Below are 57,671 nucleotides of genomic sequence, written 5' to 3'. Positions count from 1 at the left end.
AAAGAACTATGGGGCCAACATTGGAAAGGTGCTGTTAAAGGCATATGGGGACACGGATGTGCGTGTCCGTGCGAAGGCGAAGGCGGCGGCCGGTTCCGATGCGAGGATGAGCGGCTGTGAACTTCCCGTTATCATCAATTCGGGCAGCGGCAACCAGGGAATTACGGCATCCGTCCCGGTTATCGAATTTGCCCGTGAACTGCAGGTGGGGGAAGAGAAGATGTACCGCGCCCTGGTGCTCTCCAATCTGATCGCCATCCACCAGAAAACAGGGATTGGCCCTCTTTCCGCATATTGCGGGGCCGTCAGCGCAGGCTGTGCCAGCGGAGCGGCTATCGCATACCTGAAGGGCGGTGATTTGAGGACAATTTCCCATACAATTGTGAACTGCCTTGCAATCACGTCCGGAATTGTCTGTGACGGGGCCAAGGCCTCCTGCGCGGCCAAGATTGGGACGGCCGTGGAAGCCGGAATTCTCGGATATCTGATGATTGCCGAGGATCAGCAGTTCCGCGCGGGCGACGGAATTGTGAAAAAGGGAGTCGAGGAGACAATCGCATCGGTAGGCCGTCTGGGCAAAGACGGAATGAAGGACACCGACCGTGAGATTCTGGAGATTATGATAGGCAAATAGAAAACAGAAAGGAGATCCGCAGCCTGAAAGAAAGACGGTAATATAGCAGGCGGCACAGTGGATGAGATGGAGACAGAAACAACGAAACGGCTTCAGACAGAAATCGAGACATTAAAGAAGATTTCCGAACCATGCCAGTGCGGAACCACGCGCTACAGCTATTCAAAAGCATATAAAGAGGGTGTTTCCTATGTCAGAGGCGTGATGGAAGACTGCGGGCTAAAGACGCGTGAGGACGGCGTGGGAAACCTCATCGGCACGCTGCCGGGGACGGAACCGGGACTTTCGAAAATCCTGTCCGGCTCCCATCTGGACACGGTCCGGTGCGCGGGCGCCTTTGACGGAATTGCAGGAGTGCTGTGCGCCATAGAAGCGGCCAGGATGGTAAAAGAGAGCGGAGTCCCGCTGCGCCATACATATGAGGCCCTGGGAATGATCGGCGAGGAAGGCACCCGGTTTGGGAAAGCCCTTTTGGGAAGCCAGTTTATCGCGGGAATCTACGGGGCGGACGAGCTCGATGAATTTGTCGGCACGGAAGACGGAAAAACCATGCGTCAGGCCATGAATGAGTATGGGCTGAGCGGAGAACTGGACGGCGTATCGAGAAAAGGTGAGAACGTTAAGGCATTCCTGGAAATCCACGGAGAACAGGGACCTGTGCTGGAACAGGGGCAGAAGGAAATCGGGATTGTGGATACCATAGTGGGACTTTCCTGGCTTATTGTCAAAGTGACGGGGCAGGCGGGACACAGCGGCACCGTTCCGATGAATCTCAGAAAAGATGCGGGAACGGGGGCATTCCACCTGATTTGCCGGATTCATGATTACGTGTATGAGAATTACTGCGGCCAGGCGACGCTGACTGCCGGCCAGGTGACTCTTTCCCCGGGCAGCATGAACAGCATACCGGGACAGTGTGAGTTTTCACTGGACATCCGATCGGGCGAGGAGGAAATCATCAGGGATATCCTGAAGCATCTGGAGCAATACGCAAAAGAGGTAAGGGAAAAATACTCTATGCAGGTGGAGATTCAGGAACTGACGAGAAAAGAACCGATAAAGATGAATAGAGAGCTGGCCGGCGGCATTGAGAAAACCTGTGAAGAACTGGGTTATACAAACATGAGGCTTAACAGCGGAGCAGGCCATGATTCCATGATATTTGCAAAGCTGTGGAATACTGCCATGATTTTCCTGCCGAACCGGGATGGAATCAGCCATCATCCGGACGAGTGGATCGACTATGAGGCCATGGAGGCGGGAAGCAGAGTATTATATGAAATGATAAGAAAACTTGACAAGGAGGAAGAATAAGATGCAAGACAAAGATTTGGAACTGGAACCGGTGGATATGTATGTGCTTTTTGCAAAAATGTTTTCCCATATTACGAGAGAGGTGGAGAAAGCCTGTGGTGAGGAAGGCGTAAAGGCCGTCAGAGAAGGTGTGCGCCAGTTTGGACTGGAGCGCGGAAGAAATATCGCGGAGCGTGCCAAAGCGATGGGACATGAAAATGATGCGAAGAGCTATCTCTCCTGCTACGATATGGGCAGAAGCGAGCTGTTCAAGAGCGAGAACGACATCCGTGAGAAAACGGTGGAGCAGAACTTTACAGAATGTATCTTTGCAAAACAGTTTATGGAGGATCACGACGAGAAATACGGCATTCATTACTGCGAGATGATCGATCCGGCTATTGCGGAAGGATACAACGAGAAATTCAAATGCACACATGATAAACATTTCTTCAAGGACGGATGCTGTCATTTCCTGTTCGAGATGGAAGATTAAGGCAGCTGTTCACAGATAATATTCCGTGAGGCGTTCGCGCATGGATGTTCACGTATTGATATGGAGGCAGTGGGAAGATGGACAAAATTCAGAAAGTATATGATTTTGAAACAATTCTCGACCGGTCGGGAACCGGTTCGGTCAAGTGGGAACAGATGAAGATTGACAACCCCGGGGTGGAAAAAGGGATCGTGCCGTTCTCTATCGCAGACATGGAATTTAAAAATCCGCCGGAGATAACAGAAGGGTTAAAGGCCTGTCTCGATGAGATCGTGCTGGGCTATCAGGCTCCGACGGAAAGCTATGAAACAGCGGTCACTTCCTGGGTAAAGCGGCGCTACGGATGGGAACCCGATCGAAAATGGCTTATAAATTCAATCGGTGTTATCAATGCGTTTTGCTGCGGCATCCGCGCATTTGTGCGCGAGGGGGAAGGCGTCATACTGATGACTCCCGTTTATCCTCCGTTTGCGGAGGGAATCACCCGGAACGGCAGGAAACTGCTCCGCTGCCCTCTGATCTATCAGGGAGGCGAATACCGGATCAATTTTGAACTTCTGGAACAGCTCGCCAAAGAGCCAGACTGCCGCCTTCTGATTCTCTGTAATCCCCACAATCCGGTGGGCAGAGTGTGGACCAGGGAAGAAATCGAACGGATTGGAGAAATCTGTCTCGAAAATAATGTGTTCGTCATCTCGGATGAGGTTCACTGTGATCTCATCATGGAGGGATATACATTTACCTCATTTGCCTCTGTTTCGGAGAAATTCGCCGACAACTGCATGATCTGCATTTCTCCGGGCAAGACCTTTAATCTGGCGGGAATCAAATCGGGGTGCATCTTTGTTAAGAATGAGGAGAAGCGCACCGCCCTGCTGGAGGAGATGTCGAAAGTCCTTCATCCGAACTGGCTGCCGGCGCTCAGCTACCGGGCCGTGGAGATTGCTTACACCCAGTGTGACGCCTGGATGGAAGAGATGCTCTCGGTAATTAACGAGAACAAGAGACAGCTTGTCAAATTCCTGAAAGAACGGCTTCCGCGCGTACATGCGGTGGAGATGGAAGGTTCTTACCTGCAGTGGCTGGATTTCCGCGACTACGGCTGGGATGCCCAGGAGCAGGAACGGATTATGCAGAAGGAGGCGCAGCTATTCTTCGATGAAGGTTATAAGTTCGGCGAGGAGGGCGAAGGATTTGAGCGTATGAATATGGCTTGTCCTACGGCTGTTATCTTGAAGGCGTTGGAGAGGCTTGAGGAGGCTCTTAAGAAATGAGGATTTAGTTGAGATGCGAGGACGCCTCTGTAAGATGGCGGACGGGGGAGTGGGAGGTTGGATATGAGTCTTCAGTCCCGGTTTGTAGGGTGTGGTGAGGGGGAATCCGGAGAAAGACTTTCCTGCGGGGACACGCTCCCGCTTGTGAAGCGCACAGCGGATGCTAAGCTCGTGAGGGACCTCGCTAAGCACCGGCGGGCTTCAAGGCCTCCCTTCGGAAAGTTTTTCTCCTCCTTCCCCGGGCAGTTTGTCGACGGGACTGAAGACTCAGCGAAGGTTGTTGCCCCGTCCGCCGGCTTCAGGGCTGATTGTCTCTTTCGTCAAGTAAGGGGGAGGTATTGTCTCGGCCACTATGTAGTCGTGAATCTTTTACCTTATGAAGGTATTCTGGGCTGGATTCAGAGAAAAATCCAAAGCTATATTTAATGATGAATCAAATAATTCAATGGTTATTCAAGGATAAGTCAGGCGCTAAAGCTTTGATTCATCAATTGAATACCATACAGAGGGATTCTCCCGAAATTCGAGGAAATGTAGTGGCAGCGACAATACCTCCCCCTTTGAAGGAATAAGAACAATTCAGCGGCCGCAGGCCGGGGTTCGGGATGGCGAAAACCTTCGCGTCTTCAGTCCCGGCCATAACCTTCCCGTGGGGAATCCGGGAGAAAAAGATTCCGCAGGGAACCTGGAAGTCCATCAGTACTTAGGTGGCGTATTTTGGCACCTTAGTACTGTTATGCACTTCAAAGAGCGCAAGCGTTTCCCGGAGGAACTTTTTCTGCCCGGATTCTCCACCCGCGACAACCTGCAACCCGGGACTGAAGACTCACACCCTCCCCTCACCATCCCGCCCCCCGACCGTCCCGGCGGCGTTCTCATTCCTCAATTAAATTCCTATTTTCCCTCCCGGCCAATATTAATCCCCGCTAATTTCGCCTGCTTACACAAATCCTTTGTCTGAAGCGTATACTGTCTCCCGTCTTTTATAAAATGTGTGCCGCACTGCCTGAACTCAAAGGCCGCATGCTTCCTGATGCACTGCTCCCTGATATCCAGCACCCAGTCGTAATTCAGGGGTCTGGCATTGTAGTCTGATTCGCCGCCGGCCACAACCAGCTCGATATCGTCCAGATATTTTTCCATATCAATTCTTTCCAGCAGCGGCTGTGCCGTGATGCACTTATGCCGGATCGGCAGATCGCGGAATATCGGTAATTTATAATCGGCATTTTCCTGGTTTTCAATGGTGCAGCATACGGTTACATTGTCATAGCCGTCATCCCAATCACTGGGGACACAGTCCATAAACCGATCAATCCTTTTTGTTAAAAACAGGAAATCGCAGTCGGAGCGTTCCTTTATCATCGCCCAGCATTCCTCTCTCCAGGAGTCCGCCTCCTCTATCAGAAAGTCGGTTGAAAAACAGAGATAAACCAGTCCCGGCTTCATCTTGTAATTTCCGTTTTTTAATTTCAGGATCGGTTTCTCGAAATCCTTTGTCTTAACGATTTCATTCGTGTCTATATTTCTTTTAAAATCTCCTTTATGAATATAGCAATATTTACAGCCGTCGCTGCATTTTTTACAGCCCCGCCACGGATTCCACATCGACATATCTTTTCCCTCTTAAAATCTGGACTTTTCATAATTATAAGGAATGCTTGTCCCAACCGTCACATCTTCAATCTTTTCGATCATGAGCCAGTCGTCCATGTTTCCCTGATGGTCGAATTCGAGAGGGGAGATCTTTTCCACCTTGTCAAATTCCACGAGGCAGAGGCATTTTTTATGCCAGCGGGCCTTTTGTTTGTCGGTCAGATTCAGCTTCCCCTGGTTTTTGTCCAGAATGTCTGTAATCTCCTCATCGGACAGCTTCACAAAATTCTGAACGCTTTTTACGGCTGCTTTTGCGCAAATGGAAGTGGTGCCTTTTTCCATAAAGTAGAGAGTCTCATTTTCAAAGACTCTGCTGTGAGGGATTTTTCTTCCGGCGGCTCCCCTGACGATCATTGTTTTTGTTCCTTCTAAAATTTTATCTAAAACATGTTCTCCCTTTTTGCCGGTATTATCGCAGTAGACCAAATGTACCATTATAAGTGACTCCTTTCGAACTGTTGTCGGTCAGACATATGGTTTAGTTTATCACTATTTTATGATTTCGTCATCGTTTTTCGGTACAGGAGGAAAATGTTTACAATATGCGAAGGCGACAGCCCGGAGCTGCATAAAACTTTGAATGAATGAAAAATAATGAAAATTGTTGCAAAATTCATGAGCGGAATTAGGAACGAATGTGTGGAATTATCAATTAATGTGTGCGAAAAGCAGCTATCTGAGTTATACTTAATAAGAGAAAATAAAAGAACATAAAAATGCAATAGATTGCAGCAATGTGTAACTTAAACAAGAAAAATGAAAGATAATGCAATTTTATGTGAAGTATTTTGAAATAATATGAAATAAATATTGCAAAACATTGCAATATGTGATATTCTATATCACAGGAAGGAGAAAAATATGTCACAGTTTACAAATTCTATACCGGCCCAGAGGCAGCAGCAGATTTCAGATTACCTCAAGTCGAAATTCAGTATCTCCATCAAGGAAGCATCGGAACTCTGCAATGTATCGGAGGCGACCGCGAGGAGGGACCTGGATGATATGGCGGCTGCGGGCCTGCTGGAGAGGACGCACGGAGGTGCGGTTCTCCATAAGGGGACGGGATTTGAAGAGTACCATGACGAGAAGATGAAAGCGATGATACCTGAGAAGACGAGGATTGCAAGGGAGGCCGTGACGCTGATTAAGGACGGCGACAGCATTTTCCTCGATTCGGGCACAACTACGCTGATGCTGGGACAGCAGCTTGAAAGCATCAAGAAGCTGACCGTTGTGACGAACAACCTGGATATCGCTTCGACCGTCAAACTGGACAATTCTTCGACAATGATTATAACGGGCGGCGTCAGAAGGGACGGCTACAGTGTTTTGATAGGAGATATCGCGGAGGAGCTGGTCAGAAAGCTGTATGTGGATATCGCCTTTGTGGGAGCCGATGCCGTGAATTCCAAGAGCGGCGTCTATAACAGCAATTTTATGGAAATCGGAATCAAGAAAAGCATCATTGCCAGCGGCAAGAGGGCGGTACTGCTGGCGGACCACTCCAAATTTAAGCAGAAGGCCCTGGCTAAAATATGTGATATAGAAGAGTTTGACACGATCATTACAGATTCGGGCGTCGATAAGGAGACCAGGGAATATCTGGATAAGAAGATACCCCATCTGATAGTAGTATAAGGAGGATACAGATTTATGAGTTGGCTGAAAGAGGTTATCGGTACGGAGAAGGCGATCATATCCATGCTCCATCTGCAGGCAATGCCTGGAGACCCCTACTATGATAAGGAGAAGGGGATTAAGTGGGTGGTGGAAAAGGCAAAAGAGGATCTGGACGCCCTTCAGGAGGGCGGAGTTGACGCGATTATGTTCAGCAATGAATACAGCCTCCCCTATCTTACGGAAGTAAAGAGGGAGACGGTCGCCGCGATGGGAAGAGTCATTGGAGAACTCCAGCCCTACATATCAATTCCATACGGAGTCAATGTTTTATGGGATCCGAAAGCCTCGCTCGATCTGGCCGCAGCCGTCGATGCCAAATTCATAAGGGAAATATTCACCGGCGTTTATGCCAGCGACTTCGGGCTGTGGAACACCTGCTGCGGTGAGGTGGTCCGGCATCAGAGGGAGATCGGGGCGGAACATGTGAAGCTCCTCTTTAACATCGTGCCGGAGGCGGCCAGATACCTGGCGGACAGGGAGATCAGACAGATTGCAAAATCAACGGTCTTTAACTGCCGTCCCGATGCTTTATGTGTGTCGGGCCTGACGGCGGGTTCGCCGACGGACATGTCGACGCTCCGGGAAGTAAAGGCCGAAGTGCCGGAAACCGTTGTGCTGGCCAACACGGGATGCCGGAAAGAGACAATTGAGCGTCTTCTGGGCATTGCCGACGGAGCGGTTGTTGCAACCACCTTTAAATATGACGGTAAATTCGAAAACCAGGTTGACAAAAACCGGGTAAAAGAATTTATGGATATAGTCAAACGATTCAGAGGAGGAATGTAACATGATATCTGCAGAAGAAATCTACGGCAGCGCACTCCGCACATTTGCAAACGAGGCGAATGCGGTTGCGCGGCTATCCGACACCGTCGACAGGGACAGCTATGTCAAAGCAGTGCAGATGATAGCGGAATGTGAGGGAAGGATCATCACAACGGGCTGCGGAACTTCCGGGGCCTGTGCAAAAAAGGTTTCCCAGGTGTTTAACTGTGTGGACAGAGCGTCCCAGTTTCTGAACCCGGCGGATGCCCCGCATGGGGATTACGGAATGATACGGCCGGGAGATATCGTCATTATTATCTCAAAGAGCGGAAAAACGACGGAGATGATAAATTTGATACCCGTCGCCAAAGCCAGGGGAGCCAAAATCATCACGGTGACCGAGAATCCCGGTTCGCCGATCGCCCTGGAGAGTGATCTGAACCTGATCCTCAGTACGGGAGAGGAGGCATGTCCTTACCAGTGTCTGTCCACAACTTCCGTTACCGCGGTATTTGCCCTTTTTGATGCAATTTCAATTGGCTGCATGCTGTATAACGGCATTGATAAAAATTATTTTAAGCTTGTCCATCCGGCCGGTGGAGTCGGCGCCATGCTTGCTTCGGAGGAATAGAGGATGAAACGGATTGTGACGGAGAGCTATGAGGAAAGCAGCCGTATTCTGGCTAATCTCTTCGGAGATGTAATACGGAATACGCCGCATCCGCTTCTAGGCTGTGCGACGGGAAGTTCGCCCATCGGGCTGTACCGTTTTTTGGCGGAGGATTACAGGGCGGGAAAACTCGACTTTTCCGGAGTGAGGACAATTAACCTGGACGAGTATGCAGGACTGCCAAGGAGCCACAACCAGAGCTTCGGATATTTTATGGATCGCCACCTGTTTTCAAAGGTCAATATAAAGGAAGAAAACATTATGCTGGCCGACGGAACGGGGGATGCGCAGGAACAGTGCAGGCGCTACGACAGCTTTCTTGCGGAGAATGACATTGACATCCTGGTTCTGGGAATAGGCGGCAATGGGCACATAGGATTTAATGAACCGGCAGAGTTTTTTACAGCCAACACCCATGTGGTGGAACTGGAAGAGGAAACAATGGAAGCAAATTCCCGTTTCTTTGAACGCCGGGAGGATGTTCCGAAAAAGGCCATAACAATGGGGATGGCCGGAATCGTCAGGGCTAAAAAGGTGGTTCTGATTGCATCAGGGCCAGCCAAGGCGGACGCGATAGGACGCCTGTTTAAAGACGACAGGATCGATCCCATGCTCCCATGCAGCATTTTGAAGGTATGCCGCGATGCGACGGTAATCATTGACCGGGAGCTGGAAGCGGAGATGAAATGACGAGGGCTGTGAACCGCAATGTTATGGAGTATGGAGAGTAACAGATGGGGAAATTTGTTTTAGGATTTGATTTTGGAACCCTGTCGTGCAGGGGAGTGGCCTTGAGGCTCGAGGATGGACGGCTGATGACTTCGGCCGAGAGCCGCTATAAAAACGGGGTGATTTCCGGCATGATGCACCATAAACCGATCCCGCTTCCGGATGAATGGTTTCTGCAGGATCCGGATGACTGGATCGAGAGCATGTGCGCCGTAACAGCCCGAATGCTTGGAGATTCCGGAATAAATCCGGAGGATGTGGCTGCCATCGGGACTGATTTTACAAGCTGCACCATGGTGCCCCTGTACCGGGACGGCCTTCCCATATGTAAGGATCCCGCCCTGCGGGACTGTCCCAATGCATGGCCCAAGCTGTGGAAACACCACGGCGCACAGAAATATGCGGAGGAGATAGAAAGCTATGCCAGGGAGCATACGACATGGTTGAAAGAATATTTTGGCAGCTCCGTCTCATCGGAATGGATGTTCCCCAAAATTATGCAGGTGGCCAGGGAAGACCCTGAGATTTACCGGAAAACCGATTTGTTTATGGAGGCTGTGGACTGGATTGTTTACTGGCTGACCGGGAACCTCAAGAGGACAGGGGGCGTTCTGGGGGTGAACGCATTCTGGATTAAGGGCAGGGGGTACCCGGACAGGGACTTTTTAAGGGCCCTCGACCCGGAACTGGAAGACTTAACGGAAACAAAATTTGCAGGTGATATTATCGATGTCGGCGACTGCGCCGGTTTCCTCAGGGAGGAGGCGGCAAAGATGCTGGGGCTTACGGTGAAAACGGCCGTTGCGGCCGGACACAGCGACGGGGCTGTGGCGGGATGCGGGGCAGGAGTTACGGAGAGTGGAAGTATGATGCTTGTAATGGGAACCTCCACCTGCCATCAGATGATGTACCGGGAGTTCCGCTCATTTGACGGTCTCTGTTCGGTGGCGGCGGACGGAATGGTTCCGGGGCTTTACGGGTATGAGTCCGGACAGCCGGCCACGGGAGATTTGTTCCAGTGGTTTGCCGAAACTTGCGTCCCTCAGGAATACTATGAAAGGGCGCGGGAAGAAGGAAAGAGCATACTGGCCTATCTGGGTGAGCTGGCGGAAAAGCTGGAGCCGGGGGAGAGCGGCCTTATGGCTCTGGACTGGTTTAACGGGAACCGGAGTGTCCTGTCCAACTACAACTTATCAGGAGCCGTCATCGGCCTTACCCTGCAAACTAGAACGGAAGAAATTTACAGGGCTCTTGTAGAGGCCAATGTATTCGGCTCCAGGAGAATCCTTGAAAATTACAGAGACAACGGCATTCCAATAAAAGCGATTTATGCGGTGGGGGGAATCGCAGGAAAAAGCCCGTGGATTATGCAGATGTGCGCAGACGTGTTCGGACAGGAGGTGATTGTCCCCCGGATTGACAATGTACCGGCCAGAGGCGCAGCCGCCTGTGCGGCCGTGGCCTATGGAAAAGTATATGGATATCCGGGATGCGCAGACTTTTCCGAAGCTTCAAAACGCCTGATTCCGCAGGAAACGGTGATTTATACGCCGGACGGCAGGAAAAAAGAGCGGTACGATGAATTGTACGGTTATTACAGGAAATTGCATGATATATTCGGCAGCGATGATTCCTTTATGAAGGGGTTAAGGAATATCGGGCGGAGATAATCTGCCGTGGCTTTCTGTTACGGCGGGGCATCGGAAGGGGTGCCGTAAGGTGAAGTTTCAGTTTCCGGAAACGCCGTAACGGCGGAGAAAGGGGCTGCAGCGATAAAATGTAGAAGGAGGAACTATATGAAAAAAAGGTTACTATCGGCAGTAATGATTATTTCCATGGCGGCAGTATCACTGGCCGGCTGCGGCGGTTCTAAAGCCGCAGAGACGAAGGCGGCCCAGGAAGCCGCTGGAACAGCGGAGGCAGGGGAACAGGCCGATGCAGGCGCGGAGAAGACCGAAGCTAAAGAGGGCAAGAGTTACACGATTGCCACAGTAGTAAAGGACATGTCGGATCCGTGGTGTCTGCGCCATCAGGAGGGCGTGGATGAATACGCCAAGGCGACGGGACATAACTGTTATGTAAAGGGACCGTCAAAAACGGATTCCGCGGAGCAGATCCAGGTAATTGAAACACTGATAGAGCAGGATATCGACGCAATCTGTGTGGTTCCGATCGATCCGGAGGCTTGCAAACCGGCTCTTGCCAAGGCGCGGGAGAAGGGAATCGTGGTAATTACCCACGAGGCGGAAGGATTTGACGAGTGTGACTACGATTTGGAGGCATTTAACAACACCGAGTACGGCGAGGCCATGATGGACGAACTGGCAAAGGCCATGGGAGAAGAAGGCCAGTATGTTACAATGGTGGCATTTTTATCTTCCACATCCCACAACCAGTGGATGGACGCGGCAGTAGCACACCAGAAAGCCAATTATCCGAACATGGAGCTGATTCCCGAGGAGAGAATCGAGTGTGAAGACAATATGGATATGGCTTACAACAAATCCAAAGAGATTATCAAGAAATATCCGGAAATCAAAGGGTTTATCGGCGCATCCAGCTATGACCCGCCGGGAGCTGCAAAAGCCATTGATGAGCTTGGCATGACAGGTAAGATCTTTGCCGTAGGTACGGGCGTTCCATCCGTTTCAGGCCCTTATCTGGAATCCGGTTCCAACCCGTGCGTACTCTGCTGGGATCCGGCATTATCAGGCGAAGCGATGTGCGAACTGGCCGTTATGGTGCTGAATGGGGAAAAAGACAAGATCGCCACAGGGTTCGATCTGGGTATCGACGGATACGGCAGCATCAACGTAAACGGAACCGACATAAGCGGCAGCGCAATCCTTACAATTAATAAAGATAATATGGGTGATTACCAATTCTAGAGCAGTTACGGTTCATACCCCGCTGAAACCAGCGCGCTGCGGGACGCATCCTGCGTGAACGGTAATTTGGAGCATGCTTCTTATGGTAGTTTGCAGAAATTTATGCTTGCGTATCCGAAGAGTTGGATACGCAAGCATTATTGATTGAGTGCCGGACATATTGAATGGCGAACAGGGGCAGGTGGCAAGATGAATGATATATTATTGGAAGTAAAAGAGATATCAAAGCATTTCGGGGGAGTTAAGGCTCTCGATAAGGTAAATATGGTGATCAGAAAGGGAGAAATCCATTGCCTGGTGGGGGAAAACGGCTGTGGGAAATCTACGCTGATCAAGATTATATCCGGGTTTTATAAACCGGACGGAGGGGAAATCATATACGATGGAACGAGCTATCAGAACCTGGGCATCAATCAGTCCATCCAGCTCGGAATCCAGGTCATATACCAGGACATGTCCATCTTCCCGAACCTTACGGCAGCTGAAAATATCGCTCTGAATTATGAGCTTTATAATAAGAAGAAATTTGTAAACTGGAAGAGCGTCTATGAGGTGGCCAGGAAATCCCTGGATCACATCGGCATTGATATTCCTCTGGATGCGACGGTAGGAACGCTGTCTATCGCAGATAAGCAGCTGATTGCGATTGCCAGATCGATTTTACATAATTCCAGGCTCATCATTATGGACGAGCCGACCTCCGCCCTTACGCGCAAGGAGGTGGACAAGCTGTTCCGGGTAATCAGACAGCTTCAGAGCGAGGGAATCTCCGTATTATTCGTCAGCCATAAGCTGGATGAAGTATTTGAGATTGCCGACTATTTTACCGTATTTCGGAACGGCAGGCACATTGTATCGGATTCGGCGAAAAACATTGATAATGAACAGTTCATTTACTATATGACGGGAAGGAAGATCGAGCAGGACTATTTCGACCCGCAGGATGTGGACAGCTCCCGCAGCCTGTTCAAGGTGGAAAATCTCTGCCTGAAAAATGGCTTTGAAAATATCAGCTTTGAGATTCATCCCGGAGAGATTCTTGGAATTACGGGGCTTCTCGGCTCAGGAAGGACGGAGCTTGCAAAGGCGCTGTTCGGCCTCTATCAGGCGGACGGCGGGAAAGTGTTTGTGGACGGCCGCGAGGTGCAGATAAAATCGCCGATGGACGCGCTCCGCCTGAAGATTGCCTATGTGCCGGAGGACCGTCTTACCGAGGGGCTGTTTCTGACGCAGTCCATTGAAAACAACATGATTGTCTCCAACATCGACCGCCTGAAGAAGAAAAACAGGACCGTGGATTTCGACCGGGGCCATGCGGATTCAAAAGAGTGGGTCAGAAACCTTGGAATCAAATTAAATGAACTGAAAGACGGAATCCAGACGCTTTCCGGAGGAAACCAGCAGAAGGTGGTTCTGGGGAAATGGCTGGAGACCGAACCGAAGGTGCTGATACTCAACGGTCCCACGGTCGGAGTCGATATCGGAGCCAAATATGATATCCACAACTATCTGAGGGCACTGGCGGAAAAGAAGAACATGGCCATTATCCTGATTTCCGATGATATCAGTGAAATACTGATGAACTGTAACCGGATTCTGATTATCAAGAGCGGAAGAATTGTAAGCGAACACAGGAACACGGATCTTGACGGCAGTAAGCTTCAGGCCCTCATCACAGAAGGAAAGGAGATGGAAGCGGTATGAGCATAAAGAAGTTACTGAAGAAAAATGAGTTCTATGTCATTCTCATCATTGCCGCCCTGTCTCTGGTGATACAGATGAAAAGCGGGCAGTTCTTTACGGCAAATAATATTGTGGACCTTGTAAGGAGCCTGATCGTCCCTGGCATGATGGCGGCCGGGTTGTTCATGGTCATTGCATCCGGCAATATCGACGTATCCTTTCCCTATACCGCCATGCTGTGCATGTTTGCGGTGACGAAATGGTTTCAGGTGACGGGCTATGACGGTCCCGTTATTCTCGGATTCGTTGTGGCGGGGCTCATTGGGGCCTTTCTCGGCCTGATTAACGGAGTTCTGGCCGCATGGCTGAAACTGCCGACCCTGATTATCACACTGGGTACATGTTCCATCTATCTGGGATTTACCCAGGGTGTCCTTAAAAGCAGTGTTATCTCGGCGCTTCCGGCTCCCCTTTCCGGGATGGCGGCGGCCAACCTCTTCTCGGTCCGCAGCGTGACGACGGGACTTGGAAGTTCCATGCCGGTCAGTATCTTTATTTTGATAGCCGTGCTTCTGCTGGTCGGTTTTATCATGAAATACACGATGCTGGGCAGAGGAATTTATGCCGTGGGAGGCGATCAGGTGGCGGCGGAACGCGCCGGGTTTCCGGTTGCCGGCATCAGGATTTTTGTTTTTACCTTTATGGGATTCATCGGAGGAATCACGGGGCTGACCCAGGTGACATTATCGGGCATGTGCCAGATTAACTTCTTTGATGGATACGAGATGACAATCATTGCGGCTGTTGTGCTGGGAGGAGCCAGCATTGCCGGAGGCTCCGGAAGCGTGTTCGGGACCTTCCTGGGAGTGCTTTTGATGAAGCTGATTTCCAACAACCTGATCCTTCTGGGGATTCCGACCAACTGGACCAAACTGATGACGGGCGTGCTGATTATAGCGGGTGTCTGCGCCTCAGCCTACAAAATGGTTGCCGCTGAGCAGAGGGTGACCTCAAACATACTGGAGGGACATAAGGGAGAGGAGGCGAAGGCGCATGAGTAACAGCGGTTTAAATGATACATCAAAAGAAGTGTCAAAGGCGGCACGGAAAGAATTTTATGAGAAAAATGCAAACAACCTGAAACTGCTGGCCATGTTCGTCATATCCTTTGCCGTTCTGACCGCGGCGACCGGCGGCCGCTTTTTCTCGGCCGGGCAGATGAAGCTGATTGCCTATTTATTCCCGGAGATGGGGGTTCTCTCCCTGGGAATGATGCTGGCCATGATCAGCGGCGGCATCGACCTGACGGTTGTAGCGGTGGCCGACCTGTCGGGAATCCTCTGCTGCATGCTGTTAAAGGCGGTTATGCCGGAAGGCGCTTCCGTGCCGGTGCAGATTATGGTACTTCTGTTGATTGTGGCGGTCGGCCTTGTAATCGGAGGCCTCTGTGGAATTTTCTCCGGGACGCTCATTTCCCGAATCGGAATACCGGCCATGGTTGCCACTCTGGGAGCCTCCGACATCATACTGGGCCTTGCCGTGGGAATCACGAACGGTTCGTCAATAAAAGAGCTTCCGCCGATCTTAAACAAGGTGGTCAGCTACCGGTTGTTTGATATGATTCCCGCCTCCACGATTATATTTGCCATCTGCGCAGGCGCCGTGGCATTTATCCTGAACAGGACCTCACTGGGCTTTAAGATTTATATGATCGGTTCCAACAAGACCGCCACCAGATATTCGGGGATTGACGACAAGAAAGTGATAACACTCACCTATATGATAAGCGGCATGCTGTCTTCCGTCTCGGGGCTTTTAATGTGCGGCCACTTCAATTCCGCCAGATCGGACTTTGGAAAATCCTATCTGACGCCGGCAATCCTCATCTGCGTCCTGGCGGGAGTCAGCCCGAACGGAGGAAAAGGAAAGGCCGCCGGGATGGTAATTGCCGTGGTAATCCTGCAGACACTGTCGTCCGGGTTCTCAATGTTCCAGAATATATCCGATTACTACAAGAACCTGATCTGGGGGCTGGTGCTGATCCTCGTTATGATTATTAATGTGACGTCGGAGAGGAGAAAGTCGGGAAGTTGATTGAGAAATGAGGACGCCTCTGTAAGACGGCGGACGGGGGAGTGGGGGGATGAATGAGTCTTCAGTCCCGGTTTGTAGGTTGTGGTGAGGGGGAATCCAGGAGAAAAGGTTCCTACGGGGACCCGCTCCCGCTTGTGGAGCGCACAGCGGATGCTAAGCTCGAAAGGACCTCGCTAAGCACCGGCGGGTTCCAATGTCCCCTTCGGAATCTTTTCTCCTTCCTTCCCCGGGCAGGTTGTCGACGGGACTGAAGACTCCGCGAAGGTTGTCGCCCCATCCGCCGGCTTCAGGGGCTGATTGTCTCTTTCGTCAAGTAAGGGGGAGGTATTGTCGCGGCCACTATGTAGTCGTGAATTTTTTACCTTAAGAAGGTATTTCGGGCAGGATTCAGAGAAAAATCCACCCTGTAATTTAATGATAAATCATAAAATTCAATGGTTATTCGAGGATAGGTCAGGCGTCAAAGCTCAGATTCATCAAATTGGATACCATACAGGAAAATCACTTGACAATATAGGGAGGAATTCTCCTGAAATTCGGGGACGCGTAGTGGCAGCGACAGTACCTCCCCCCTTGAAGGAATAAGAACAGTTCAGCGGCCGCAGGCCGGGGTATGGGATGGCGACAACCTTCGCGTCTTCAGTCCCGGCCATAACCTTCCCGTGGGGAATCCGGGAGAAAAAGATTCCGGAGGGAACCTGGGAGTTCATCGGCACTTACCGAGGTATTTCACGAGGTTAGTGTCCGTTATGTACTCCAAAGAGCGCAAGCGTTTCCCGGAGGAACTTTTTCTGCCCGGATTCCCCACCCGCGACAACCCACAGCCCGGGACTGAAGACTCATCCCCTCCCTCTCACCATCCCGCCCCCCGACCGTCCCGGCGGCGTTCTCATTCCTCCCCCCAATCCCCATCTTGCATCCCGCCGCAAATTGTTGTAGGATAGTATCATCAGCCGTAACGGTTCAGCAGGCGCAAAACCGTTATTAGCGGTCTATTTTACACAGGAAAAGGGGAAAATACATGCTCAACGAAAGCTACGCAGAATGTCTTGTAAAAAAGAAAACGCCGGGTTCCTCCATTATTGTAAAGATACTTCTGGCTGCGGGAATTCTTCTCACAGCGGTTTCTATCTTATGGATTGGCCTGTTCGGCTTCCTTGCCTTTATTGCAATGTGCGCATTTGCGTATCATATGATCCAGAATCTGAATGTGGAGTTTGAATATCTTCTGGTGGACCGGACGTTTTCTGTGGACCGGATCTTCTCAAAGACAAGAAGAAAGAAGGCGGCGGAATATCCACTGGAGGACATCCAGGTCATCGCCCCGGTAACTTCCGGCCATATAAAAGAGTATGAGAATCAGGTGAAAAAGGTTATCGACTACACATCGGGAGATCCGGAAGCTGTCCGATACGCTTTTATTTATACAAAGAGCGGAGCGGGTGAGAAAGTGCTCTTTGAGCCGGATGAAAAGATGGTGCGCTGCTTCAGGCAGATGGCGCCGAGAAAAATGCATGAGAATTAAGCTTTGTATAATTAAGAATATAAGAAAGAATTCCGAGAGTGGGATTCTTTCTTATATTCTTTTGACAAATTTCTCCATAATTCGTACCAGAAAATTCGTAAAAGTGCGTGGTTGACATCAACCCTCAAATTTGATAGTATTAGATACTAATAACTCCGGAAAACATCGAGAGTCTACTTATAATAATACAAATAATACGAAAGTGAGGAAGAATTAATGGGTAAGATTATTGGCGATGGCATTACATTTGATGATGTACTGCTCGTACCGTCATATTCAGAAATCATTCCTAACCAGGTTGATTTAAGCACGTATCTGACGAAAAAAATTAAATTGAATATTCCCTTAATGAGCGCCGGTATGGACACGGTTACCGAGCACAGAATGGCGATTGCCATGGCAAGACAGGGCGGTATCGGCATTATCCACAAGAATATGTCGATTGAAGAGCAGGCTGAGGAAGTCGATAAGGTAAAACGTTCAGAGAACGGTGTCATCACAGACCCATTTTATTTATCCCCGGAACATACACTGAAAGATGCCGACGAGCTGATGGGGAAGTTCCGCATTTCCGGCGTTCCGATTACGGAAGGAAGAAAGCTGGTCGGTATTATTACAAACCGTGACTTAAAGTTTGAGGAAGACTACTCCAGAAAGATCAAAGAGTGCATGACCTCGAAAAACCTGGTAACGGCAAAGGAAGGAATTAACCTGACGGAAGCAAAGAAGATTCTGGCAAAGGCCAGAGTGGAGAAGCTCCCGATCGTGGACGACGACTTCAATTTAAAAGGACTTATCACAATCAAAGATATCGAGAAGCAGATTAAATATCCGTTCTCGGCCAAGGACGAGCAGGGCAGACTTCTCTGCGGCGCAGGCGTCGGCATCACGGCCAATGTGTTGGATCGCGTAGAGGCTCTTGTGAAGGCAAAGGTGGATGTGATTGTACTGGATTCCGCGCACGGCCATTCCGAGAATGTGCTCCGCTGCGTTAAGATGATTAAAGAAGCATATCCGGATGTCCAGGTAATTGCAGGCAACGTGGCTACCGGCGCGGCTACAAAGGCCCTCATCGAAGCGGGCGTGGATGCCGTTAAGGTGGGTATCGGACCGGGTTCCATCTGCACCACCCGCGTGGTTGCAGGTATCGGCGTGCCTCAGATAACCGCCGTTATGGACTGTTATGAGACGGCGAAAGAATATGGTATTCCGATTATTGCAGACGGAGGAATCAAGTATTCGGGAGACGTTACAAAGGCAATAGCAGCAGGCGGAAGCGTATGTATGCTGGGTTCCATGTTTGCAGGCTGTGACGAGAGCCCGGGTACCTTCGAATTATATCAGGGCAGAAAGTATAAGGTTTACCGGGGCATGGGTTCCATTGCCGCGATGGAGAACGGAAGTAAAGACCGCTATTTCCAGAACGACGCAAAGAAACTGGTTCCGGAGGGCGTGGAAGGCCGCGTCGCATACAAGGGAATGGTGGAAGACACGGTATTCCAGCTTCTCGGCGGTTTACGCGCCGGTATGGGATACTGCGGAGCGCCGGATATCAAGACACTTCAGGAGACCGGAAGCTTCATCAAGATTTCCGCAGCATCCCTGAAAGAGAGCCATCCTCACGATATCCATATCACGAAGGAAGCTCCAAACTACAGCATTGAATAACTAAATAATGTCGGCCGGTAAAACGGCTTTAAAAGATAGCTATACGGCTTGATAATAACAGGTGATGTCCCTTACGGGGTGTCGCCTGTTTATTTTTTGAAAGAGATAACCTGTCTGCCGAGAGGGTGGGATGTCACTGAAGATACTTTATATTTTTTATTATTTTGGGGAAAATGGTAGGAGAAAGGTGTGTGGAGATGGAAAAACTTCGTGAAAAGATTTCTTTTAAAGATATGGGACTTTTGCTAGTGGGGGCGGTCATCTACAGTATCGGGACGCATGCATTTATGGTTCCGGCCAATATAGCTCCGGGAGGTGCTTCCGGTATTGCGCTGATGGTCAATTATCTGACCGATCTGCCGGTGGGAGCCCTGACCCTGGTTCTCAATATACCGCTTTTAATTCTGGCCTGGTTTTATTTAAGCCACCGCTTTGCGATTACAACGGCTGTGGCCAGTACCGTGTGCTCCTTAATCCTTGATATGGCGGTGGCGCCGTTCTGTCCTGTCTACAACGGTGACAGGATGCTGTGCAGCCTTTACGGCGGCGTAATCGTAGGAGTTGGAATGGCCATGATCTTTATGACGGGGACGACGACAGGGGGAACGGATATCGTCGGCTACCTGCTCCAGAAGAAACGGCCCCACATGTCAATTGGAAGGGCGCTTCTGATTGTGGACAGTGTGATCCTGGTGTTTTCCATCTTTGTTTTCGGCAATATTGAAGCGGCTCTCTTTGGCCTGATTGCACTGTATGCCCAGACGAAAGTGATTGATTCCATTATCTACGGCGGAGATGCGGGAAGTATGGCGACTGTTGTAACGAAGAAACCGGACGGTATTGCGGCGAAGATTATTTACGAGCTGGACCGCTCAGCCACCCTGCTCCCGGCAAGGGGCGCATACAGTAAACAGGATACCAGCGTCCTTTTGTGCACAGTCAGAAAGTCCCAGTTTGCAAAACTCAAGAAAATCGTATATGACGAGGATCCCGATGCATTTGTCATGGTGACGGAGACGTCGGAAGTGCTGGGACAGGGATTCAGGGAGTTTAAGGATTCTATCTGACGGACGATTGTACTGTTTTTACTAAAACAATCGGGGGAAATATGTGATTGACTCTGTTACCCGGACCAATTCTGTGTTATAATGTGTACACTTAGTGAAGGACTTGTTAATCTGATGCAAGCCATGCTGAATGTGGATAGGTGTAATCCATGTCCGGCATTCGCGATATAATCTGAGTAACTTTGCAAGGTATTCCAAACCTGGTGCGGCTATACCGGCGAAGGCATTTAAGGGGAAATAACCCCGGATGCGGAGATGGAAAATATGGGAAAGGGTAATGAAAAGATACTGAAGATCTGTATGTTTGGCGGTTTTACTCTGGATTATGACGGTAAAGAGATTATTTTGGGGAGAAACAGTACGGCTAAGTTTGTTCAGCTTCTACAGCTCGTGTGGATTCATGGTGCCAAGGGAATTGCCAAGGAACAGCTTATGCAGCTGCTTTACGACAGACTCAATGTAACAAATTTAAATAACAGTTTGAATAATCTGTTGTACCGGGCGCGGAAACAGATGGTTCAGGCGGGGCTTCCGGAGGGGGAGTATATCACCAACCGGGACGGCCTGTATATCAGTGAGGGGAATATACCTCTGGAGATAGACACAATTGAATTTGAGCGATATATCGCGGAGGCGGAGAATGCCGCCGACAGGAAGGAGAAGTGCCGCTGTTATGAGAAAGCAGTGTCCCTTTACAGAGGAGAACTTCTTCCTGCAATATCAAATGAGACATGGGTAACCCTGGAGAGCCTGGCCTACAAGCGGAAATTCAGCGAGTGCGTGGAGTGGCTGGGGAACTACATGGAGGAGCAGAAGGACTATGAGGCAATGTACAGGCTTTACAGTCGGGCTGCGGAGATTTATCCATTTGATGACTGGCAGATTTATCAGATAGGAAGTCTGTTGTACAAGGAAGATTATAAAGAGGCATATCGCCTGTACGATAAGACGGTGCGTATGTATTCCGATGAGATGGGACTGCCCCCGTCGGCTCAGATGCTGGAATGTTACCGTAAGATGGGAGAGAAGATTAAAAGCTGTCCTAACAATCTGGATGAGATCCAGGATGAACTAAAGGAAGGACATGAGGAAGACGAGACGGCGGCAGAGGGTGCATTTTACTGCTCCTATCCGAGCTTTATTGATACATACCGTCTTTTGAGCCGAATTATGGAGCGGAGCGGCCAATCCGTTTTCCTGATGCTCTGTACGCTGGTTGATTATGAAGGAAAAATCATCCAGAACCAGGAGAAACTGAAAAAACGTTCCGAGGAGCTCAGGGAGGCAATCCGCTTGACACTCAGGCGCGGTGATGCCTATACAAGGTACAGTAATTCACAGTACCTGATTCTTCTCTCAGGCACAAAGCAGGAGGACTGTTCCATTGTCTATAACAGGATTAATAAGAAATTAAAGGAATTGGCCGGCGTCCGGGCGGAGATCAGTTATAATGTGACGTCGCTGGCGGAACTTGGAGCCTGACGGATAAAGGCGGCGAAAGCGAGATTGGTTTGGACATATATTTATATAGAAGATACTCAACGGAGACCTGTATGTATACACAAGTCTCCGTTTTTTTAATTGATTCTTCAATAGAAAGTAAGGGGAGAGATTTGGGCTGTTTGGCAGTGCAACGTGTACAGATAGAGCTTTTCTTTACAAATTACAGAGGCCATGAGAGAGTGTTACCACTTTTTCATGGCTTTTTTCTTTGATAGAAACGTTCTCAAAACTCCCCAATCGGATAAAAAAGCTCTTCGGGGCAGACTCACATATCAGAGAGACTTCACATTTTTATTAGAAAAAGTTAATGAAAATGTAAATAAAGTAAGGAAAAGCAAAAAAATCCCTTTCCGTGATTAATTGCGTGATTGCCTTTTTGATAAAGTATCTTTAACGAAGGGAGAGGTCGGAATGATGGAAGGCATGATTTCAGCGCCTAATCTTATGGCAATATGTGTAGACAGTACCGCACAGGGAGATTATTCAGGAAGCATCTGGAATCTGTATCAGAAAAGACCGATTCCATACGCCAATACGATGGATTTGCTGAGAAAGATGGATTCGTTTTTCAATGATCTTGATTTTCCGCAGAACTCCACGGTCGGCAGAAGTTTCCGAAAAGATAGAGGCGCAGTAAGGCAGAAGAAAGAGGAGGCCGTGGCACTGATGGACGAAAGAGAGTTAAGAAAGAAAAAAGGTGAAGAAGCCACATTTATTGTCCATGTGAAATATAGACAGAACGCCACCTGGCAGGGTGAAGTGATTTGGGCAGATAAAAAAGAAAAGAAGTTTTTCCGCAGTGCCCTGGAGTTGTTAAAACTGATGGACAGTGCAATGGAAGAAAGCGAAGAATAGAAGCACAGGGGAGATTTACGGAGAAAGGAAGGCGGGAGAATAGATGAATTTCGCGGAACAGAAATTATTCAGTAGAAGAAGAAAAAGCGCAGTAAAGCGCAACTGGCGTCAAAGCCTGGCCTGGCTGTTAATCGCCTGTCTGTGTATTACGAACATAAATATTGCTGCATTTGCAGCAGAGATTGCACTGGACGGAAACGGACTTGCAGCAACACCGTCAAGCGCCACCGCATCGGAGGCGGATGTGTGGATGCCGGGAACTTCGATTTCAGGAGAAGAACTTCTGGCCGAAGCGGAACGTGCTGTAACAAATGGCTGGAAATTTGATTTTGACGGCATGTTAAGAAAACTGGACGGCGAGTCGGACAGTGAAAACAGCCAGAATTTTAAAAAGTACGAAGATTTGTTTGACGGATATTCCAGTTTTATCTTATTTTATGACAACGACGAAGAGGGAATGTTAACCGGCGATAACAAAAAAGCATACGGTTACATCCTGGTCCGTCTCGATAAAAAGAAATACATGGAATACAGAGAGCATGCAGGCCTTGGTAATACAGACAGTGAAGCAAGCGCCTCGGATGCGGAAGCAGAGGAATCCTACAAGCTGACCGGAGATGAGGAAATCATTTTCCTCTATATGAACGGTACGGGAGTGGATGCGACATTTAATCTGAATTTTGAAGATATTGAAACTTCTGAAATCGTAGTGCCGGCGGCAAGCTATTTTATAGAAGAAAAGGAAGAAGAAGTTACTGAGACAACGGCAGCGCCTGAAGAGCAGACAGAAGAACCGAAAGAGGAGCAGCCGGACGGAGAGGGCGGCGGTTCATCAGGCGGAAGCGGTTCAGGAAGCGGAAGTGAAAACAACCAGGGCGGCTCCGAAGAAGGAAATGATATCGCAGGTCCAGAAGACGGAACCGATAAAGATCAGGGAACGGTTGAGGATGAAAGCAAATCCGACAGCGGAAATACAGAAACCGAAGACGGTCAGGAAGGAACAAAACCCGACGGCGGAAGCGAAGAAGGCCAGGGAGGAACAAAACCCGATAGTGGAAGCGAAGAAGGCCAGGGAGGAACAAAACCCGATAGTGGAAGCGAAGAAGGCCAGGGAGGAACAAAACCCGACAGCGGAAGCGAAGAAGGCCAGGGAGGAACAAAACCTGACAGTGGAAGCAATGAAGGTCAGGGAGGAACAAAACCCGACGGCGGAAGTGACGCAGGCCAGGAAGGAACAAAACCCGATGGCGGAAGTGATGCAGGCCAGGGAGGAACAAAATCCGACGGCGGAACAGACGCAGACAAGGGAGATACGGGAAACAGCGGTTCATCCGATAAAGAAAACAGCCAGGGAAGTACAGATTCCGGCAAGGACAACGGCATCGATAACGGACATGACAGCAACAAATCGTCCGGCTCGTCTTCAGGAACAGATTCCGGTTCCAGCAGCGATAAAGGTTCCGGCAGCGGTTCCGGTTCGGGCAGTGATTCAGGCTCAGGAACAAGTTCAGGTTCCGGCAGCGGTTCAGACTCCGGCTCCGGCGACAGCGGTTCATCAGGTGAACAGACAGTATCGATTTCCAGCTACAACGTCGTAAGAGTAATGGGACCGAATCCGGATGCATCGGATGAAGATGAAGACGACGGAATGAGCTTCGAAGAGTGGGCGGAAGACGATGAGGATGAGGAAGACGACGAAGAGTACGACGACTATGACGATTATGATTACGGCAGTTACGAATATGACGAAGACGGCACGATTTACCTGAATATGACATTCCTGCCGGCAGCGGCGATGCAGTCCAGGAAAGCACAGTCTAAGGCAAGGTTCTTCAGGTCGGCAAAGGCAGAAAATGAACAGGTTTCCGTACAGGCATCCGTAGCGGCGGTGAGTGATTTTACACCTACGATTCAGGGATATCACAAACAGATAAAACACCTTGGCGGAGATGATTACGAATTGCATCTGGATGTTTCCGGCTCAGGTCAGGGAACGGATGTCCTTCTCATAATCGACCGGTCCGGAAGTATGGGCGGTTCGATGGGGACATTGAAAAATATACTGGCTAATGGATATTGGAGTAATGGGACTTATTATAAGAGTTTCGTCGATACAATTTTCGGACAGTCAGCAAAAAGCAGATTCGCAGTTATTTCTTACGGTGAGACCTCGAAAATCAACTTGGAGTGGTCGGGAAATACAACGACAATTAAAAAAACAATAACCGGATTAAACACTAACGGCGGAACAAACTATGAAGATGCACTATATGATGCGGCAGAATTATTGAAAAGCAGGTCAAATTCGGGAAATGTTCCGATAGTTATTTTCTTAAGCGATGGACAGCCTACTTTCTATAATAAGCATCCTGATGAAAAAAACAAAGATATATTCAACGAATATTCTTCTAGTTACGGTGTGGGTGGAACAGGAAGCAGTACTTCCGATAAAACCAGCTCCGAAACATTAAATGCCGGAAGAAAATTTAATGAAATTGCAACCGAAAAGGGAGCGACTGTCTATGGAATGCAGTTTGCCGGAGCAGCGAAGAAATATTTTGAACCGATTGTGTATGGAACAAATATACCTGATAAAACCACAAGAATTTTCACATCGGGAAGCAACAAGCTGGAAGAACTCTTTGGAGATATGCTGGAGAGCCTGAAGCTCAGGAACGTCAGAATTGATGATACACTGAGTAAATACGTGGAATTGCCGTCTAACTGGAAAGAAACTGCGAAGGTATATAAGAAGACAAATTCCGGCAGGACGTCATTGACGGAAGGCAGAGATTACGAGTCATTAACTTACAACGCTGATATAAGGATGGTTTCCTTAGTCTTCGGTGAGAAAAAGACACTCGACGATGATGCGGTTTATGAACTTGTATTTAATATCACGGCGAGTTCAACTGCCAAAGCGGAAGGTCCTGACGGATACAATGCAACAGGAGATGTGAATACCGATTATGAAGGAAATGACACCAGCAGCACAAAAGACGGTTTTTATTCTAATGATGAAGCTATCTTATCATATGGTGAGAATAATGAACTGAAGTTGAAATATCCGAAACCGGTAATACAGGTAACATACGTACCGGAGCCGGAACACAGAAAATATATCGAAGATAAGAAAAACGGAACGTTTGAACTGACACTGGATGTTACTTCACCGGTAGGTTCATCAACAGAAACAATAGAAACAAGAGTACCGGCAGATGTAATGTTTATTCTGGACAAATCAGGCAGTATGGAGTATTCAATACCTGGTTCGGATCGTGCACGGTATGAACTGGTGAATGATGCGATTGAGAGAGTAGTGGAAGGCCTGGCAGAGTATGACGTGTACTATAAGGGAATCCATTTTCCAAAGAGTTATTACGGAGGGCTTGAGATAAAACCGTCTGAAACCGACTGGCTTAAAGTAAGCAGCAATTATCAAAGTGAAATTAATATATCAGATCCAAACGGAGGTACATATCCGAATGGAGCATTGACAAAAGGAATTGAATTATTAAACAGCGGTTCACCAGAAAATAGAGGAAAGGACGGAGTTAAGAAACATATTATTTTTTTAACAGACGGAGATCCTACAAATGATAGTGAAAGCACTGATACAAATATCAAAAAAGCAATAGCATCTTTATCTTCCGATACATCACTTCATATTATTGCATGCGGCGTATCGGCGTCATCTAAATATTTGACCGGACTGAAAAAAAAGGCGGAAGAGAAAGGAGCCACAGTAACTAGTCAGGGGGCATATTCGGCAGGAGATATTAATGCAGTCTTTACAAATATTAAAAACAGCATTATCTCTTCCGTAACAGAAAGTAAACCGGGGATCACGGGCGTGACGATAACAGATACACTCAGTGAGTACGCAGAGTTTGTCAATCCGAACAGCACGGACGATGTAAAAATCCTTATGGATGGAATACCAATGTCGACTGGGGAGAAAGAAAAGGCAAAACCGGATATTACAAAGACAGGAAAGACGGTAACAGTCAGCTTCGCAGGTGACTATGAATTTGAAAAAGATGTCACCTACAGCATCAGCTTCCCGATAAAACCTTCAGCCAAAGCATTTGAAGAATACCTTCAGAATAATGGCGGATACGGAGAAGTAGTAGGCGATGCAGACACCGACGTACCTGGATTCTCCGAGGAGGAGTGGACCAGCTCAGGAAAACCGGGATTCCATTCCAATGAATCGGCAAATGTAACTTATATCTATGGAACAAACCAGAAGGAATTAGAATATCCACATCCGGTACTTCAAGTAACACAGGGAAAGATGAAAATCAGAAAAGTAGTTATTGACGGTACACCGGAGGATGACGGAAAAGAATTTATCATCCATGTAAACGGTGAAGATTATTCATCGGTAGCGTTGGAAGACGGAGAGACGAGCCCATATATCTATGTGGATTCAGAAACGACATTCGAAATTACAGAGTCGGTACCTATGGAATACACACAGGCGGCAATGCTGAGAATCACGGATGCAAAAACGGGCGACCCAATTGAGGATTCCGAAGGAACCGTAACTGTGAAGCCGGGGGATGACCTCCTGGTAGAAGTTTACAACACATACGGACACAAACCATACTTCCACAGCTGGAACACGGTAACCAATTACACCACAGGAGATAAGAACACACCGTTCAAGACCAGCCGGGAAGCTGCGAAAGAGGCTGCAAAGAACCACCCGAAAGCAGCTTTAACAGGAAACGATGAAGAGAATTTAGATATGGAGGAGGGAGAGGCGCTTGATTAAATTTAGTAGAAATTATATAAAAATAACCGGCGTCACTCTCATGGCGGTACTGGCCCTGGGGATTGGAGGAACCGGGGCGGCCGTCCGCCACAGAATGGCTCTCAAAAATGAAGTTCGGACGCCGACAGTGGAAGTTACAACAACAGAAAAAATAGGCGACGTGGATCGCAACAGTGGAAAGAAGCAGAAAGAAGTGGTATTTAAAAATACCGGTACTGCGGATGTCTTTCTCCGCATCGCCTATGCGGAAACCTGGGTTTACACGGAATCGCTATCTGATGGAAAGAAAGAGCAGATTATTCTTCCGAACCGCAGTGAGACGGGCAATGATGACAGCATCGTATCGAAAGAATGGGATAACGACTGGAATGATAACTGGTATGACGGAGGCGATGGCTGGTATTACTACAAAAAGGTTCTGCAAGCGGAGAAAAGCACAGAAGAAATTTTAAGGTCGGTGACATTCGACGACGCAGATAGCTATCCCGACAGCCGTTATGCAGAAGCCGAATATCAGCTTCATTTCCAGGTGGAAGCCGTACAGGCCAGCGATGAACTTCAGGTGAGCAAGGATGCGGTGAAGGAATTATTCGACAAATCCATCTCAGTAGACGAAAAGGGCTGGCCGGGAAACAAGTATACGACGACAGTCCTGTGGGAAGGAGGTAACTGATTGTGAGAAAGATACATAAAAAATTAGTTGCCGCTATGGTAGGTTTCTTCTGCCTCACCACAATCGGAACAAGTATGGCGAGCTACACAAACAAAGTTAATATTACCAACCCGTTTAACACCTCGGGCCCAAGCTCAGCGGTAATGCTTGAGAATTTCAATCCGGACAGCACTTTCCTCCCGGGAGAGTCAGTTGAAAAACAGCCCTATTTTAAAAATACGGGCGAAGCGGATTTGCTTCTCAGAGTAAAAGTAACGGCGGTGTGGAAAAATGCCGATGATTCTGTATTTGCACCGGGAGATCCTTTCAGTGATACCGATAAGGTTACAAAATCATGGACCGATTCATGGGAAAAAGAGTGGGTGGAAATCGGAGATTATTACTACTATAATAAGATTCTTAAAAAGTCGGGTGAGGACGGCGATACCACTTCGATTATCCTTAAAAAGCTTCAGTTATCGGCGGAAGTGTCCAATGATAAACACGGCACCGATTACAGCGACCGGGTTTATGAACTCTTCTTTGATGCAGAGGCAATACCGGCGGACAACGTATCGGCGGAGCAGTGGAAAAACGACATAGGCGCAGACGCAGACAAACTCAGTTGGAACAACTTCTTAAAATAAAGAAGTACAAACATAAAAAGTAAGAGCAGAAAACAAAAAACAAATCTCAGGAGGAACGGATATGAAGAAGAGAAATATAGCAGCCCTGGCCGGTGTAGCAGCAATCTTTGTAGTGGGAGGGTCTTTAGCATATTTTAACCAGACCATGGAAGTGGAGAATAATTTTGATACGGCAAAATACGGTTCAACACTGGTAGAGGATTTCAACCCGAGCGACGGCCATGATTGGGAGCCTGGCGTGGAAGTTAACAAGGATGTGCTGGTGACCAATACAGGAGACAAACCGGTAGTTGTGCGTGTACGGTTTGATGAGACATGGAAAAGGGGCGAGGAAGCTTTTGTAGATATTAAAGCGGGAGACAAGACTCTTAACGGCGAAGAAAACAAAATTATGAATGTTTTCCAGGGGAATCCGGCAGATGGAGTGGCAACAGCAGATGTAGATGACTCCGTAGTTGAGAAGAAACTGGCAAATACAAAAGACTGGATTTATCAGGATGGTTACTATTACTACCATACGGCGCTGGGAAGCAAACTCGGCACTTCGGAAGTTCTGGATGCCGTAAAACTCTCTGAGAAAGCAGATATGGGACAGTTCCTCAAAAAGAAATATTACTCCTTAGCAGAAACAGCAGGAGAGAACGACTGGATTCCATTCCCTGAAAATAAGGATGGAAAAGAGATGACGGAAGCCGAGCTGGCAGCATCATTACCGGAAGGCCAAGTAATCAGACATATCAAATCCGACGTAGCAGCCGATGCCCAGGCACTGGGATACGCAGATGCAGATTACACGCTGAAGATTACAGCAGAAGTAATTCAGGCAACATCAGAAGCAGTTAACGCTGTATTTGGCAAGGGAGCTGAATTTAAAGCGCCGGACGGATGTGACTGGGAACTGAAATAAGATACAGGCAGGATAATGGCGCAACGGCTGATTAACCTGAAAATGGGGACGCGTAAAGCGTTCGGGAAATTTGCTCAGACACAGCGGGCAGAAGCAGCAATAAAAATCCAAAGCAGGAGGAAATGAATATGAAGATAAATAAAAAAGTGGGAGCGCTTGCTGGACTTGCAGCTCTGGCAGCAGTTGGCGGAACATGGGCTTTCTTTAATCAGACAGCGGCAATTACCAACCCTTTTACAACAAAACAGTATAATACATCCGTAGTAGAGCATTTCAACCCGGCAGACGGCGAGGACTGGAAGCCAGGCGGAACGGTTGATAAAACTGTTTCGGCTAAGAACACCGGTGATTATCCGATTCTGGTGCGTGTAAGTATGGATGAGAAGTGGTATAGGGACAATGCAAAAGATGCATTCAAAACAATAAAAAGTTCGGACGGAGATGTATTCTTCAACGTAGTGAAAGAAGATGGAGGAGGCTACAAGGCATTCCAGAATGACCCGGAAGATGGTCTTGCTCCGCAGAAATTTTTCAACGAAGATGGTGATGATACGGTAGTATACAAAAACCTCAACACAGGCTCAGGCGCAGGCAAATGGTTCTATGACAACGGATACTGGTACTGGAACGGCGTTCTGGCAGCAGGAACAAGCACAGAGCAGCTTATGGATTCCGTTACACTTGCATCCAATATCGATTTAGGAAAATACGTCAGCACCAAGTCATATTACGTGATGAGCGCTCAGGAAGCGGCCAATGCACATGCACTGGATGGCGATAACAAGATTAAAGCCGATTTTGATGTTGAAAAGTACATTGTTGATAATGAGAAAGAATGGCTCACGGCGGCATCGGACGACGAAGAACTGCAGGCAGCCAAAGATGCGGCAAAAGACGGCAGCTACTTCTTCAGAAAAGCAGAGAGCGGCCTTGATGAAAATGCAAAAGGTTATGCAGGAGCTAACTACGATTTGACCATCACAACAGAATTTATTCAGGCTACAAAGGATGCCGTATGGACGGAGGCTCCTGAGGCAATCAAGAAATTAGCTGAATAAACACAGACAGAATACAGGCACAGGGAAAAAATATGAAAATAATAAAAGGGATATTTAACATTCTATCATGGGCGGTGTACGCATGCATTATCTTCTACCTGCTGATTGCATCACCCATGGTAGCCGGCTACCGGCCGGTAGTGGTACTCAGCGGCAGTATGGAGCCGACTTACCATGTAGGAAGCGTCATTTACTATAAGAGCGCGGATTTCGCCGATATCAAAGTAGGGGATGCCATCACATTCAGAACGGGTGAAAACGCAATGGTTACCCACCGTGTGGCGGAAAAAAGCGAGCTTTCGGGAACGTTTACCACAAAGGGCGATGCAAATATGACAGAAGACCCAAACCCGGTGGAATACAGCCAGGTGCTGGGAAAGGTACTGAAATTCAGTATACCGGTGGCAGGATTCTTTGTGGGTTACAGTAAAAATTTTATGGTAATTGGCCTAATGGCAGCGGTTATCGTGATAAATATCCTTCTTGACAGCCTTTTCCCCACAAAAAAGAAGGGGGAAGAAAGGACGGAACATAGCGATGAGGAGAAAGAAACCTGATAAAAAATACATATTGGCACTGGGTGCACTCCTCGCTGTTACGGCAATAGGAGGTACATTTGCCTACTTCAGCCAGGACTTGTCCGCCTCCAATGAATTCCTCACGGGGAAATATGATACGGAAATCACCGAAGAATTCGTACCGCCGGCCGACTGGCAGCCGGGAACGGAGATTACCAAAAAGGTTGTGATTACCAATAAGGGGAATGTCGATGTGGTAGCGGTGGCAAAGCTTACGGAAGAGTGTATCCGAAAAGAAGACATCACCATTCCTTCGTATGAGACGGGAGCCGACGGAAAGCTGGTGGAAAGCTCCAAGACGGTGGCATTTAAGGGAGAAAAACTTCCGACGATATTTGCTCCGAAGGATCCAAACGGCAACCTGCTTCCGGAGGAAGAAGTAGGACTCAAAAAGTTCGGTACGGAGGTTGTGGAATACGATTCGGGAAAACAGCCGGAAGAATATAAAGGTAAATGGGTTTACCTGAAAACGGACGGCACAGGGGCTCTTAAAACCCCGGTCTATTACTTCTTCTATGTAGGAGTGATAGGAGGGAAAGAAACCTCACCGTCCATTCTGGAAAGTGTCACGATGAACCCACGGCTGGAATCCACGGTTACGGGAACCAAGCTGGTTGCGGATGTAGGCTCGGACGGAGAAAATGTTTATACCTTTACAAGCACGCAGAGCGAGTACGGCTATGACAGTGTCAACTACAAGCTGAACATTAAGGCGAAGACGGTTCAGGCAACAAAATCAGCGGTGGACGCAGTTCTCGGAACAGAGACGGAACTTCCCACGGAGCTGGTTCCACAGGAATTTGACAGCCTGCTGTCCTATGTGAGGAGCCTGTGCAGGGAAGACAGCACATCATCCACAACGCCGTAAAGTGATGAAAAGCCAAAACATCGGAAAAATAAGGGATTCTAAACATAACAGATTCTAAACATAACAAATTATAAAGTAACAGATTATTAAAATAATAAGCTATTAAAATAACAGACTATTAAATAATGGACTATTAAAATAATGGACTGAGAAGAGCATAAGAAAGGGAGACGGATTTATGAAAAAGAATAAAAAAGCGTTATTCGGACTTGCCGCACTTGCAGCGGTTGCAGCTATCGGAGGAACATGGGCATACTGGAGCCAAGATTTAACGGCAGTCAATGAATTCCAGACAGGTAAATATGATTCTGATATTGTCGAGGAATTTATTCCTCCGACACCAGGAGAGTGGGTACCGGGAGTGACGGTGCCGAAGGAAGTAACCGTGAAAAATAGCGGTAATGTAAAGCTGGCGGCGATTGCGGCCATCGATCAGGTATGGGTGAGAACCGAGTCTGTAGAGGCTGAGAATAACGGAGAGAATGAAACCGTTTCTCCGGCAGAGGGAGAATACTTCGATCTGATGTTCCGGGATGACAAAGACGAACTGCAGTATGCATCTATAATCAGCTGGGGAGAAGACATTGCGGTGCTGAGTTCCAAAGGCACTGAAACAGCGGTTCTGGCAGCAAAAACACTCAAGATTGATACGCAGGTAACCTCTCTGGATTCCGCAGATGCAGCAGGCAAATGGATCCTGGTAGATGCGCAGAACAGTGATGAAGTCAACAAAGGAGAAGGATTCTCCAATCTGAAATTCATTTATAACGGCATCATCGGCGAAGGCGGAGAATCACCTAAGTTACTGACTGGAGCGACCTTAAATCCGCTTATCAATACAACCGTAACAGAAAAAACCACAACCGTCAGAACAGATGAAGATGGCAATACGATTAAGACAACCGAAACAAAGACAAATCCGGCATACGGTTATGACAGTGCAAAATATACGATGACGATTAATGCGACTACAGTACAGGCAACAGAAGATGCCATTAATACGACACTTGAGGCTAAGGGCTACTCCAAGCAGCTTGCCACAGAATTTATTACAGCAAACAAAGACGAACTTTTAAAGACAGAATCTTAAGAGTGAAGCAACAGACCATCAGCAGTTTAGAGAGCTGCCCCGTGAGGGGGCTGTATCATAACAGACAGGAGATAGTGATATGAGGAAAGGCAGACGCAAACTATTAGGGCTGGCAGCCCTGGCATCTCTGATGCTCATCGGCGGCACCTGGGCGGCCTGGACCCAGGAGATTCAGACCGGTAATGAGTTCATGCCTGGAAAATACAATACTTCCCTCGATGAGGCTTTTGACGCACCTTCCGACTGGCAGCCGGGAAAAGAACAGGAGAAAAAAGTCTGGATCAGCAATAAGGGAACCGTACCGGTCATGGCAAAGGCAGTTATTACCCAGCAGTGGATCCGAAGAGAAAACGTTTATGCAACATCGGTGGACGCTCAGGGAAACATTGTGGAAGAGCCGGTAGCGCCTCTGGCAGGAGAAGCTTTTCCTCTGACCTTCGAGACGGGAGCAGGGATGGAATACGCCGCAATACCGAATTTCAACAGGGATACGGTGGTACTCCTGGCATCCGGTAAAACGGACAATGCCTCGTTGAGCCTCGGCCTGACCGCTGTCAACACAGTGGCGGAGGCAAAGGGAAAATGGCTTCTGATGAATGAGGAACCTGACAAAGACAACGGTTATACCCTTTATTACGTGGGAATCATTGAACCAGGCAGTGAATCTCCGGCATTTTTAAACAGCGTGACACTCAATGACGAGTTGGCGCGCACAATCACAGGCAAAACTACTTATCATGTAAAACAGGACGACGGTTCGGTGAAAAAGGTGACCGTTGACAAGGTAAATTCCGAGTATGGCTATGACTCCGCGAAATACACGATGGAGATCAAGGGAACCACGGTACAGGCGACAAAAGCCGCAGTAGCGGAGGTATTCGGACAGGACGGCGACACACTTGCATTTTTGGCTGACAAAGTTGCCGACAGCGGCATCTTTACATCGTCTACGGTGAAAACGCTTAAATTTGAATCATCCGGAGGCAAGCTGGTCTATACACCGTACCGCACGGACAGCGGAGCTGAGGAAGGCAACTGGTTTATGAGCTTTACCGACATGGTTCCCGGCGGAATTTACAAGGATAAGCTGAATATCGAGAATGCTTCGGGCAAAGATTACGATCTTTATATGCAGGTCATCCCGAGAACGCAGGATGAGGTAAAGGATGAGATTCTGGACCTGATCACGATGAAGGTTACTTATGATGGAACACTTCTTTACGACGGAAAAGCTACGGGAGCCTCCCTTGTATCGGAAGAGGGCATCCAACGGGTGGTTCCTCTGGGCCGCTATATAAGCCGGAAGACGGGAACCATCGAGGTGGAACTGCAGCTCGACCCGACACTGAAGGTAGGAGACGGAAGGACGGAGGCTATTGCAGGCGTCCTCTCCAAAATTGACTGGAAGTTCATGGCCACGGAAGTCAGCTCCGGCGGAGGAGGCGGAGGTGGTGGTGGAAGAGACCGCGACCGCGGAAGAACGGTCAATATTCCGGATTCGGAAGTTCCGATGGCAGACGCCACAATCATTGAAGACAGTCCGGTTCCACTCGGAATGCTTCCAAAGACAGGTGACAATACGCCAATCCTGCCGATTATCATGACGGTATTCGGAAGCGGCATTATCCTTCTCTATCTGGGAATGAAGATTCGCAGAAAAGACGACTCTGAAAATTAAGGAAACGGCATAATGAAAAAGAAAACCTGGAAGCTTTTATTTATTACGGTTTTGGTAATATTCCTCTTCTCATCGGGATTTCTGGTAAAGACAATATACGGTTACCGGAAAGCAGAAGGAGAATATGATAAAATAGCATATGAAGCGGTAAAGGTCATCCCCGGCGTTTTAGACGAAGCCCTCGCAGACAGCGGGGGTTCCGGCCAGAACGCCGGTTCTGTCGATGCGGGTGCAAATGCACAGCAGGGAAACGGAAGCGACGGCGGTGTTTCGGACCAGGCGGTGGACCTTAACAGGATGCTGTCTATCGACTTCGGCTACCTGAAAAAGAAAAATCCGGATATTGTTGCCTGGCTGGATATCCCCGGAACGGGAATCAGTTATCCCGTCGCGAAAACAGGGGACAACGATTTTTATATCAGCCACGGCATTAACGGACAGAAAAGCGGGTCCGGGGCAGTTTTCATGGACTACAGGAACAAAGCGGATCTGACGGATTCCAACACAATCCTGTTCGGCCATAATATGCGCAACGGCTCCATGTTCGCCGGGCTCAGGCAGTTTAAATCCCAGTCCTACCGCAATAGCCGTCCCTATGTGGATTTATATTTTCCCGACGGCCGTGTAAGATTTGAAATTTACTCCTGCTATGAGGAGTCTGCAAGCGGTGAGAATTTTCCCACCCTGTTCACGGGAAAAGACGAAAGAAACGCATTCTTAAGCGCCGCTGCGGCCCGCTCCCTCTACAAGACGGATGTGGTTCCGGAAGAGTCGGGCCATACGCTGATGCTTGCGACCTGTACGGGAAAAGGCTACAGCCACAGGCTGGTAGTGCATGCGGCACAAATAGAAGAACATGCGGGACGAATGGAAGAACATGCGGAACAAATGGAAGACTCTGCAGTACAAGCAGAAGGGCATATAGCGCAAACAGAAGGAAACGGGCTTTCGGATGAATAATCCGGAAGACCCGTTTCCTTCTGTTTGCAGTGTCTCAATTAGTGTTTGAACAAACCCTGTAGAACTGCTATAATGAAAGATAAGCGCAACTGTGGAAGGATTCAATAATTAGGAAAGATTTAATGAAGGACGGCAGCCCGCGTGCAGGTTACCGTTACATAGCTGTGAATGAGAAAAATCAGGGAGGAAATAAACCAATGAAAATTTCATGTGTGAAAGCGGTATTTTACAGTGCCACAGGAAATACGGAGGGTGTAGTAACCGCCATTGCGGAAAAAATCGCCGGAAAGCTCGGAGTTCCCATGGAAACTTACGACTTTACATTACCGGGGAACAGAACCGAGGAGCAGACCTATTCACCGTCAGACCTTGTCGTATTCGGCACGCCTGTCTATGCAGGAAGAGTTCCAAACAAGATGCTTCCAATCGTACAGAATCACTTTAAGGGTGAGGGGGCGCTGGCCGTTCCCGTCGTTACCTTTGGAAACAGAAACTTTGACAACGGACTGATCGAGCTGCGCAACGAACTTGAGAATAACGGTTTCCATACGGTTGCCGGAGCTGGATTCGCCGTAAGCCATGTGTTCTCAGACAAAATCGCCCCAGGACGTCCGGATGAGAAGGATCAGGAAATCATGGCTCAATTTGCAGAGCAGGTAGCGGATAAGGTAGATAACATGGAATCAATCCCGGAGCCAATCGCAGTCCGCGGCGACGATCCAGTTGGACCGTACTACACACCGCTTGGAACAGACGGAAAGCCGGCTGTCTTTCTGAAGGCCAAACCAAAGACCAAACCAGAGGCCTGTGATGGCTGCGGAATCTGTGTCGATGCCTGTCCGGTAGGCTCCATCAGCAAAGAGGATCCGAAGGAAGTTCCCGGAATCTGTATCAAATGCCAGGCCTGCGTAAAGAAATGTCCTACGGGCGCCAAATATTTCGACGATCCCGCATTCCTTTCCCACGTGGCAATGCTGGAGCAGAACTATACACGCAGGGCAGAAGCGGAGACTTTTGTATAGTCCGGCAGGAATATAAAGCATCAAACATGAAACATTGAACATTAAGAAAACCCGGATATACAGGTTTTAGCGCCTGTGCATCCGGGCTTTTCGTTGCTTGTAAAATGCTGTTTCGTGCTGGCTAAACTCGGGAATTTCACTTTAAGAAACTCTCTCTTTCCCTCTTTTCTGCGTCAGCAGAAGAACCGTGGTAATAATAGCCGCCAGTCCCAGAAAATCCATGAAAGTAAAGGCGGTTCCGAGCCACAGCGCCGATATGACCGTTGCGGAGACTGGCTCTATACAGGCGAGCATGCTGGCTTTGACGGAACCGATATCGCTGACGCCCTGAAGGTACAGCGTGAACGAAAGCGCAGTTCCTATCAGTACGATAGCCGCCAGTCCGAGGATTGTGCCCAGATCAAAGGTCACACGCACGGTCCAGTACCGCGTGACGAAGAACAGGAAAATGCCTCCTATCAGCATGCCGTATCCGGTGACAATGGTGCTTCCCCACCGTCCGATGATCTTTTCCGGCAGCATGGTATAGCTCATCAGAGCCACCGCCGAAAGAAGCCCCCATGCAAGCCCCAGGTTTGAAATGACCAGGGAATGGATATTTCCGTGTGTTGCCAGAAGAAAGGTTCCGGCCACAGCCAGGATAATGGCAAAGACTTCCCTGCCGCTGGGCAGTTTCTTCGCGATAAAACAGGAAACAATCATAATCAGCACCGGTCCTAAATACTGAAGAACTGTGGCGGTTCCCGCATTGGAATGGGAGATGGCCGTCATATAACTGTACTGGCAGAACATCAGTCCGAAAATAGAAAAAATAAAAAGCTGCCTCCTGTCCTTTTTATCCTTCATAATCAGCACCATTTCCCTGCGCTGTCTCATAAAACCCAGCACCAGAAGGATGACTCCCGCGCACAGCATACGCGTAACCGTAACCCAGGCAGAGTCCAGATTTTTATAAGTAAAAAGATACTGCCCACAGGTGCCGGAAAACCCCCACATCGTACCGCCGGCCAGGGTAAAGAAAACCCCTCGTGCCGTCTTTGATTTATTGATATCATTCGTTGTCTCTGTTTTCACTTTCCTTACCTCTTCCTATTTCTGTCCAAACATAACCAGAATAACAATAAATTTGTGGAAATACAAGCAGAAAAAGAAAAAAATGGGAAAAAGAGGGTACACTGTTAAAAAGGGAATTTAATTGAGATGTGAGGACGCCTCTGTAAGACGGCGGACGAGGGAGTGGGAGGGTGGATATGAGTCTTCAGTCCCGGTTTATAGGGTTTGGTGAGGGGGAATCCAGGAGAAAAGATTCCTACGGGGACCCGCTCCCGCTTGTGGAGCGCACAGCGGATGCTAAGACGTCAAAGAACGCCGTCTAAGCACCGGCGGGCTCCAATGTCCCCTTCGGAATCTTTTCTCCTTCCTTCCCCCGGGCAGGTTGTCGATGGGACTGAAGACTCAGCGAAGGTGACTGCCCCGTCCGCCGGCTTCAGGGGCTGATTGTCTCTTTCGTCAAGTAAGGGGGGAGGGATTGTCGCGGCCACTATGTAGTCGTGAACTTTAAAACAGGAGGAGGCAGTCTCCTGGAATTCGAGGAAACGTAGTGGCAGCGACAGTACCTCCCCCCTTTGAAGGAATAAGAACAATTCAGCGGCCGCAGGCCGGGGTACGGGATGGCGAAAAAACTTCGCGTCTTCAGTCCCGGTCCATAACCTTCCCGTGGGGAATCCGGGAGAAAAAGATTCCGCAGGGAACCTGGGAGTTCATCGGCACTTACCGAGGTTTTTCACGAGGTTAGTGTCCGTTATGTACTCCAAAGAGCGCAAGCGTTTCCCGGAGGAACTTTTTCTGCCCGGATTCCCCACCCGCGACAGCCTACAGCCCGGGACTGAAGACTCACAATCCCCCTCACCATCCCGCCCCCCGACCTAACGGCGGCGTTCTCGTTCCCCAACTAAATTATTTCCTTCCCCTTGTGAAATTTCCTATCTTAAGTTATAATGGTAAATTAGAATATTATCCGATTTTTTACGGTAAAACCGTACACTGCCATCACAGGGACAGCGCCGGAAGAGTGAAAGCACACCGACCGGATTTTTCAAAGCCATCGGGAAAAGAGACGGATTTCACCCTCTTTTCACTGCCCGCGGTGACGGATACAAAGGATAAGTAGATAGAATCAGGAGGACATGATATGACCAGAAGAGAATTGCGGGAGCATTGTTTTAAACTGTTGTTCTGCGCTGACTTTTATCCGGCTGACGAGACAAAAGAGCAGGTGGAAGAGTATTTTACGGAGCCGATGGAGGAGGTTTCAGCCCCGGACGGCGAGAGTGAGATTCTTCACAGCCCGGCCCTGGATGTGTTTGACGGTGGATATGTGAAGAATAAGGTGGAGCGTATCATCGAGAAAATTCCTGATTTGGACAGCCAGATTAACGAGATTGCCAAGGGATGGACGACGAAGAGAATGGGCAAGGTGGAGCTGACGATTCTGCGCCTGGCGCTTTTTGAAATCCAGTTTGACGAGGACGTGCCCGAGAAGGTAGCGATCAATGAGGCGGTGGAACTGGCGAAGAAATTCGGCGGGGAAGATTCGCCGTCGTTTGTAAACGGTATTTTAGCAAAGCTGGTGTAGAGAATGGCAAGTGTTTATTCTGTATCGCAGGTCAATGCCTATATTAAGAATATGTTTGCCCAGGACTATGCCCTGAACCGGATTTCAGTTAAGGGAGAGGTGTCCAACTGCAAGTACCATTCGTCGGGACATATTTATTTCACGCTGAAGGACGGCCTCGGAGCAATTCAGGCGGTTATGTTTGCCGGGAAGAGGCGCGGGCTTAACTTCAAGATGGAGGAAGGCCAGCAGGTCGTTGTCAAGGGAAGCATTGAAGTGTACGAAAGAGATGGCCGCTATCAGCTTTATGCCGCTGAGATCACTCTGGATGGGGCGGGCGATTTGTTTAAGCGCTTTGAACGGCTCAGAAACGAGCTGGAGGAGATGGGCATGTTTGCGCCCGAATACAAGAGTCCCATTCCGAAGTATGCGATGAAGGTGGGCATTGTGACGGCCAGCACCGGAGCGGCTATCCGGGATATCATGAATATCGCGGCAAGGCGTAATCCCTATGTGCAGCTTATCCTCTGCCCGGCTCAGGTCCAGGGAGAGGGGGCGGCCGCCAGTATAGCTAGGGGAATCGAGCTCCTGGATGCGATGAAGCTGGACGTGCTGATCGTGGGACGCGGCGGCGGATCCATTGAAGATCTCTGGGCATTTAACGAAGAGATCGTGGCGCGGGCGATTTTTGCCTGCAAGACGCCGGTGATCTCTGCCGTGGGCCATGAGACGGATGTTACGATAGCGGACTATGTGGCGGATTTGAGAGCGCCCACTCCGTCGGCGGCGGCAGAGCTGGCCGTATTCGACTATTCACTCTTTGAAGGACAGCTCAGGGACGCGAAGCAGAAACTGTACCGCGCACTGTCGGGAAGAAAAGACATGGCGGCCTATAAGCTGGAGCAGTACCGTCTGCGTTTAAGGCTCTATAACCCGGAACGGCAGCTCAACGAGAAGCGCCAGAGACTGGCCGATGCCGGAGAGCGGATGGAGCGGCTGCTCATGCAGAAACTGACGGACAGAAAGCACAGGATGGCGCTCCTCGGCGGCCGTCTTCATGCTCTTTCCCCGCTTGAGAAGATCAGTAAAGGATTTGGTTTTCTGACCGATGAGAACGGAAAACGAGTTGAATCGGTGTCCTCGGTGAAAGCGGGCGAGCATCTTCTGATACGCGTTTTGGATGGAAAGATTGAAGCTGAAGTGCTGAAGACAGAGAAGAAATGAGATGTGGTGAAACAATATGGAGATAAACGAAAATAAGAAAGAGGCTGCAGCAAAAGAAGACCTTTCTATTGAAGAGATCTTTTCCGAGCTGGACGGGATTATCAGGAATCTGGAAGACGGAGAGGTTTCCCTGGAGGATTCTTTTAAATACTATGAGGCCGGCATGAAGCTGGTGCAGACCTGCAGCGGCAAGATAGACAAAGTGGAGAAACAGATTCTGGTGCTTAACGGCAACAATTCGGAGGATGTGAGACAGTGATGAACGAGCAGCTTTTACAATATACGGATGAAGTGGAGAAAGTGGTTTATTCCTATCTGCCAGCAGAGGAGGGACACCAGAAGACGATTTTTGAGGCGATGAACTACAGCGTCAGGGCCGGCGGAAAGCGTCTGCGTCCGCTTTTAATGAGGGAGGTTTACCGCCTTTTCGGCGGCCAGGGCAGTGAGATAGAGCCGTTTATGGCGGCAATTGAGATGATTCACACGTCGTCCCTGATCCATGACGATCTTCCCTGTATGGATAACGATGAGTACCGAAGAGGCAAGAAGACCACCTGGGTGGTTTACGGATATGATATGGCGGTCCTGGCGGGAGATGCCCTGCTGATTTATGCGATCGAGACGGCGGCCAAGGCATTTGCCATGACGCCGAACGCCGATCGGGTGGGCAAATGCATTAGGATTCTGGCGGAGAAGACGGGAATCTACGGCATGATCGGCGGCCAGACGGTGGACGTTGAACTGACGGACAAGCTGATCCCGAAGGATAAGCTGGACTTTATTTACCGCCTGAAGACGGGCGCTCTGTTAGAGGCGGCCATGGTCATCGGCGCGGTGATGGGCGGCGCATCAGATGAAGAATGTGAGACGGTGGAGCGGATGGCGGCAGCCATCGGCCTGGCGTTCCAGATTCAGGATGATATACTGGATGTCACCAGCAGCCAGGAGATACTCGGAAAACCTGTCTTAAGCGACGAGAAGAATAATAAGACAACCTATGTGAGCCTGGAGGGCATTGAGAAGGCCAGACACGATGTTGAAAAACTTTCGGAGACGGCAGTCGATATCCTCTATTCCCTTCCCGGAAGAAATGATTTTCTGGAAGATTTGATTAAAGTACTGGTGAGCAGAGAAAAATAAGCAGAACTGTTCTGAAGGTAATGAAATGTTATCAGAGGATGATAAACGGTTAATAAAGCAACAAACAATAAAGCAACTGTCCGCGGCAATGCCGTATCGCAGAGCTGTGAGCAGTTGCATAATAAGGAAGAAGCCATGATTTTAGATAAAATTAATGGACCCGATGATGTAAAAAAGCTTAATGAGACGGAATTAAGAGAACTGGCGGAGGAGATCCGCACATTTTTAATAGAGAAAATCAGCCATACGGGCGGCCATCTGGCCTCCAACCTGGGAGTTGTGGAACTTACCATCGCCCTGTATCTGGCTTTTGACCTTCCCAAGGACAAGATTATCTGGGATGTGGGGCATCAGTCCTATACCCATAAGATTTTGAGCGGCAGGAAGGACAACTTTGACGGCCTGCGTCAGTACGGAGGCTTGAGCGGCTTCCCTAAACGCAAGGAAAGCCCTTTTGACGCTTTTGACACGGGACACAGTTCCACCTCCATCTCCGCCGGGCTCGGTATGGCCCAGGGACGTGATGTGCTGGGGGAGGATTATTCGATTATTTCCGTGATAGGCGACGGCGCCCTGACCGGCGGAATGGCCTATGAGGCGTTAAATAACGCGGCCCGCCTGAAGAAGAACTTTATCATTGTACTGAACGACAACAAGATGTCCATCTCCGAGAATGTGGGGGGAATGTCCAGGTATTTAAGCAACCTGCGGGCAGACGAGGGCTATAACATGCTGAAAAAGAATGTGGCCGGCACGCTCTCCAAGGTTCCGATGATCGGCAATGATCTGGTGGACACGCTGCTGCGCACCAAGAACAGCATCAAGCAGTTTTTGGTACCGGGCATGTGGTTTGAAAATATGGGAATTACCTATCTGGGGCCGGTTGACGGCCATGATGTGAAGGGACTGGCGAAGATTTTCAGGGAGGCAAAGAAAATCAACCATGCCGTCCTGATCCATGTAATGACCAGAAAGGGAAAAGGTTATATCCCGGCTGAGAGAAATCCATCGGCTTTCCACGGCGTGGAACCGTTCGATATCGGGACGGGAAAACCAATTGGGAAAAAACTGTATCCGTCCTACACCGATGTATTTTCCAGGGAAATCTGCAAGATAGCCGAGACGAATGAGAAACTCGTCGCCGTCACCGCGGCCATGCCGGATGGGACGGGGCTGAAACGTTTTTCCAGGCTGTATCCGCAGCGCTTTTTCGACGTTGGGATTGCCGAGGAACATGCGGTGACCTCGGCCGCCGGAATGGCCGCGGCCGGGTTAAAGCCGGTGGTAGTGGTCTATTCTTCCTTCCTTCAGAGGGCCTATGACCAGATTGTCCATGACGTCTGTATCCAGAATCTGCCGGTGCTGTTCTGTGTCGATCGGGCGGGACTTGTGGGAAGCGACGGAGAGACGCACCAGGGGATTTTTGATCTGACTTATCTGTCTTCCATTCCCAATATGAGCGTTATGGCGCCGAAGAACCTCTGGGAGCTTCGTGAAATGCTTCACTTCGCAGTGGATTACGACGGCCCGATGGCCATCCGCTATCCGAGAGGCCAGGCGTACAGAGGACTCAAGGAATTCCTGGCCCCGGTGGAATATAAGAAGAGTGAAATCCTCTTTGAGGAGGACTCCATTGCCCTTCTGGCCGTGGGCAGCATGGTCAGCACGGCGGAGCATATACGGAACAAATTAAAAGAGATGGGACATTCCTGCACGCTGGTGAACGGCCGTTTTATCAAGCCGGCAGATACGGATGTGGTGGACCACCTGGCAAAAAACCACCGCTGTATCATCACACTGGAAGAAAATGTGCTGCGCGGCGGATACGGGGAGCGTATCACCGATTATGTGCAGAAACATTATCCTGCCATTAAGGTGGTCAATATCGCACTGCCGGACGCCTATGTGGAGCACGGCAATGTCTCCAAGTTGAGAAGCGATCTGGGAATCGACAGCGATTCCATACTGGAGAAACTGAAGAAAGAACTGAAGAGCGAATTTCCTGATTCGGAGGAAAACAGATGAAAGAACGTTTAGATGTACTTCTGGTGAAAAAAGGCCTGGCCGAGTCCAGGGAGAAGGCAAAGGCAATCATCATGTCCGGGATTGTCTATGTGGATGACCAGAAGGAAGACAAGGCGGGAACCTCCTTTGAGGAGACGGCCAAAATAGAGGTAAGGGGTTCCACGCTCAAATATGTGAGCCGCGGAGGCCTGAAGCTTGAAAAGGCCATGACCCACTTCGGAGCGACGCTGGAGGGCAAAGTCTGCATGGACGTGGGGGCGTCCACGGGTGGTTTTACCGACTGTATGCTGCAGAACGGGGCCGTCAAGGTGTATTCGGTGGATGTGGGCCATGGGCAGCTCGCCTGGAAACTGAGAAACGACCCGAGGGTCGTATGCATGGAAAAAACCAATATCCGATATGTGGTGCCGGAGGATATCGGTGATAAAATAGAGTTTGTATCCATAGACGTTTCTTTTATTTCCCTTACCAAGGTGCTGGGGCCGGTTAAAAATTTGATGGCGGAGGACGGGCAGATTGTCTGCCTGATTAAACCCCAGTTTGAGGCCGGCAGGGAGAAGGTGGGGAAGAAGGGCGTTGTCAGGGATAAAAAGACCCATCTTGAAGTAATTAACATGGTAATCAGTTTTGCTGTGGAGACGGGCTTTGAAGTGCTGAACCTGGAATTCTCCCCTATCAAGGGACCGGAAGGAAATATTGAGTACCTGCTTCACTTGAAGAATCACGCGGAGGGAGAGCGCTATGAAGATATGGCGGTGAATCCGGAGCAGGTTGTGGAGGAAGCCCACAAACAGCTCGATAAGCAGGCATAACGGCCTGTAAGGGCCTCAAAGAGACAGCCGGGAAGGCTGCGGGACATTCAAAAACATCGGATGGCATAATGCCGGGAGAACACAGGATGAGACATTTTTACCTGATTGTGAATAAGGAGAAGGAGAACGCGGAAAAGGGGGCGGAGGTAATCTCGGAGTATCTTAACAGCCATGGCTGTGAATGTCTCAGATGGGACAGTGAGAATCCGGGATCTTCGGAGTACCGCTATACCGACAGAAAGCAGGTTCCGCAGGAGACGGAGTGTGTGCTCGTGCTGGGCGGCGACGGTACGCTGATACAGGCGGCCAGGGATCTGGCCGGGCGGGATTTACCGCTGTTCGGCGTCAATATGGGCCATCTCGGTTATCTGACACAGATAAGCAGGGAGGAGGATATCGTCCCTGCGCTGAAAGAGCTGATGGCGGATCACTACCGGCTGGAAAAGAGGATGATGCTGGAGGGGCGGGTAGTTTCAGAAGGCGTCACGGTGGCGCAGGATATCGCCCTCAACGACATAATTCTGAGCAGGACGGGACTTTACACGCTGAAGTTTGATCTCTACGTCAACGGGGAACTGTTTAACCAGTATTCCGCCGATGGAATGATCGTGGCGACCCCGACCGGTTCTACGGCTTACAATCTGTCGGCCGGAGGCCCGATTGCGGCGCCGGAGTCCAGCATGATTATCATGACGCCCATCTGTCCCCATACCCTCAATTCCAGGAGCATTGTCATTTCCCCGGAGAGCCGGATTATGATGAAAGTGTCCGGCGGGGAGGAAGTGGAGCAGTTTTTAAGCTTCGATGGGGATACGGTCGTGGAGCTTCGGAAAGGGGACCGGATCGAGGTGGAGCGTTCGGAGATCACCACCACGCTGATCCAGCTGAAGCAGGTTTCTTTTCTTGAAAACATCAGGTGTAAGATGAGGCAGATATAGGATCGGCCGCAGGAAGTTTAAAATGCGGGCGCATCGGGCATAGATGCAGATATACGGAGACAGGAGAGCGGAGGATAGTATAATGAAATTGGAACGTCACAGCAAAATTGTAGAGTTAATTGGCAAGTATGAGATAGAGACCCAGGAAGAGCTGGCGGAGTACCTCAACAAAGAAGGATATAATGTGACTCAGGCCACCGTGTCCAGGGATATCAGGGAACTCAAGCTGTCCAAGATCCAGACGGAGAATGGCCGCCAGAAATACGCGGTATTTCATCCCCAGACAGCGTTTAACGATAAATACATCAGGATTCTCCATGACAGCTTCCTTTCCATGGATATGGCGCAGAACATACTTGTGATCAAGACGGTATCCGGCATGGCTATGGCCGTGGGCGCGGCTCTCGATTCCCTGCATTTCGGCGAAATTGTAGGCTGTATCGCGGGAGACGACACTGTTATGTGCGCCGTGAGGACCGTGGACGACACTATCATACTGATGGATAAGATCAAGAAGCTCATAGCAGGATAAGGATTATAGTTCGGCAAAGTTGTATTTTGTTGCAGTTTGGCCGCAGGCTGAACTGTAACGGATAAGGGGTGATGGGATGCTGTTTCATCTGCATGTTAAAAATCTGGCCCTCATCGATTCCGCCGAGGTGGAATTCGATGACGGGCTCAATATACTGACCGGCGAAACGGGAGCCGGCAAATCCGTAATTATAGGCTCGGTCAACGTAGCTCTGGGGGCAAAAGCGTCCAGGGATCTGATACGCCAGGGCTGCGACAGCGCCTATGTGGAACTGGTCTTTTCCGTGACCAATGAAAAAAAACGGAAGGAACTTGAGCGTCTGGACGTAATTCCGGACGACGACAGTCTTATAATCATTTCTAAGAAGATCATGCCGGCCAGAAGCATCAGCAAGATCAACGGCGAGACGGTGACCTCGGCCCGGCTGAGGGAGATAACCGGCCTGCTGATTGATATTCACGGACAGCATGAGCACCAGTCTCTGCTCTATCACGCCAGACATCTGGAAATTCTCGATGAATACGGAAAATCCCGGGCCGCCGGTTTAAAACAGAATATAGCGGAGAAATACCGTGAGTACATAGAGCTTAGGAAAAAGCTGGAATCCATGAACCTGGATCAGGAACAGAGGCTGCGGGAGATGGATTTCTGCCGTTTTGAGATCGACGAGATCGAGAATGCGGCGTTAAAGCCCGGGGAAGAGGAGGAGTGCCAGTCGGTGTACCGCCGTTTTGCCAACGCCAGGAAGATTACGGAGAGCCTTGCCATGGCCCATGAGGCGGTGAGCGCGGACGGCGTGTCAAAGGCGCTCAGGGCTGTGGAGGATGCCCTTCAGTACGATGAGGGAATCCGCAGTATCCGTGACCAGCTTTACGACGTGGATTCGCTGCTCAGTGACCTGACAAGGGAAATCTCCGCCCATATGGAGGAGATGACATTTGACGGTGAGGCGTTCAGTGAGGTGGAAGAACGCCTGGATCTGATACGGAACCTGGAAAACAAATACGGGAAAACCATAGAGGACGTGTTAAAGAGCCTGGAAGAGAAGAAGCAGCGTCTGGAAGAACTGGAACATTACGACCTGCTCCGCGTGCAGACGGAAAAGGCTCTGAAAGAGACGGAAAAGGAACTGGAGAAGATGTCGGCCGATCTGTCGAAGCTGAGACGGAAAATCGCCGCGGAGCTTACGGAGAAGATCGAGGACAGCTTAAAAGAGCTGAATTTCCTGGATGTGAAGTTTTCTATGGAATTCAGGAAGCTGGGCCATTATACTGCGGCCGGATACGATGAAGCGGAATTTATGATTTCCACCAACCCGGGCGAGCCGGTGAGGCCTCTCGGCATGGTCGCTTCCGGCGGTGAGCTTTCCCGTATCATGCTGGCCGTGAAGACGGTGCTGGCGGAAACGGATGATATCCCAACCCTGATTTTCGACGAGATCGACGCCGGCATCAGCGGACGGACGGCGCAGATGGTATCGGAGAAGCTGGGGGTCATCGCGAGGAGCCACCAGGTCATCTGCATCACCCACTTGCCGCAGATTGCCGCCATGGCGGACAGTCATTTTGAAATCAGAAAGGCAGTGGAAGAGGGAAGGACGACGACCACGATCCGGCCGCTGAACCGCGAACAGATGACAGAGGAACTGGCCAGGCTTCTCGGAGGCGCCGAGATCACCGAGGCCGTGCGGCAGAATGCGAGAGAGATGAAGGAACTGGCGGAGCGCAGGAAGAGCTGATAAAATAGGAGGAAACATGAAACTCGACTTAAACGATCCGGGCCAGAGCCGTTACCTGAGAGTTTATAATTATTATAGAGATTTAATCTGCTCCGGCAAAATGGAGCCGGGTTCCAAACTTCCCTCCATCCGGAAATGTTCGATGCAGCTTCAGCTTTCCAGGACCACGGTTGAGACGGCGTATATGCTGTTAGCCGCGGAAGGATATATCATATCACGGCCGCAGAGCGGATATTACGTAACCGAACTGCTCAACTCGGAGCGTGGGAAAGAGTGGGAAAGCAGTGGAGTAAAGAAGAAAGAGCCTGAGATACGGTATGATTTTGCATCCTCCAACGTGGATCGGGACAGTTTCCAGTTCGATCTGTGGCGGAGGTATATTAAGAGTTCTCTGAGGCAGGACGAGCGGCTTCTGTCGTACGGCGAGCCCCAGGGGGAACTGGAGCTGAGGGAAGCTATCTGCAGTTACCTGGGACGCCATCGCAATGTAATCTGCACGCCCGACCACATCGTGGTGGGAGCCGGTGTCCAGAGCCTGCTCCACATCCTCTGCCCCATGGTGAAGGAAAGAAAGACGGCCTATTTCTACAACCCGGGGTTCAGGCAGGGACGCACCATCTTCGAGGACTTTGAATTCAGGACCGAAGATATCAGAACCGCCGCGGAAAACGGCGGGGCCGAGCCGGGCAGCATCTGCTACCTCACGCCGTCCCAGATGACGGTCTGGGGCGAGGTGATGCATATCTCGGAACGGATGGAGCTGATAAAAGAGGCATTTGAGCGGGATATCCTGATCATCGAGGACGACTATAACAGCGAATTCAGGTACTACAACAGGCCCACCCCGTCCCTACAGGGGCTGTCGGGCGGCCGCAGCGTCGTGTATCTGGGTACGTTTTCGAAGCTGCTGCTTCCGTCCATCCGAATGAGCTTCATGGTGCTGCCGCCGGAGCTTTTAAAGCATTATAAGGAGCGGGGGCGTTATTACAACCAGACGGCATCCAAGGCGGAACAGATAGCGCTCTGCCAGTTTATCAGGGACGGGCATCTGGAAAGCCAGATCCGGAAAACCAGGAAATTGTATACGGCAAAGGCGAAAAAGCTCTGCGAAGATATCGGAAGGATATTCGGCAGCAGGGCAATCCCCCATTTGGGCGAGGCGGGATTTCTGGTTCTGGCGGAACTGCGCACGGAGCTTACATCGGAACAGATAGCGGAACAGGCTGCCCAGGCCGGAATCGCCGTCCGGGCCGTGGCGCCGGAGGCGGGGAAGGAAAAGGGACTTCCAAGGATTCTCCTGTCCTGCGCCGCGGTTGGCACGGAGCACTATGAGGAGGCGCTTACGGAGCTGTACAGGGTAATCACGTAACGTTTCATTATTTGGATGAGCTGCTTTTTTCTTCATGTGGCAGCCGGTTGCGGACCAGCCGCTTTTTAAGTTCGCTGAAGCTGAATGGAATAAGCGGGTAAATATAGCTTTTGCCTGCAATCGTCTTATTGAATACGAGGCAGAGTATACTGATTACGGTTCCGGCAATAAATCCCCACAGATTGAAGACGGCAGTCAGAATAAGGAGCATCACCCTCATGAATTTCAGGGCATAACCCAGTTCAAAGCTGGTCTGTGAATAGTTGGCTATGGTGACAAATGCCATATAAAGCATGGTCTCACTGTTGAACCATCCCGATTTAACCGAGTATTCTCCGAGGACAATACCGGCGATAACGCTCAGAGGAGTCGTCAGCATGCTGGGCGTGTTGACGGCGGCCAGGCGAAGGCCGTCAATGGCGAATTCCAGAATCAGAAGCTGAAATATCAGCGCCACATGCACATCGTCCGACACCCGGATAAAGGCGAGCCATTCGGGAATCCACGCCGGATTCTGCATCAAGAGGAGCCATAGAGGCGTTAAAAACAGCGTCAAAAGGAAAATCAGCATCCGGGACAGACGCAGATAAGTTCCCGTGATAGGCGGGAAATAGTAATCGTCGGCCTCCTCGATAATATCAAAGATGGAGGAGGGCAGTATCATCGCGGACGGGGAGTTGTCCACCAGGATAATGATATTGCCTTCCAGGATGGAAGCCGCCGCTGTGTCGGGCCGCTCGGAGAAACGGAATTTCGGAAACGGATTGTACCATTTATGAGGGTAAATACATTCGGCCAGACTCTCCTGGTTCATTGTGAGGGCATCGACGTGAAGACGTGAGATGCGTCCCTTGATTGTAGAAAGCAGGTTATCGTCCACCCGGCCGTCCATATAGCAGATGGCAATGTCGGTGTGGGAACTTTCACCGGCATTCATAATCTCCACTCGCATTTTCGGATCCCGGATCCTGCGTCGGATCAATGCCGTATTAAATACGAGCGTCTCGACAAAGCCGTCCCGGGAACCACGGAGCACCTTGTCCTTTTCAGGCTCGCTGACGCCCCTGGAAGGATAAGTGCGGCAGTCGATGGTAAATGCCTTTTCGTAACCGTCGATCAGCATGCAGGGAACGCCGGAGAGTAGCTGGGTGATCAGGATATCTTCATCCGTCTCCAGTCCAATCTCACCGTAAGGCAGGTACAGCTTGGAAAATTCGTGGGCGTTGTCCGGCATGGCCTCCGGCTTGATACTGCCGAAAGACTGCAGGATACGCAGAAGGGTGTCGTCCTTGGTAAAGCCGTCTATAAAATAAATACAGGCATTCCGGCCTCCCACGCGGATGACACGGTATACCACGTCGAAGTTAATATCCGGACGCAGCAGCTTTTCAAAGCGCTGCATATTCGTTTCCAGTTTATCTGAGATTTTCATTAAAATAGCTCCTCTCATCCTGAATAATACAAATGAATTTTTTGAATAATGGAAAGTATGTGTAAATTTCTGAAAAATATGAGTGAATATTTCGGAAAAAAGCAAATATAATATAAAATGTCCGTCCGAAGGAAAACTGTTTTTTGACTTATTGCAAAACACTGACCCCTGGGAGGGAAAAAGAATTGTGCAATTTGACAGGATTTTATTGACAAAAGCAGCACAAAATGTTATATTTACATAAGCAACAAACTATTTGATGTAACGGTTAGTGAACGTGACCGGAGGAACTGCCTTCTGTGGGGGAAAGGCGGTTCCTTTTTTTTAGTTATTAGGAGAGCGGCTCTGTTAAAGAGAATCTTCTCCAACATTTGACAAATATATGCGCAGCCATTAGAATTGGAAATAACGGTATGCATTTCCTTTTTTGGAAATCCAGAGCCTTTTTTCTGATCGTTCTCCTATATTACTTCCGGTTTTATTGTGGGAGACGTAAAAGAGTTCGTGATTTATGATTTCAGATTGAATTTTTAATAGATGTTGTCGGGCATAATATGCATATTACTTAAACTATCCGCAGCAGGCAGGGCATAACAGCACACGGTGATGTGCGTTTGCCCTTTTTCAAATATCATGACAGGATATACTGCCGGACCGTCAGGTCCCGGTAATTTCCCTAAGGAGGTAAACTATGAGTTCCGGAAACACGGATAAGAACAGACAGGAAGTTCCAGATGATAATTTAAATAAAAAAGGTGACGGCGCGGCGCCGTCTGAAAAGAAGAAAGCGCAGGGAGAAGCTGTGAGGAAGGAGGGAGCGGAGGATACGCGGCCTGAGGATAAAGAGACCGGGCAGGAGAACACCTCGAATCAGGAGGCCGGAACTGAGAAAACCACGGCAGAAGGTTCCGGGCAGGAACAAATCCAGCCGGATGACGCCCTGCAGGCCGAGCCGGGAGAGATTGCAAAGCGGGCGCAGGAAATTAAGGATAAGGCCGTACAAATGCAGAAGAGAAAAGCCGTCAGAAATCTGATAACATTTTTGGCCGTCCTTATCTCGGCAATTCTGCAGGCTTTTGTCATACAGGCATTTATCAGACCTGCGGAGCTGCTGTCGGGAGGTTTTACCGGAATTGCCATCCTGATCGATATGCTGACTTCTACATTTGGAAGAAGTTTCCCCACGTCGTTAGGCATGCTGGCCATCAATATTCCGGTGGCTTTTATCTGCAGCCGCAGCATCAGCGTGAGATTTACGGCATTTTCCCTGTTCCAGGTATTTTTAACAAGTGGATTCCTGCAGTTTCTGCACTTTGAGCCGCTGTTTGACGATCCCGTGCTGAACGTGATTTTCGGAGGATTCCTGATGGGGATTTCCATCGTCATTGCGCTGAAGGGTAATGCATCCTCGGGAGGAACCGACTTTATCGCCCTCTATGTCTCCAATAAGACAGGGCGTTCCATCTGGGGGCAGGTTTTTATCGGGAACTGTGTGCTCTACTGCATATTCGGCATGCTGTTTGGCTGGATGAATGCGGCTTACTCCATTCTGTTCCAGTTTATTTCCACAAAGACAATTTCGACGTTCCATCACAGATACGACCGGGTGACTCTGCAGATTACGACGGAGAAGGCGGACGAAATGATGGATGCCTATATCAAAGTCTGCCAGCACGGAATTTCCTGCGTGGAGGCCGTGGGCGGATACAGCAGAAAGAAAATGTATGTGCTTCATACGGTTATCTCCTCTTATGAGGTGGACGACATTATCAGGCTGATGAGGGAAGTGGATCCCCATGTAATTATCAATGTGTTCAAAACGGAGCAGTTTTACGGTAAGTTTTATCACGCCCCGATGGAATAAACACGGCGGCCCGGTGAAGCTTACCGGCGCCATACATCCCGGCCGCCGTCCGGCTGCGTTGAGACAGATATTTAGAATGAGGCAGATATTTAAAAAATTAAGAGGTTTATGGTATGGATGGAAATGAGAGACGTGAATTTATAAGAACCGAACTGATTCTTGGAAACGTCGGGATGAGCAGTCTTAAAAACGCCGCCGTGATGGTTTTCGGCATTGGAGGAGTGGGTTCCCACTGTGCGGAGGCGCTGGCCAGAAGCGGGGTGGGACGGCTGATCCTGATAGATAACGACGATGTCACGGAGAGTAATATCAACCGGCAGTGCGTGGCGTACCACAGCACGGTGGGAATGAAAAAAACAAAGGTGATGGAGAAGATAATAGGGGAGATCTGCCCCTCCACCGAGGTGATGACCTTTGAAACTTTTGTCCTGACGGATAATATTAAAGAAATTTTCCGAAAAGCGGGAAAGGTTGACTATATTGTGGATGCCATTGATACCGTGACCGCGAAGCTGTCGCTGGCGGAATATGCAAAGGAAGAGGGGATCCCAATTATTTCATCTATGGGAACGGGCAACAAGCTGCATCCGGAAATGTTCCGGATTGCCGATATTTCCGAGACCTCGGTCTGCCCTCTCAGCAGGGTGATGAGAAAAGAACTGAAGGACAGGGGAATTACTAACCTCAAGGTACTGTTTTCCACGGAGAAGCCGGTGAAACCGGATGAAGAGCTGGAAGAGCGGCTTATCAGGGAAGAGATACCGGAGAACAGTTCCCGCCGTTTTGTGCCGGGCAGCATTGCCTTTGTGCCTCCTGTTGCAGGCCTTCTGATTGCAGGAGAGGTGGTCCGGGAGCTGGCAGGGGTATGAACAGAAACGAAATTTAAGCGGCAATTATGAATATACTGAATAGTTGCCAGAGCAATTATTATGGGAGGGAAAAAAAGTGGATACGAAGCAGGGGAAAAAGAGTGGCAGCATTCTGATGACAGAGGGCGTTATCTGGAAACAGCTTGTACTCTTTTCAATTCCGTTGTTAATTGGCAATCTGTTCCAGCAGCTTTACAATACGGTGGATTCCATCGTTGTGGGGCAGTTTATCGGCCGGGAGGCGTTGGCGGCAGTCGGTTCCAGCACACCGATTATCACGCTGATTATCGGTATGTTTATGGGAATCGCGGTCGGGGCAGGCGTTATTATTTCCCAGTATTACGGGGCGCGCAGTGAAGAGAAAATGGGATGGGCGGTCCATACGTCCATTGCCCTGAGTATTATCGGCGGCCTGCTGCTCAGCGTTGCGGGAATTGCCTGCTCACCGCTGATTCTGGGGTGGATGAGAACGCCCGAGGAGGTCTTTGGCCCTTCCGTCCTCTATTTCCGGATTTATTTTCTGGGTTCCCTTTTTAACCTTTTATACAACATGGGGGCCGGTATCCTGCAGGCTGTGGGAGATTCCAGGCGTCCTCTTTATTATCTGTGCATTTCTTCCGTGGTCAACATTGTCCTTGATATTCTTTTTGTTGCCGGTTTCCACATGGGCGTGGACGGCGTGGCCTGGGCGACGATTATTTCCCAGCTTGTTTCGGCAATTCTTGTCATGTCCGCCCTGATGAGAACAAAAGATATTTACCGACTGGAAATTAAAAAAATCAGAGTCGACAAACGGATGATGAAACGGATTCTTAAAATCGGAATTCCAAGCGGAATCCAGCAGTCGATTATTTCACTTTCAAATGTTGTAGTCCAGGCTAATGTCAATGTCTTCGGAGCCGCGGTCATGGCCGGATTCGGAGCCTACAATAAGGTAGACGGATTCGTGGTACTGCCGATGCAGAGCTTCTGTATGGCAGCCACGACATTTACAGGCCAGAATATCGGCGCAAGGAAACCGGAACGCATCCGGGAGGGAATCAAACAGGGCATCATCATCTGCGCGGCCGTGTCCGCCCTGCTTTCGGTGCTTCTGTTCTTCGAATCGGAACGCATCCTGTCCATATTCTCATCCGATCCCGGCGTCATCCAGTACGGAATGGTAACCATGCGGATCCTGGTAGGATTCTATGTGGTACTGGCCGTCCACCAGATTCTGATGGGCGTAATGCGCGGTGCGGGAAAATCCATGGAAACAATGCTGATTTCCGTTGGAAATATGTGCGTCCTGAGAATGATTTACATAAAGCTGGTAATCCCGGTCCTGCCGAGCTATGAGGCCGTACTCTGGTGCTATCCGCTGACCTGGGTGACAACGATCCTGATGGATATTATGTATATGAAATGGGGAAAATGGATGCTGCCGGGGGAAAATAAGGGGGAAGTTAGTTGAGGGGCGAGGACGCTTCTGGAAGATGAAGGCCGGGGGAGTGGAAGGTTGTTTATGAGTCTTCAGTCCCGGCTGGATGGGAGTCGTGGGGGGAATCCGGGAGAAAAAATTCCTACGGGGACCCGCTCCCGCTTGTGGAATGCACAGCGGATGCTAGCTTCGTGAGAAACCTCAGCAAGCACCGGCGGATTCCAATGTCCCCTTCGGAAAGTTTTCTCCCTCCTTCCCCAGGGAGGTTATCGGCGGGCCTGAAGACCGGGAAGGCAGCCGCCCCGGCCGTCATCGTCAGAGGCTGATTGTCTCTTTCATCAAGTGAGGGAAAGTAGTGGCTGCGACAATAGCGTCCCCCTTTGAAGTGTCGGAACAAATCAGCGCCGCAGGCTATTTTACGGAATAGCGACACCCTTCGCGTCTTCAGTCCCGGCAATATGGGGAGAAATGGAAAGAGTATGTTACTGTGAACAGGTTGTATTCCGCGAGGTGTTTTTTGTGAGTGCAGCGTAGCGTAAGTCACAGAAAACCCGAGGGCTGCGGCGCGAAACGGTGGTTTTTACCGTTTCTGTGCATCGCGAAGCGTATTGCTGGGCACGGAGTGAACAGTAACCAAAAAGATTCCGGAGGGAACCTGGGAGTTCATCGGCACTTACCGAGGTTTTTCACGAGGTTAGTGTCCGCTATGTACTCCAAAGAGCGCAAGCGTTTCCCGCAGGAACTTTTTCTGCCCGGATTCCCCACCCGCGACAACCTTCCGCCCGGGACTGAAGACTCACCCCCACCCCATTAAAATAATCCCCCAGCGAAATGTCCGAATCTCAAAAGAAATTTGACATTTACTGCCAATTTATTTAGAATAAAGAATGTTTATGCTTCAAATAATATAGAAAAATTGATCGGAACCTGCAAAGGAGATAAGCGATATGAAAGACGGATTTATCCGTGTTGCGGCGTCAACACCGGAAGTGAAGGTAGCGGATGTAGAATTTAACAGAGAGCAGATTTGTGCCAGGATTGAAGAGGGCAGAGAGCGGGGAGCCAAGATTATGGTGTTTCCTGAGCTGGTGCTGACCGGTTATACCTGCGGGGAGTTGTTTAACCAGAAACCGCTGCTCTCAAAGGCGAAGGCAGAGCTTGAAAAGCTGGTGGATTTTACGGCAGGAAGCGATATGCTCGTTTTTGTAGGCGTTCCCTGGGAATATAATAATAAGCTTTATAATACGGCGGCTGCCATCCAGGATGGAGAGCTCTTAGGCTTTGTCACGAAGATGTCTCTGCCGAATTATTCGGAATTTTATGAGATGCGCTATTTTAACCCGGGATTTGTAAAGCCGGTAGCGGTTCCCTGGAAAGACGGCTATGTCGTCATGGGAAGCAGGATCTTATTTAACTGTACGAATGTGGAAAATCTGGTGATTGGAGCCGAGATTTGTGAGGATGTCTGGGTTTTGAATCCGCCGAGCATTGCCCATGCGGCTGCAGGAGCCACGGTGATTGTCAACTGCTCCGCCAGCGATGAGACGACGGGGAAGAGTGATTACAGGAGAAGCCTCATTTCAGGCCAGTCGGCAAGGCTCCTCTGCGGCTATGTATATGCTAACGCGGGCGAGGGTGAATCCACCCAGGATCTCGTTTTCGGAGGACAGAATATTATTGCGGAAAACGGCACAATGCTGGCCGAATCACGCCGTTTTGAGAATGAAACGATTTACGCCGACCTCGATCTGGAACGCCTGGAGTGCGAACGCCGCAGGATGACGACTTATCAGACGGAGGGGCGTGAGAATTACGTTTTTATTGACTTTAATTTACAGGAAGACGATCGTGAAACGGAGCGCGAGATTGATCCGTCGCCATTTGTGCCTCATGGTGAGGAAAGCAGGAACAAACGGTGTGAGGAAATTCTCTCCATCCAGGCAATGGGGCTGAAAAAACGTCTGAAACATACTAACTGTAAGTGCGCCGTAATTGGCATCTCCGGCGGTCTGGATTCCACGCTTGCACTGCTTGTCACGGCCAGGGCCTTTGATCTGCTGGGTCTTCCGAGGGAAAATATCATCTCGGTCACGATGCCGTGCTTTGGCACGACGGACAGAACCTACAATAATGCCTGCTGCCTGACGAAAAAACTGGGCGCTACGCTGCTGGAAGTGGATATTAAGGAAGCCGTGACCACTCATTTCAGAGATATCGGCCATGACGGTTCGGTGCACGATGTGACCTATGAAAATTCCCAGGCCAGGGAACGCACCCAGGTGCTGATGGATCTGGCAAACCAGTATAACGGCATGGTAATCGGAACCGGTGATATGTCGGAGCTGGCTCTCGGCTGGGCAACCTACAATGGTGACCACATGTCCATGTACGGTGTGAACAGTTCCGTTCCCAAAACGCTGGTTCGTCATCTGGTGCGCTATTATGCTGATACCTGCGGGGAAAAGGAGCTTGGGGACGTGTTGCTGGATGTGCTTGACACCCCGGTCAGCCCGGAACTTCTGCCTCCCCAGAAGGACGGGGAGATAGCCCAGAAGACGGAAGATCTGGTGGGGCCGTACGAGCTTCATGATTTCTATCTGTACTATATTCTGCGTTACGGATATCATCCCGGAAAAATTTACCGTCTGGCTCTTAAGGCGTTTGACGGGACATATGATAAAGAAACGATTTTAAAATGGCTGAAGGTATTTTACCGCAGATTCTTTAACCAGCAGTTTAAACGCTCCTGCCTCCCGGACGGCCCGAAGGTGGGTTCCGCCGCAGTTTCACCGAGAGGTGATCTGAGGATGCCGAGTGATGCCAGCAGCAGGCTCTGGCTGGATGAACTGGAGCAGATTGAGGCATAATAGGATAATAAAACAGAGTCCGGCCTGTTTTAAAGCTGTGAATCCTGATGCCACGGAGGATACAAATGATTACAAGTACGGGAAATAACCACGTAAGGGCGGTG

50 protein-coding genes (2 of these 50 cut by a window edge) are annotated in these 57,671 nt (G+C 49.6%); 46 read left to right on the top strand and 4 right to left on the bottom strand.

Annotated elements, in window-relative coordinates:
- The 5 genes from V3C10_18220 to V3C10_18200 all read left to right on the top strand — a co-directional run.
- Window positions 1–634, top strand: partial view of an L-serine ammonia-lyase, iron-sulfur-dependent, subunit alpha gene (locus tag V3C10_18220; GenBank protein ID WVP61223.1) — the end only. 647 nt of this gene lie to the left of the window's left edge; 634 of the gene's 1,281 nt are visible here — the last part of the coding sequence; its start codon lies beyond the left edge, outside the window; its stop codon occupies window positions 632–634.
- A gap of 66 nt (window positions 635–700) precedes the next feature.
- A complete protein-coding gene (locus V3C10_18215) occupies window positions 701–1,948 on the top strand; it encodes a M20 family metallo-hydrolase (protein WVP64658.1) in 1,248 nt (415 codons plus the stop codon).
- A 1-nt stretch (window position 1,949) separates the two neighbouring features.
- Window positions 1,950–2,423 (top strand): L-2-amino-thiazoline-4-carboxylic acid hydrolase, encoded by a 474-nt coding sequence (locus tag V3C10_18210; protein ID WVP61222.1) that lies wholly within the window; start codon window positions 1,950–1,952, stop codon window positions 2,421–2,423.
- A 77-nt stretch (window positions 2,424–2,500) separates the two neighbouring features.
- Window positions 2,501–3,697 carry a MalY/PatB family protein gene (locus V3C10_18205; GenBank protein WVP61221.1) on the top strand — a complete coding sequence of 399 codons (1,197 nt, stop codon included), beginning with the start codon at window positions 2,501–2,503 and terminating at the stop codon, window positions 3,695–3,697.
- 63 nt (window positions 3,698–3,760) lie between these two features.
- Window positions 3,761–4,123, top strand: coding sequence for a hypothetical protein (locus V3C10_18200; GenBank protein ID WVP61220.1), 363 nt, complete (start codon window positions 3,761–3,763; stop codon window positions 4,121–4,123).
- 468 nt (window positions 4,124–4,591) lie between these two features.
- On the opposite strand, the gene V3C10_18195 is transcribed toward V3C10_18200, so the two are convergent.
- On the bottom strand, window positions 4,592–5,311 hold the full coding sequence (locus V3C10_18195) for a DUF5131 family protein (GenBank protein WVP61219.1): 720 nt from the start codon (window positions 5,309–5,311) through the stop codon (window positions 4,592–4,594).
- Between the two features lie 12 nt (window positions 5,312–5,323).
- Window positions 5,324–5,788 (bottom strand): hypothetical protein, encoded by a 465-nt coding sequence (locus V3C10_18190; GenBank protein WVP61218.1) that lies wholly within the window; start codon window positions 5,786–5,788, stop codon window positions 5,324–5,326.
- 426 nt (window positions 5,789–6,214) lie between these two features.
- Here V3C10_18190 and V3C10_18185 point away from each other — a divergent pair, with 426 nt between their 5' ends.
- The 25 genes from V3C10_18185 to V3C10_18065 all read left to right on the top strand — a co-directional run bounded on the left by V3C10_18185 (window position 6,215) and on the right by V3C10_18065 (window position 36,723).
- Window positions 6,215–6,994 (top strand): DeoR/GlpR family DNA-binding transcription regulator, encoded by a 780-nt coding sequence (locus V3C10_18185; protein WVP61217.1) that lies wholly within the window; start codon window positions 6,215–6,217, stop codon window positions 6,992–6,994.
- A 15-nt stretch (window positions 6,995–7,009) separates the two neighbouring features.
- Window positions 7,010–7,822 (top strand): BtpA/SgcQ family protein, encoded by an 813-nt coding sequence (locus V3C10_18180; protein ID WVP61216.1) that lies wholly within the window; start codon window positions 7,010–7,012, stop codon window positions 7,820–7,822.
- Between the two features lies 1 nt (window position 7,823).
- Window positions 7,824–8,432, top strand: coding sequence for an SIS domain-containing protein (locus V3C10_18175; GenBank protein WVP61215.1), 609 nt, complete (start codon window positions 7,824–7,826; stop codon window positions 8,430–8,432).
- Between the two features lie 3 nt (window positions 8,433–8,435).
- On the top strand, window positions 8,436–9,161 hold the full coding sequence (locus tag V3C10_18170; GenBank protein WVP61214.1) for a glucosamine-6-phosphate deaminase: 726 nt from the start codon (window positions 8,436–8,438) through the stop codon (window positions 9,159–9,161).
- 44 nt (window positions 9,162–9,205) lie between these two features.
- Complete coding sequence (locus V3C10_18165; protein ID WVP61213.1) at window positions 9,206–10,870, top strand: ribulokinase; 1,665 nt, start codon at window positions 9,206–9,208, stop codon at window positions 10,868–10,870.
- 126 nt (window positions 10,871–10,996) lie between these two features.
- Entirely contained in the window at window positions 10,997–12,088 is a 1,092-nt protein-coding gene (locus V3C10_18160; GenBank protein ID WVP61212.1) for an autoinducer 2 ABC transporter substrate-binding protein, read from the top strand.
- A 189-nt stretch (window positions 12,089–12,277) separates the two neighbouring features.
- The gene (locus tag V3C10_18155) at window positions 12,278–13,792 is read left to right on the top strand and encodes a sugar ABC transporter ATP-binding protein (GenBank protein ID WVP61211.1); all 1,515 of its coding nucleotides are present in this window, start codon (window positions 12,278–12,280) and stop codon (window positions 13,790–13,792) included.
- A complete protein-coding gene (locus tag V3C10_18150; protein WVP61210.1) occupies window positions 13,789–14,832 on the top strand; it encodes an ABC transporter permease in 1,044 nt (347 codons plus the stop codon). Before V3C10_18155 ends, V3C10_18150 begins: the two co-directional genes overlap by 4 nt.
- Entirely contained in the window at window positions 14,825–15,865 is a 1,041-nt protein-coding gene (locus V3C10_18145) for an ABC transporter permease (GenBank protein ID WVP61209.1), read from the top strand. The genes V3C10_18150 and V3C10_18145 overlap by 8 nt, the downstream gene beginning before the upstream one ends.
- Window positions 15,866–16,886: 1,021 nt before the next feature.
- The gene (locus V3C10_18140; GenBank protein ID WVP61208.1) at window positions 16,887–17,390 is read left to right on the top strand and encodes a DUF6106 family protein; all 504 of its coding nucleotides are present in this window, start codon (window positions 16,887–16,889) and stop codon (window positions 17,388–17,390) included.
- A gap of 216 nt (window positions 17,391–17,606) precedes the next feature.
- On the top strand, window positions 17,607–19,058 hold the full coding sequence (guaB, locus tag V3C10_18135; protein ID WVP61207.1) for an IMP dehydrogenase: 1,452 nt from the start codon (window positions 17,607–17,609) through the stop codon (window positions 19,056–19,058).
- Window positions 19,059–19,255: 197 nt separating this feature from the next.
- Window positions 19,256–20,125 (top strand): YitT family protein, encoded by an 870-nt coding sequence (locus V3C10_18130; protein ID WVP64657.1) that lies wholly within the window; start codon window positions 19,256–19,258, stop codon window positions 20,123–20,125.
- Between the two features lie 264 nt (window positions 20,126–20,389).
- On the top strand, window positions 20,390–21,607 hold the full coding sequence (locus V3C10_18125; GenBank protein WVP61206.1) for a bacterial transcriptional activator domain-containing protein: 1,218 nt from the start codon (window positions 20,390–20,392) through the stop codon (window positions 21,605–21,607).
- A gap of 432 nt (window positions 21,608–22,039) precedes the next feature.
- Window positions 22,040–22,483, top strand: coding sequence for a hypothetical protein (locus V3C10_18120; protein WVP61205.1), 444 nt, complete (start codon window positions 22,040–22,042; stop codon window positions 22,481–22,483).
- Window positions 22,484–22,526: 43 nt separating this feature from the next.
- Entirely contained in the window at window positions 22,527–27,263 is a 4,737-nt protein-coding gene (locus V3C10_18115) for a VWA domain-containing protein (GenBank protein WVP61204.1), read from the top strand.
- Window positions 27,256–27,936, top strand: a complete 681-nt coding sequence (locus V3C10_18110; GenBank protein WVP61203.1) for a hypothetical protein — start codon at window positions 27,256–27,258, stop codon at window positions 27,934–27,936. The genes V3C10_18115 and V3C10_18110 overlap by 8 nt, the downstream gene beginning before the upstream one ends.
- Before the next feature lie 2 nt (window positions 27,937–27,938).
- Complete coding sequence (locus V3C10_18105; GenBank protein WVP61202.1) at window positions 27,939–28,562, top strand: BsaA family SipW-dependent biofilm matrix protein; 624 nt, start codon at window positions 27,939–27,941, stop codon at window positions 28,560–28,562.
- A gap of 61 nt (window positions 28,563–28,623) precedes the next feature.
- The gene (locus V3C10_18100; protein ID WVP61201.1) at window positions 28,624–29,469 is read left to right on the top strand and encodes a BsaA family SipW-dependent biofilm matrix protein; all 846 of its coding nucleotides are present in this window, start codon (window positions 28,624–28,626) and stop codon (window positions 29,467–29,469) included.
- 128 nt (window positions 29,470–29,597) lie between these two features.
- The gene (locus tag V3C10_18095; GenBank protein ID WVP61200.1) at window positions 29,598–30,527 is read left to right on the top strand and encodes a BsaA family SipW-dependent biofilm matrix protein; all 930 of its coding nucleotides are present in this window, start codon (window positions 29,598–29,600) and stop codon (window positions 30,525–30,527) included.
- 32 nt (window positions 30,528–30,559) lie between these two features.
- On the top strand, window positions 30,560–31,084 hold the full coding sequence (locus V3C10_18090; GenBank protein WVP61199.1) for a signal peptidase I: 525 nt from the start codon (window positions 30,560–30,562) through the stop codon (window positions 31,082–31,084).
- The gene (locus V3C10_18085) at window positions 31,065–31,973 is read left to right on the top strand and encodes a BsaA family SipW-dependent biofilm matrix protein (protein WVP61198.1); all 909 of its coding nucleotides are present in this window, start codon (window positions 31,065–31,067) and stop codon (window positions 31,971–31,973) included. Before V3C10_18090 ends, V3C10_18085 begins: the two co-directional genes overlap by 20 nt.
- 178 nt (window positions 31,974–32,151) lie before the next feature.
- The gene (locus V3C10_18080) at window positions 32,152–33,063 is read left to right on the top strand and encodes a BsaA family SipW-dependent biofilm matrix protein (GenBank protein ID WVP61197.1); all 912 of its coding nucleotides are present in this window, start codon (window positions 32,152–32,154) and stop codon (window positions 33,061–33,063) included.
- Window positions 33,064–33,142: 79 nt separating this feature from the next.
- Complete coding sequence (locus tag V3C10_18075) at window positions 33,143–34,741, top strand: BsaA family SipW-dependent biofilm matrix protein (protein WVP61196.1); 1,599 nt, start codon at window positions 33,143–33,145, stop codon at window positions 34,739–34,741.
- A 12-nt stretch (window positions 34,742–34,753) separates the two neighbouring features.
- The gene (gene srtB / locus V3C10_18070; protein ID WVP61195.1) at window positions 34,754–35,701 is read left to right on the top strand and encodes a class B sortase; all 948 of its coding nucleotides are present in this window, start codon (window positions 34,754–34,756) and stop codon (window positions 35,699–35,701) included.
- Between the two features lie 197 nt (window positions 35,702–35,898).
- The gene (locus V3C10_18065; protein ID WVP61194.1) at window positions 35,899–36,723 is read left to right on the top strand and encodes an EFR1 family ferrodoxin; all 825 of its coding nucleotides are present in this window, start codon (window positions 35,899–35,901) and stop codon (window positions 36,721–36,723) included.
- A gap of 141 nt (window positions 36,724–36,864) precedes the next feature.
- Here the strand turns inward: V3C10_18065 and V3C10_18060 are convergent, their stop codons facing one another.
- On the bottom strand, window positions 36,865–37,797 hold the full coding sequence (locus tag V3C10_18060) for a DMT family transporter (protein WVP61193.1): 933 nt from the start codon (window positions 37,795–37,797) through the stop codon (window positions 36,865–36,867).
- A gap of 176 nt (window positions 37,798–37,973) precedes the next feature.
- Between V3C10_18060 and V3C10_18055 the strand changes: the two genes are divergently transcribed.
- The 11 genes from V3C10_18055 to V3C10_18005 all read left to right on the top strand — a co-directional run bounded on the left by V3C10_18055 (window position 37,974) and on the right by V3C10_18005 (window position 49,115).
- Complete coding sequence (locus V3C10_18055; GenBank protein ID WVP61192.1) at window positions 37,974–38,099, top strand: hypothetical protein; 126 nt, start codon at window positions 37,974–37,976, stop codon at window positions 38,097–38,099.
- An 815-nt stretch (window positions 38,100–38,914) separates the two neighbouring features.
- Window positions 38,915–39,358 (top strand): transcription antitermination factor NusB, encoded by a 444-nt coding sequence (gene nusB, locus V3C10_18050; GenBank protein WVP61191.1) that lies wholly within the window; start codon window positions 38,915–38,917, stop codon window positions 39,356–39,358.
- Window positions 39,359–39,361: 3 nt separating this feature from the next.
- Window positions 39,362–40,561: an exodeoxyribonuclease VII large subunit gene (xseA, locus tag V3C10_18045; GenBank protein ID WVP61190.1), complete on the top strand. Its 1,200-nt coding sequence runs from the start codon at window positions 39,362–39,364 to the stop codon at window positions 40,559–40,561.
- A gap of 16 nt (window positions 40,562–40,577) precedes the next feature.
- Window positions 40,578–40,820: an exodeoxyribonuclease VII small subunit gene (gene xseB / locus V3C10_18040; GenBank protein WVP61189.1), complete on the top strand. Its 243-nt coding sequence runs from the start codon at window positions 40,578–40,580 to the stop codon at window positions 40,818–40,820.
- A complete protein-coding gene (locus V3C10_18035) occupies window positions 40,820–41,701 on the top strand; it encodes a farnesyl diphosphate synthase (GenBank protein WVP64656.1) in 882 nt (293 codons plus the stop codon). Before xseB ends, V3C10_18035 begins: the two co-directional genes overlap by 1 nt.
- 135 nt (window positions 41,702–41,836) lie before the next feature.
- Window positions 41,837–43,726, top strand: coding sequence for a 1-deoxy-D-xylulose-5-phosphate synthase (gene dxs, locus V3C10_18030; protein WVP61188.1), 1,890 nt, complete (start codon window positions 41,837–41,839; stop codon window positions 43,724–43,726).
- The gene (locus tag V3C10_18025; protein ID WVP61187.1) at window positions 43,723–44,538 is read left to right on the top strand and encodes a TlyA family RNA methyltransferase; all 816 of its coding nucleotides are present in this window, start codon (window positions 43,723–43,725) and stop codon (window positions 44,536–44,538) included. The genes dxs and V3C10_18025 overlap by 4 nt, the downstream gene beginning before the upstream one ends.
- 86 nt (window positions 44,539–44,624) lie before the next feature.
- Complete coding sequence (locus V3C10_18020) at window positions 44,625–45,476, top strand: NAD(+)/NADH kinase (GenBank protein WVP61186.1); 852 nt, start codon at window positions 44,625–44,627, stop codon at window positions 45,474–45,476.
- A gap of 82 nt (window positions 45,477–45,558) precedes the next feature.
- A complete protein-coding gene (argR, locus tag V3C10_18015) occupies window positions 45,559–46,008 on the top strand; it encodes an arginine repressor (GenBank protein WVP61185.1) in 450 nt (149 codons plus the stop codon).
- Between the two features lie 76 nt (window positions 46,009–46,084).
- Window positions 46,085–47,746 (top strand): DNA repair protein RecN, encoded by a 1,662-nt coding sequence (gene recN / locus V3C10_18010; GenBank protein WVP61184.1) that lies wholly within the window; start codon window positions 46,085–46,087, stop codon window positions 47,744–47,746.
- Window positions 47,747–47,762: 16 nt separating this feature from the next.
- Complete coding sequence (locus V3C10_18005) at window positions 47,763–49,115, top strand: PLP-dependent aminotransferase family protein (GenBank protein WVP61183.1); 1,353 nt, start codon at window positions 47,763–47,765, stop codon at window positions 49,113–49,115.
- Window positions 49,116–49,122: 7 nt separating this feature from the next.
- On the opposite strand, the gene V3C10_18000 is transcribed toward V3C10_18005, so the two are convergent.
- Window positions 49,123–50,547, bottom strand: a complete 1,425-nt coding sequence (locus V3C10_18000; protein ID WVP61182.1) for a spore germination protein — start codon at window positions 50,545–50,547, stop codon at window positions 49,123–49,125.
- A 1,003-nt stretch (window positions 50,548–51,550) separates the two neighbouring features.
- On the opposite strand from V3C10_18000, the gene V3C10_17995 reads away from it, so the two are divergent.
- The 5 genes from V3C10_17995 to V3C10_17975 form a co-directional block, all read left to right on the top strand.
- Entirely contained in the window at window positions 51,551–52,411 is an 861-nt protein-coding gene (locus V3C10_17995; protein WVP64655.1) for a YitT family protein, read from the top strand.
- A gap of 113 nt (window positions 52,412–52,524) precedes the next feature.
- Window positions 52,525–53,280: a tRNA threonylcarbamoyladenosine dehydratase gene (locus V3C10_17990; protein WVP61181.1), complete on the top strand. Its 756-nt coding sequence runs from the start codon at window positions 52,525–52,527 to the stop codon at window positions 53,278–53,280.
- 115 nt (window positions 53,281–53,395) lie between these two features.
- Entirely contained in the window at window positions 53,396–54,733 is a 1,338-nt protein-coding gene (locus V3C10_17985; GenBank protein ID WVP64654.1) for an MATE family efflux transporter, read from the top strand.
- A gap of 914 nt (window positions 54,734–55,647) precedes the next feature.
- A complete protein-coding gene (locus tag V3C10_17980) occupies window positions 55,648–57,567 on the top strand; it encodes an NAD(+) synthase (protein ID WVP61180.1) in 1,920 nt (639 codons plus the stop codon).
- A gap of 65 nt (window positions 57,568–57,632) precedes the next feature.
- On the top strand, window positions 57,633–57,671 hold the 5' portion of the coding sequence (locus V3C10_17975) for an RNA methyltransferase (GenBank protein ID WVP61179.1). Its footprint extends 762 nt past the window's final position; only the first 39 of its 801 coding nucleotides appear in the window; the start codon lies at window positions 57,633–57,635; its stop codon lies beyond the right edge, outside the window.

The sequence above is a fragment of the [Clostridium] symbiosum genome, assembly GCA_036419695.1.
GTDB classification, from domain to species: Bacteria; Bacillota; Clostridia; order Lachnospirales; family Lachnospiraceae; genus Otoolea; species Otoolea symbiosa_A.
The sequence above is the reverse complement of the archived record's forward strand: the minus strand, read 5'-3'. Positions and strand labels throughout refer to the sequence as shown.

Bases quoted from the DNA above. Each gene is read 5' to 3' on its own strand.
- dxs (WVP61188.1), top strand. From the start codon at position 41,837: ATGATTTTAGATAAAATTAATGGACCCGATGATGTAAAAAAGCTTAAT.
- V3C10_18130 (WVP64657.1), top strand. From the start codon at position 19,256: ATGGAAAAACTTCGTGAAAAGATTTCTTTTAAAGATATGGGACTTTTG.
- V3C10_18080 (WVP61197.1), top strand. From the start codon at position 32,152: ATGAAAAAGAATAAAAAAGCGTTATTCGGACTTGCCGCACTTGCAGCG.
- argR (WVP61185.1), top strand. From the start codon at position 45,559: ATGAAATTGGAACGTCACAGCAAAATTGTAGAGTTAATTGGCAAGTAT.
- V3C10_18165 (WVP61213.1), top strand. From the start codon at position 9,206: ATGGGGAAATTTGTTTTAGGATTTGATTTTGGAACCCTGTCGTGCAGG.
- nusB (WVP61191.1), top strand. From the start codon at position 38,915: ATGACCAGAAGAGAATTGCGGGAGCATTGTTTTAAACTGTTGTTCTGC.
- V3C10_18065 (WVP61194.1), top strand. From the start codon at position 35,899: ATGAAAATTTCATGTGTGAAAGCGGTATTTTACAGTGCCACAGGAAAT.
- V3C10_18175 (WVP61215.1), top strand. From the start codon at position 7,824: ATGATATCTGCAGAAGAAATCTACGGCAGCGCACTCCGCACATTTGCA.
- V3C10_18170 (WVP61214.1), top strand. From the start codon at position 8,436: ATGAAACGGATTGTGACGGAGAGCTATGAGGAAAGCAGCCGTATTCTG.
- recN (WVP61184.1), top strand. From the start codon at position 46,085: ATGCTGTTTCATCTGCATGTTAAAAATCTGGCCCTCATCGATTCCGCC.
- V3C10_17990 (WVP61181.1), top strand. From the start codon at position 52,525: ATGGATGGAAATGAGAGACGTGAATTTATAAGAACCGAACTGATTCTT.
- V3C10_18195 (WVP61219.1), bottom strand. From the start codon at position 5,311: ATGTCGATGTGGAATCCGTGGCGGGGCTGTAAAAAATGCAGCGACGGC.
- V3C10_18005 (WVP61183.1), top strand. From the start codon at position 47,763: ATGAAACTCGACTTAAACGATCCGGGCCAGAGCCGTTACCTGAGAGTT.
- V3C10_18085 (WVP61198.1), top strand. From the start codon at position 31,065: ATGAGGAGAAAGAAACCTGATAAAAAATACATATTGGCACTGGGTGCA.
- V3C10_18000 (WVP61182.1), bottom strand. From the start codon at position 50,547: ATGAAAATCTCAGATAAACTGGAAACGAATATGCAGCGCTTTGAAAAG.
- V3C10_18210 (WVP61222.1), top strand. From the start codon at position 1,950: ATGCAAGACAAAGATTTGGAACTGGAACCGGTGGATATGTATGTGCTT.
- guaB (WVP61207.1), top strand. From the start codon at position 17,607: ATGGGTAAGATTATTGGCGATGGCATTACATTTGATGATGTACTGCTC.
- V3C10_18055 (WVP61192.1), top strand. From the start codon at position 37,974: ATGAGTCTTCAGTCCCGGTTTATAGGGTTTGGTGAGGGGGAATCCAGG.
- V3C10_18180 (WVP61216.1), top strand. From the start codon at position 7,010: ATGAGTTGGCTGAAAGAGGTTATCGGTACGGAGAAGGCGATCATATCC.
- V3C10_18140 (WVP61208.1), top strand. From the start codon at position 16,887: ATGCTCAACGAAAGCTACGCAGAATGTCTTGTAAAAAAGAAAACGCCG.
- V3C10_18215 (WVP64658.1), top strand. From the start codon at position 701: ATGGAGACAGAAACAACGAAACGGCTTCAGACAGAAATCGAGACATTA.
- V3C10_18120 (WVP61205.1), top strand. From the start codon at position 22,040: ATGATGGAAGGCATGATTTCAGCGCCTAATCTTATGGCAATATGTGTA.
- V3C10_17995 (WVP64655.1), top strand. From the start codon at position 51,551: ATGCAGAAGAGAAAAGCCGTCAGAAATCTGATAACATTTTTGGCCGTC.
- V3C10_18095 (WVP61200.1), top strand. From the start codon at position 29,598: ATGAAGATAAATAAAAAAGTGGGAGCGCTTGCTGGACTTGCAGCTCTG.
- V3C10_17985 (WVP64654.1), top strand. From the start codon at position 53,396: ATGACAGAGGGCGTTATCTGGAAACAGCTTGTACTCTTTTCAATTCCG.
- xseA (WVP61190.1), top strand. From the start codon at position 39,362: ATGGCAAGTGTTTATTCTGTATCGCAGGTCAATGCCTATATTAAGAAT.
- V3C10_18115 (WVP61204.1), top strand. From the start codon at position 22,527: ATGAATTTCGCGGAACAGAAATTATTCAGTAGAAGAAGAAAAAGCGCA.
- xseB (WVP61189.1), top strand. From the start codon at position 40,578: ATGGAGATAAACGAAAATAAGAAAGAGGCTGCAGCAAAAGAAGACCTT.
- V3C10_18035 (WVP64656.1), top strand. From the start codon at position 40,820: ATGAACGAGCAGCTTTTACAATATACGGATGAAGTGGAGAAAGTGGTT.
- V3C10_18020 (WVP61186.1), top strand. From the start codon at position 44,625: ATGAGACATTTTTACCTGATTGTGAATAAGGAGAAGGAGAACGCGGAA.
- V3C10_18190 (WVP61218.1), bottom strand. From the start codon at position 5,788: ATGGTACATTTGGTCTACTGCGATAATACCGGCAAAAAGGGAGAACAT.
- srtB (WVP61195.1), top strand. From the start codon at position 34,754: ATGAAAAAGAAAACCTGGAAGCTTTTATTTATTACGGTTTTGGTAATA.
- V3C10_17980 (WVP61180.1), top strand. From the start codon at position 55,648: ATGAAAGACGGATTTATCCGTGTTGCGGCGTCAACACCGGAAGTGAAG.
- V3C10_18150 (WVP61210.1), top strand. From the start codon at position 13,789: ATGAGCATAAAGAAGTTACTGAAGAAAAATGAGTTCTATGTCATTCTC.
- V3C10_18200 (WVP61220.1), top strand. From the start codon at position 3,761: ATGAGTCTTCAGTCCCGGTTTGTAGGGTGTGGTGAGGGGGAATCCGGA.
- V3C10_18025 (WVP61187.1), top strand. From the start codon at position 43,723: ATGAAAGAACGTTTAGATGTACTTCTGGTGAAAAAAGGCCTGGCCGAG.
- V3C10_18155 (WVP61211.1), top strand. From the start codon at position 12,278: ATGAATGATATATTATTGGAAGTAAAAGAGATATCAAAGCATTTCGGG.
- V3C10_18160 (WVP61212.1), top strand. From the start codon at position 10,997: ATGAAAAAAAGGTTACTATCGGCAGTAATGATTATTTCCATGGCGGCA.
- V3C10_18145 (WVP61209.1), top strand. From the start codon at position 14,825: ATGAGTAACAGCGGTTTAAATGATACATCAAAAGAAGTGTCAAAGGCG.
- V3C10_18185 (WVP61217.1), top strand. From the start codon at position 6,215: ATGTCACAGTTTACAAATTCTATACCGGCCCAGAGGCAGCAGCAGATT.
- V3C10_18100 (WVP61201.1), top strand. From the start codon at position 28,624: ATGAAGAAGAGAAATATAGCAGCCCTGGCCGGTGTAGCAGCAATCTTT.
- V3C10_18090 (WVP61199.1), top strand. From the start codon at position 30,560: ATGAAAATAATAAAAGGGATATTTAACATTCTATCATGGGCGGTGTAC.
- V3C10_18075 (WVP61196.1), top strand. From the start codon at position 33,143: ATGAGGAAAGGCAGACGCAAACTATTAGGGCTGGCAGCCCTGGCATCT.
- V3C10_18205 (WVP61221.1), top strand. From the start codon at position 2,501: ATGGACAAAATTCAGAAAGTATATGATTTTGAAACAATTCTCGACCGG.
- V3C10_18125 (WVP61206.1), top strand. From the start codon at position 20,390: ATGGGAAAGGGTAATGAAAAGATACTGAAGATCTGTATGTTTGGCGGT.